The 54,837-nt window shown below is 56.3% G+C and carries 57 protein-coding genes, 1 tRNA gene and 4 pseudogenes (2 of these 62 only partly in view); 26 read left to right on the top strand and 36 right to left on the bottom strand.

What is annotated here, in order from left to right; translation table 11 throughout:
- Together ACMGGW_RS03250 and ACMGGW_RS03245 are read right to left on the bottom strand one after the other, a co-directional pair.
- Positions 1–26 carry the start of a TonB-dependent siderophore receptor gene (locus tag ACMGGW_RS03250; RefSeq protein ID WP_049206223.1) on the bottom strand. It extends 2,098 nt beyond the left edge of the window, so the window shows 26 of its 2,124 coding nt (coding positions 1–26); it begins with the start codon at positions 24–26; the stop codon falls past the left edge of the window.
- On the bottom strand, positions 19–1,134 hold the full coding sequence (locus tag ACMGGW_RS03245; RefSeq protein ID WP_197832327.1) for an ABC transporter substrate-binding protein: 1,116 nt from the start codon (positions 1,132–1,134) through the stop codon (positions 19–21). Before ACMGGW_RS03245 ends, ACMGGW_RS03250 begins: the two co-directional genes overlap by 8 nt.
- Before the next feature lie 217 nt (positions 1,135–1,351).
- Here ACMGGW_RS03245 and ACMGGW_RS03240 point away from each other — a divergent pair, with 217 nt between their 5' ends.
- Positions 1,352–1,813 carry a GNAT family N-acetyltransferase gene (locus ACMGGW_RS03240; protein WP_025301716.1) on the top strand — a complete coding sequence of 154 codons (462 nt, stop codon included), beginning with the start codon at positions 1,352–1,354 and terminating at the stop codon, positions 1,811–1,813.
- Here ACMGGW_RS03240 and ACMGGW_RS03235 read toward each other — a convergent pair whose 3' ends face one another.
- Together ACMGGW_RS03235 and ACMGGW_RS03230 are read right to left on the bottom strand one after the other, a co-directional pair.
- Positions 1,814–2,371 (bottom strand): class I SAM-dependent methyltransferase, encoded by a 558-nt coding sequence (locus tag ACMGGW_RS03235; RefSeq protein ID WP_099817526.1) that lies wholly within the window; start codon positions 2,369–2,371, stop codon positions 1,814–1,816. It abuts the gene before it with no gap.
- Positions 2,372–2,611: 240 nt separating this feature from the next.
- On the bottom strand, positions 2,612–2,896 hold the full coding sequence (locus tag ACMGGW_RS03230) for a YdgH/BhsA/McbA-like domain containing protein (RefSeq protein WP_004940519.1): 285 nt from the start codon (positions 2,894–2,896) through the stop codon (positions 2,612–2,614).
- Between the two features lie 309 nt (positions 2,897–3,205).
- On the opposite strand from ACMGGW_RS03230, the gene ACMGGW_RS03225 reads away from it, so the two are divergent.
- A complete protein-coding gene (locus tag ACMGGW_RS03225) occupies positions 3,206–4,381 on the top strand; it encodes a low temperature requirement protein A (protein WP_043135588.1) in 1,176 nt (391 codons plus the stop codon).
- A gap of 199 nt (positions 4,382–4,580) precedes the next feature.
- On the opposite strand, the gene ACMGGW_RS03220 is transcribed toward ACMGGW_RS03225, so the two are convergent.
- Positions 4,581–5,942, bottom strand: coding sequence for an esterase-like activity of phytase family protein (locus tag ACMGGW_RS03220; RefSeq protein ID WP_089195575.1), 1,362 nt, complete (start codon positions 5,940–5,942; stop codon positions 4,581–4,583).
- A 426-nt stretch (positions 5,943–6,368) separates the two neighbouring features.
- Here ACMGGW_RS03220 and aqpZ point away from each other — a divergent pair, with 426 nt between their 5' ends.
- Positions 6,369–7,064, top strand: coding sequence for an aquaporin Z (gene aqpZ / locus ACMGGW_RS03215; protein ID WP_025301712.1), 696 nt, complete (start codon positions 6,369–6,371; stop codon positions 7,062–7,064).
- Positions 7,065–7,121: 57 nt separating this feature from the next.
- Here aqpZ and ACMGGW_RS03210 read toward each other — a convergent pair whose 3' ends face one another.
- Positions 7,122–7,892: a class I SAM-dependent methyltransferase gene (locus ACMGGW_RS03210; protein ID WP_193402555.1), complete on the bottom strand. Its 771-nt coding sequence runs from the start codon at positions 7,890–7,892 to the stop codon at positions 7,122–7,124.
- Positions 7,893–8,010: 118 nt separating this feature from the next.
- On the opposite strand from ACMGGW_RS03210, the gene ACMGGW_RS03205 reads away from it, so the two are divergent.
- From ACMGGW_RS03205 to ACMGGW_RS03195, 3 genes are all read left to right on the top strand, one after another.
- The gene (locus tag ACMGGW_RS03205; protein WP_197832328.1) at positions 8,011–8,814 is read left to right on the top strand and encodes a helix-turn-helix domain-containing protein; all 804 of its coding nucleotides are present in this window, start codon (positions 8,011–8,013) and stop codon (positions 8,812–8,814) included.
- 107 nt (positions 8,815–8,921) lie between these two features.
- Entirely contained in the window at positions 8,922–9,653 is a 732-nt protein-coding gene (locus ACMGGW_RS03200; RefSeq protein WP_025301709.1) for a DUF2076 domain-containing protein, read from the top strand.
- A gap of 94 nt (positions 9,654–9,747) precedes the next feature.
- Positions 9,748–10,296 (top strand): GNAT family N-acetyltransferase, encoded by a 549-nt coding sequence (locus ACMGGW_RS03195; RefSeq protein WP_060447659.1) that lies wholly within the window; start codon positions 9,748–9,750, stop codon positions 10,294–10,296.
- Here ACMGGW_RS03195 and ACMGGW_RS03190 read toward each other — a convergent pair.
- The 5 genes from ACMGGW_RS03190 to ACMGGW_RS03170 form a co-directional block, all read right to left on the bottom strand.
- Positions 10,287–10,538 (bottom strand): hypothetical protein, encoded by a 252-nt coding sequence (locus tag ACMGGW_RS03190; protein ID WP_025301707.1) that lies wholly within the window; start codon positions 10,536–10,538, stop codon positions 10,287–10,289. The two genes, ACMGGW_RS03195 and ACMGGW_RS03190, sit on opposite strands and share 10 nt — an antisense overlap.
- A gap of 86 nt (positions 10,539–10,624) precedes the next feature.
- Positions 10,625–11,077, bottom strand: a complete 453-nt coding sequence (locus ACMGGW_RS03185) for a thiol-disulfide oxidoreductase DCC family protein (protein WP_025301706.1) — start codon at positions 11,075–11,077, stop codon at positions 10,625–10,627.
- Between the two features lie 75 nt (positions 11,078–11,152).
- Positions 11,153–11,482, bottom strand: a complete 330-nt coding sequence (locus ACMGGW_RS03180; RefSeq protein WP_043135582.1) for a hypothetical protein — start codon at positions 11,480–11,482, stop codon at positions 11,153–11,155.
- Positions 11,483–11,636: 154 nt separating this feature from the next.
- Positions 11,637–12,263 (bottom strand): isochorismate family cysteine hydrolase YcaC, encoded by a 627-nt coding sequence (gene ycaC, locus ACMGGW_RS03175; RefSeq protein WP_025301704.1) that lies wholly within the window; start codon positions 12,261–12,263, stop codon positions 11,637–11,639.
- A gap of 116 nt (positions 12,264–12,379) precedes the next feature.
- Positions 12,380–13,261, bottom strand: a complete 882-nt coding sequence (locus ACMGGW_RS03170; protein WP_016928920.1) for a pirin family protein — start codon at positions 13,259–13,261, stop codon at positions 12,380–12,382.
- Between the two features lie 125 nt (positions 13,262–13,386).
- On the opposite strand from ACMGGW_RS03170, the gene ACMGGW_RS03165 reads away from it, so the two are divergent.
- Entirely contained in the window at positions 13,387–14,295 is a 909-nt protein-coding gene (locus ACMGGW_RS03165) for a LysR family transcriptional regulator (protein WP_025301703.1), read from the top strand.
- Here ACMGGW_RS03165 and ACMGGW_RS03160 read toward each other — a convergent pair whose 3' ends face one another.
- Both ACMGGW_RS03160 and ACMGGW_RS03155 read right to left on the bottom strand, forming a co-directional pair.
- Positions 14,296–14,679, bottom strand: a complete 384-nt coding sequence (locus tag ACMGGW_RS03160; RefSeq protein WP_089180581.1) for a VOC family protein — start codon at positions 14,677–14,679, stop codon at positions 14,296–14,298.
- 2 nt (positions 14,680–14,681) lie between these two features.
- Positions 14,682–15,464 carry a DeoR/GlpR family DNA-binding transcription regulator gene (locus ACMGGW_RS03155; protein ID WP_043135576.1) on the bottom strand — a complete coding sequence of 261 codons (783 nt, stop codon included), beginning with the start codon at positions 15,462–15,464 and terminating at the stop codon, positions 14,682–14,684.
- A gap of 138 nt (positions 15,465–15,602) precedes the next feature.
- Between ACMGGW_RS03155 and ACMGGW_RS03150 the strand changes: the two genes are divergently transcribed.
- Together ACMGGW_RS03150 and ACMGGW_RS03145 are read left to right on the top strand one after the other, a co-directional pair.
- Positions 15,603–16,292: a transporter gene (locus ACMGGW_RS03150; RefSeq protein ID WP_197832329.1), complete on the top strand. Its 690-nt coding sequence runs from the start codon at positions 15,603–15,605 to the stop codon at positions 16,290–16,292.
- Positions 16,293–16,398: 106 nt separating this feature from the next.
- Positions 16,399–17,016 carry a hypothetical protein gene (locus tag ACMGGW_RS03145; RefSeq protein ID WP_099817530.1) on the top strand — a complete coding sequence of 206 codons (618 nt, stop codon included), beginning with the start codon at positions 16,399–16,401 and terminating at the stop codon, positions 17,014–17,016.
- Between the two features lie 37 nt (positions 17,017–17,053).
- On the opposite strand, the gene ACMGGW_RS03140 is transcribed toward ACMGGW_RS03145, so the two are convergent.
- The 4 genes from ACMGGW_RS03140 to ACMGGW_RS03125 form a co-directional block, all read right to left on the bottom strand.
- Positions 17,054–17,317, bottom strand: coding sequence for a DUF333 domain-containing protein (locus tag ACMGGW_RS03140; protein ID WP_043135572.1), 264 nt, complete (start codon positions 17,315–17,317; stop codon positions 17,054–17,056).
- A gap of 50 nt (positions 17,318–17,367) precedes the next feature.
- A complete protein-coding gene (locus ACMGGW_RS03135; protein ID WP_043135570.1) occupies positions 17,368–17,856 on the bottom strand; it encodes a DUF2501 domain-containing protein in 489 nt (162 codons plus the stop codon).
- 126 nt (positions 17,857–17,982) lie between these two features.
- Entirely contained in the window at positions 17,983–18,573 is a 591-nt protein-coding gene (gene pagP, locus ACMGGW_RS03130) for a lipid IV(A) palmitoyltransferase PagP (protein ID WP_025301698.1), read from the bottom strand.
- A gap of 208 nt (positions 18,574–18,781) precedes the next feature.
- Positions 18,782–19,210, bottom strand: coding sequence for a universal stress protein (locus tag ACMGGW_RS03125; RefSeq protein ID WP_025301697.1), 429 nt, complete (start codon positions 19,208–19,210; stop codon positions 18,782–18,784).
- A gap of 674 nt (positions 19,211–19,884) precedes the next feature.
- Between ACMGGW_RS03125 and ACMGGW_RS03120 the strand changes: the two genes are divergently transcribed.
- Positions 19,885–21,564 (top strand): alpha-keto acid decarboxylase family protein, encoded by a 1,680-nt coding sequence (locus ACMGGW_RS03120; protein ID WP_049206230.1) that lies wholly within the window; start codon positions 19,885–19,887, stop codon positions 21,562–21,564.
- 53 nt (positions 21,565–21,617) lie between these two features.
- On the opposite strand, the gene ACMGGW_RS03115 is transcribed toward ACMGGW_RS03120, so the two are convergent.
- The gene (locus ACMGGW_RS03115) at positions 21,618–22,721 is read right to left on the bottom strand and encodes a DUF1615 domain-containing protein (RefSeq protein ID WP_025301695.1); all 1,104 of its coding nucleotides are present in this window, start codon (positions 22,719–22,721) and stop codon (positions 21,618–21,620) included.
- A gap of 129 nt (positions 22,722–22,850) precedes the next feature.
- Between ACMGGW_RS03115 and ACMGGW_RS03110 the strand changes: the two genes are divergently transcribed.
- Together ACMGGW_RS03110 and tehB are read left to right on the top strand one after the other, a co-directional pair.
- Positions 22,851–23,309 (top strand): GNAT family N-acetyltransferase, encoded by a 459-nt coding sequence (locus ACMGGW_RS03110; protein WP_025301694.1) that lies wholly within the window; start codon positions 22,851–22,853, stop codon positions 23,307–23,309.
- A gap of 100 nt (positions 23,310–23,409) precedes the next feature.
- The gene (gene tehB / locus ACMGGW_RS03105; RefSeq protein ID WP_197832330.1) at positions 23,410–24,273 is read left to right on the top strand and encodes an SAM-dependent methyltransferase TehB; all 864 of its coding nucleotides are present in this window, start codon (positions 23,410–23,412) and stop codon (positions 24,271–24,273) included.
- Here the strand turns inward: tehB and ACMGGW_RS03100 are convergent.
- Both ACMGGW_RS03100 and ada read right to left on the bottom strand, forming a co-directional pair.
- Positions 24,268–24,981 carry a 2OG-Fe(II) oxygenase gene (locus tag ACMGGW_RS03100; protein WP_151429032.1) on the bottom strand — a complete coding sequence of 238 codons (714 nt, stop codon included), beginning with the start codon at positions 24,979–24,981 and terminating at the stop codon, positions 24,268–24,270. The genes tehB and ACMGGW_RS03100 overlap by 6 nt on opposite strands.
- Positions 24,978–26,033: a bifunctional DNA-binding transcriptional regulator/O6-methylguanine-DNA methyltransferase Ada gene (gene ada / locus ACMGGW_RS03095; protein ID WP_127146290.1), complete on the bottom strand. Its 1,056-nt coding sequence runs from the start codon at positions 26,031–26,033 to the stop codon at positions 24,978–24,980. The genes ACMGGW_RS03100 and ada overlap by 4 nt, the downstream gene beginning before the upstream one ends.
- A 237-nt stretch (positions 26,034–26,270) precedes the next feature.
- Between ada and leuE the strand changes: the two genes are divergently transcribed.
- Positions 26,271–26,909 (top strand): leucine efflux protein LeuE, encoded by a 639-nt coding sequence (gene leuE / locus ACMGGW_RS03090; protein ID WP_004940625.1) that lies wholly within the window; start codon positions 26,271–26,273, stop codon positions 26,907–26,909.
- 159 nt (positions 26,910–27,068) lie between these two features.
- A complete protein-coding gene (locus ACMGGW_RS03085; RefSeq protein WP_016928934.1) occupies positions 27,069–28,568 on the top strand; it encodes an aldehyde dehydrogenase family protein in 1,500 nt (499 codons plus the stop codon).
- Between the two features lie 33 nt (positions 28,569–28,601).
- On the opposite strand, the gene feaR is transcribed toward ACMGGW_RS03085, so the two are convergent.
- The 3 genes from feaR to ACMGGW_RS03070 all read right to left on the bottom strand — a co-directional run bounded on the left by feaR (position 28,602) and on the right by ACMGGW_RS03070 (position 30,794).
- A complete protein-coding gene (feaR, locus tag ACMGGW_RS03080; RefSeq protein WP_049206237.1) occupies positions 28,602–29,501 on the bottom strand; it encodes a transcriptional regulator FeaR in 900 nt (299 codons plus the stop codon).
- Positions 29,502–29,639: 138 nt separating this feature from the next.
- Positions 29,640–30,281 (bottom strand): DsbA family protein, encoded by a 642-nt coding sequence (locus tag ACMGGW_RS03075; protein WP_147823612.1) that lies wholly within the window; start codon positions 30,279–30,281, stop codon positions 29,640–29,642.
- Between the two features lie 108 nt (positions 30,282–30,389).
- Positions 30,390–30,794, bottom strand: a complete 405-nt coding sequence (locus ACMGGW_RS03070; RefSeq protein WP_043135551.1) for an Exc2 family lipoprotein — start codon at positions 30,792–30,794, stop codon at positions 30,390–30,392.
- Between the two features lie 193 nt (positions 30,795–30,987).
- Here ACMGGW_RS03070 and ACMGGW_RS03065 point away from each other — a divergent pair, with 193 nt between their 5' ends.
- On the top strand, positions 30,988–31,236 hold the full coding sequence (locus ACMGGW_RS03065; protein ID WP_019454278.1) for a hypothetical protein: 249 nt from the start codon (positions 30,988–30,990) through the stop codon (positions 31,234–31,236).
- On the opposite strand, the gene ACMGGW_RS03060 is transcribed toward ACMGGW_RS03065, so the two are convergent.
- Positions 31,233–32,000: an NAD(P)H-dependent oxidoreductase gene (locus tag ACMGGW_RS03060; RefSeq protein ID WP_147823611.1), complete on the bottom strand. Its 768-nt coding sequence runs from the start codon at positions 31,998–32,000 to the stop codon at positions 31,233–31,235. The genes ACMGGW_RS03065 and ACMGGW_RS03060 overlap by 4 nt on opposite strands.
- An 84-nt stretch (positions 32,001–32,084) precedes the next feature.
- Between ACMGGW_RS03060 and ACMGGW_RS03055 the strand changes: the two genes are divergently transcribed.
- Complete coding sequence (locus ACMGGW_RS03055) at positions 32,085–32,465, top strand: winged helix-turn-helix transcriptional regulator (protein WP_025301684.1); 381 nt, start codon at positions 32,085–32,087, stop codon at positions 32,463–32,465.
- Here the strand turns inward: ACMGGW_RS03055 and ACMGGW_RS03050 are convergent.
- Positions 32,462–33,043 carry a flavin reductase family protein gene (locus tag ACMGGW_RS03050; RefSeq protein WP_025301683.1) on the bottom strand — a complete coding sequence of 194 codons (582 nt, stop codon included), beginning with the start codon at positions 33,041–33,043 and terminating at the stop codon, positions 32,462–32,464. The two genes, ACMGGW_RS03055 and ACMGGW_RS03050, sit on opposite strands and share 4 nt — an antisense overlap.
- A gap of 174 nt (positions 33,044–33,217) precedes the next feature.
- Here ACMGGW_RS03050 and ACMGGW_RS03045 point away from each other — a divergent pair, with 174 nt between their 5' ends.
- The 5 genes from ACMGGW_RS03045 (at position 33,218) to ACMGGW_RS03025 (ending at position 38,845) form a co-directional block, all read left to right on the top strand.
- The gene (locus ACMGGW_RS03045) at positions 33,218–34,819 is read left to right on the top strand and encodes an ABC transporter substrate-binding protein (protein WP_060432519.1); all 1,602 of its coding nucleotides are present in this window, start codon (positions 33,218–33,220) and stop codon (positions 34,817–34,819) included.
- 268 nt (positions 34,820–35,087) lie between these two features.
- Complete coding sequence (cybB, locus tag ACMGGW_RS03040) at positions 35,088–35,612, top strand: cytochrome b561 (protein ID WP_080433027.1); 525 nt, start codon at positions 35,088–35,090, stop codon at positions 35,610–35,612.
- 53 nt (positions 35,613–35,665) lie between these two features.
- On the top strand, positions 35,666–36,952 hold the full coding sequence (locus tag ACMGGW_RS03035; protein WP_060432516.1) for a hypothetical protein: 1,287 nt from the start codon (positions 35,666–35,668) through the stop codon (positions 36,950–36,952).
- A complete protein-coding gene (locus ACMGGW_RS03030) occupies positions 36,949–38,124 on the top strand; it encodes a hypothetical protein (RefSeq protein WP_147823610.1) in 1,176 nt (391 codons plus the stop codon). Before ACMGGW_RS03035 ends, ACMGGW_RS03030 begins: the two co-directional genes overlap by 4 nt.
- A 16-nt stretch (positions 38,125–38,140) precedes the next feature.
- Positions 38,141–38,845 (top strand): hypothetical protein, encoded by a 705-nt coding sequence (locus tag ACMGGW_RS03025; RefSeq protein ID WP_060432512.1) that lies wholly within the window; start codon positions 38,141–38,143, stop codon positions 38,843–38,845.
- 3 nt (positions 38,846–38,848) lie between these two features.
- Here ACMGGW_RS03025 and ACMGGW_RS03020 read toward each other — a convergent pair whose 3' ends face one another.
- Positions 38,849–39,964 carry a hypothetical protein gene (locus ACMGGW_RS03020; RefSeq protein ID WP_230201368.1) on the bottom strand — a complete coding sequence of 372 codons (1,116 nt, stop codon included), beginning with the start codon at positions 39,962–39,964 and terminating at the stop codon, positions 38,849–38,851.
- Between the two features lie 486 nt (positions 39,965–40,450).
- Here ACMGGW_RS03020 and ACMGGW_RS03015 point away from each other — a divergent pair, with 486 nt between their 5' ends.
- On the top strand, positions 40,451–40,984 hold the full coding sequence (locus ACMGGW_RS03015) for a hypothetical protein (RefSeq protein WP_060432510.1): 534 nt from the start codon (positions 40,451–40,453) through the stop codon (positions 40,982–40,984).
- 51 nt (positions 40,985–41,035) lie between these two features.
- Here ACMGGW_RS03015 and ACMGGW_RS03010 read toward each other — a convergent pair whose 3' ends face one another.
- Positions 41,036–41,254 (bottom strand): TM2 domain-containing protein, encoded by a 219-nt coding sequence (locus ACMGGW_RS03010; RefSeq protein WP_015376761.1) that lies wholly within the window; start codon positions 41,252–41,254, stop codon positions 41,036–41,038.
- Between the two features lie 352 nt (positions 41,255–41,606).
- Here ACMGGW_RS03010 and ACMGGW_RS03005 point away from each other — a divergent pair.
- Positions 41,607–41,741: pseudogene (locus ACMGGW_RS03005) on the top strand (IS3 family transposase); the annotation flags it as partial.
- Positions 41,742–41,808: 67 nt separating this feature from the next.
- Here the strand turns inward: ACMGGW_RS03005 and ACMGGW_RS03000 are convergent.
- Positions 41,809–42,181 (bottom strand): annotated as a pseudogene (locus tag ACMGGW_RS03000) (transposase); the annotation flags it as partial.
- Between the two features lie 217 nt (positions 42,182–42,398).
- Between ACMGGW_RS03000 and ACMGGW_RS02995 the strand changes: the two are divergent.
- The gene (locus ACMGGW_RS02995; RefSeq protein ID WP_147823609.1) at positions 42,399–46,208 is read left to right on the top strand and encodes an SIR2 family protein; all 3,810 of its coding nucleotides are present in this window, start codon (positions 42,399–42,401) and stop codon (positions 46,206–46,208) included.
- 165 nt (positions 46,209–46,373) lie between these two features.
- Here the strand turns inward: ACMGGW_RS02995 and ACMGGW_RS02990 are convergent, their stop codons facing one another.
- The 4 genes and pseudogenes from ACMGGW_RS02990 to ACMGGW_RS02975 all read right to left on the bottom strand — a co-directional run.
- Positions 46,374–47,096: a hypothetical protein gene (locus ACMGGW_RS02990; protein ID WP_147823608.1), complete on the bottom strand. Its 723-nt coding sequence runs from the start codon at positions 47,094–47,096 to the stop codon at positions 46,374–46,376.
- 88 nt (positions 47,097–47,184) lie between these two features.
- Positions 47,185–48,657 (bottom strand): hypothetical protein, encoded by a 1,473-nt coding sequence (locus ACMGGW_RS02985; protein WP_147823607.1) that lies wholly within the window; start codon positions 48,655–48,657, stop codon positions 47,185–47,187.
- Positions 48,602–51,175: a hypothetical protein gene (locus ACMGGW_RS02980; RefSeq protein ID WP_147823606.1), complete on the bottom strand. Its 2,574-nt coding sequence runs from the start codon at positions 51,173–51,175 to the stop codon at positions 48,602–48,604. Before ACMGGW_RS02980 ends, ACMGGW_RS02985 begins: the two co-directional genes overlap by 56 nt.
- Positions 51,176–51,577: 402 nt before the next feature.
- Positions 51,578–51,798, bottom strand: a pseudogene (locus ACMGGW_RS02975) (tyrosine-type recombinase/integrase); the annotation flags it as partial.
- On the opposite strand from ACMGGW_RS02975, the pseudogene ACMGGW_RS02970 reads away from it, so the two are divergent.
- Positions 51,791–52,293, top strand: a pseudogene (locus ACMGGW_RS02970) (site-specific integrase); the annotation flags it as partial. The pseudogenes ACMGGW_RS02975 and ACMGGW_RS02970 sit on opposite strands and share 8 nt — an antisense overlap.
- Before the next feature lie 17 nt (positions 52,294–52,310).
- Here the strand turns inward: ACMGGW_RS02970 and ACMGGW_RS02965 are convergent.
- Both ACMGGW_RS02965 and ACMGGW_RS02960 read right to left on the bottom strand, forming a co-directional pair.
- Positions 52,311–52,386: transfer RNA gene (locus ACMGGW_RS02965), tRNA-Thr, on the bottom strand.
- A 172-nt stretch (positions 52,387–52,558) separates the two neighbouring features.
- Positions 52,559–52,783 carry a helix-turn-helix domain-containing protein gene (locus ACMGGW_RS02960; RefSeq protein ID WP_060447713.1) on the bottom strand — a complete coding sequence of 75 codons (225 nt, stop codon included), beginning with the start codon at positions 52,781–52,783 and terminating at the stop codon, positions 52,559–52,561.
- 104 nt (positions 52,784–52,887) lie between these two features.
- Between ACMGGW_RS02960 and ACMGGW_RS02955 the strand changes: the two genes are divergently transcribed.
- Complete coding sequence (locus tag ACMGGW_RS02955) at positions 52,888–53,136, top strand: helix-turn-helix domain-containing protein (protein WP_147823605.1); 249 nt, start codon at positions 52,888–52,890, stop codon at positions 53,134–53,136.
- A gap of 109 nt (positions 53,137–53,245) precedes the next feature.
- Here the strand turns inward: ACMGGW_RS02955 and proA are convergent, their stop codons facing one another.
- Together proA and proB are read right to left on the bottom strand one after the other, a co-directional pair.
- Positions 53,246–54,499, bottom strand: a complete 1,254-nt coding sequence (proA, locus tag ACMGGW_RS02950) for a glutamate-5-semialdehyde dehydrogenase (protein ID WP_197832599.1) — start codon at positions 54,497–54,499, stop codon at positions 53,246–53,248.
- A 9-nt stretch (positions 54,500–54,508) separates the two neighbouring features.
- Positions 54,509–54,837: the 3' portion of a glutamate 5-kinase gene (proB, locus tag ACMGGW_RS02945; protein ID WP_015376738.1), read on the bottom strand. Its footprint extends 775 nt past the window's final position; only the last 329 of its 1,104 coding nucleotides appear in the window; the start codon falls outside the window, past its right edge; the stop codon is at positions 54,509–54,511.

Genomic DNA, 54,837 nt, shown 5'->3' with positions numbered 1-54,837 from the left:
CACCAGCCGCGCTTGTTGTTATTCATTATCTAACTGACTCCAATAGGTCCCTGAAAAAGGTAACGGCAAAAACTGCTGATAAAGCTGTTGGAAGGTCTGCTGCGGGTTGATGTCGGCGAACAGATCCGGGTAAAACGCTTTGGCGAATACCTCGACCAGCACGACGTGGTACGGGCTGAGGTAAAAGTTGTGCCAGACGCTCCAGGCACGGTGGTTTTTCACCGCCTGCAGGTTGGTCAGCATCGGCTGTTTGGCGATCAGCCGGCGGAAGCTGTCGGCGGCCTCCTGTGGGCTGACCTGCGGCCCGAGGCGCAGATCGGACAGCCGTTTGCCCTGCGGGCCGGCCATGCCGGTGGCGAGGTACACATCAGGATTGGCGCTCAGAATGGTTTCCGGGTTCAGTTCGCCATACACCCCTTTGACGCTGGCGTTGGCGATGTTGTCGCCGCCGGCGAAGGTCAGCAGATCGCCAAGGTTGCCGTGTGCGGCGGTGGTGCAACAGGTATCGCGCCGCCCCAGATGCAGGTGCAGCATCACTTTGGGCTTCGCCCCCTGATAGCCCCCCAGCCGTTGCTGAACCACCGCCATATGCTGCTGATAAAACGCGATGAACTGCTCGGCGCGCTGCTGGCGATTGAGCACTTCGCCCAGCAGCCGCACACTCGGCACGGTGTTGTTCAGCAGATCGATACGCAGATCGACGTAGATCACCGCCACACCGGCCTTGTTCAGCGCGGAAACCAGCAGATCGTTGTCGCCGTCTTCACGCGCGTAGCGCGCCAGGATCACCAGATCCGGCTTCAGCTGCAGCAGGCTTTCAATATTGACCTGGCGGAAGTTATTGCCGCTGATCACGGGGATCGCGGCGATCTGCGGGAACTTCTGCGTATAGCGTTGCCAGCTTTGCGCATCGAAACGCGCCAGATCCGCCGGCCAGCCGACGATGCGCTGCGCCGGGTTGCCCGGCTCCAGCAGCGCCAGCGTATACAGCATGCGGCTCTCCCCCACCACGATGCGCTGCGGATTGTCCGGCACCACAACCTGACGGCCGGTGATATCGGTCACCGTCTTCGCCTGGGCGGAGAACAGGCCGAACCACAGGGAAAGCAGCAGTAAAATGAGGGAATTGCGCATGATTGAGCCGAAGCGGGGGAAATAATGTGCGCATGATAATCACTCTCATTAACACTTGCAATCCCACGCCGCGATTGCCAAAAGAAATCCGGGAAACGGCGCCGGGCGCGCGGCAAACATGGCGAAACCGCTAAAATAACGGCTTTAAAAAGTTAAAAAAATGGCGGGGAAATCGGTTAAATAGAACGGGGAAACAGCAAAAAACCGGGAGACCTCCATGACTCAACGCATCATTCCGCTGTCGGAGTGCCCGCAGTTTGCCGATGTGTGCGCCGCCTGGGCCTTCGGCCAATGGGGCTCACAGCGCGGCGGTTCGCTGGAGCGCACCCAGTTGCGCTTCGCCCACTGCAGCCGGCCAAGCGACGATCACCTGACGCTGATGATGATCGACGGCGATCGTCCGGTGGGCATGGCCAGCCTGTGGCCCAGCGACGATCATCAGCGCCAGGATCTCACCCCATGGCTGGCCGGCGTCTTCGTGCATCCCGATCACCGCCGCAAGGGCATCGCCCACCGTCTTGAGATGGCCATCGTCGAGGCGGCGCGGCAACGCCATCACTCGGTTTTGCATCTCATCACCGACAAATCGGAAGCGCTGTACGCCGGCTGGGGTTGGCATCCCGTGGAACGCCGGCGGCAGCATGACGAAGAAGTGGTAGTAATGGCGAAAACGCTGTAGCTAACGCGGCGTACAAACATACACCAGCGCCGGCGGGAAGTTGCGCACCACCCGCAGGCGCTTCCAGTGAAAATAGCGGGACAGCAATTTTTCCGACAGGTGGCTGTATTGAAACAACACCAGCGTGCCGTTGCGCGTCAGCAGCCGCTGCCGGGCCTGCTGAAGAATGCGCACGCTGATCCTGACCGGGATCGACAGCAGCGGCAGGCAAGAAAACACCACGTCGTAATCCGTGGCCATTTGGGTCGCCGAATGGGGCATCACCTGCAGCCGCCGATCGTCTATCCCCCGCAGCCGATGCACGAAATGCGGTTGAATTTCGAAAGCCTCCAGCGCCGCATCGGCGCGCATCCGCCCCAGGATGCGTTTGGTCAGTACGCCGTCCGCCGCGCCCAGCTCCGCGATCGACAGCGCACGGGTCCATTCAATCTGGTTCAGCATCGCCTGGCACAGCCACGGGGAAGAAGGCGCCAGCGTACCGACGGTGCGCGGTGAAGCCATAAATTGCTGCAAGTAAGCGAAGTGATTCATCAGTTGCAGCCGGGTCGCATTTAACATTGAGGCCTCCTTGGGTTAAGCCCCCAATGTGAGCCGAATTTCTTAAGTAATCATTAACATGATTCCGAAAGCGGCAGACACAGTTGTAATAAAATGCGACCTCAGCCACGACGGCACAAAGAAAAACGGTCGTAATAATGACCTGAAAATAAGCCGTTTATGCGCCGACTGTTCAGATAATTATTACGACCGTTTATTTTATTGGCCACGTTGCCGTGGCCAGAGAGTAACAATCAACGCTTAGCGATAAATTTCCGCATTGCCGCGCCAGTTACTGGAGTCCCCGGGGGTGTCCAGGCCGATAATGCGGTAATGGCTGGCGCCGTCCGCCGCGGCTTTTTCTTTCAGGGCGGTGATGGCGTCATGCGGTGAGCCGCTAATGCCGGAAACCGACACGACGCCGATGCTTTGCAGATTGGCGGCCTGCTCGCTGTTGACCTGTTTCACCGACGACAGCGGCGCGGCGAAAGTGGAGAAGGAAGCGGCGGCGATCAATACGGCTGCGATGCTTGGGATAAGTTTCATGATTGACTCCAGGTGTTCTTGTTTATTAGCTCGTTGTCAGTGATGTTAATTATCCGCTAGCCAATGAAAACGGACGTCATGCAACGTAAAGAACATCAATCATTGTGAGGAGAATAAGGAGGATATGAGTGCGAGTGTGTATTTTCAGGCAGGAATGACTTTATTGAGTTCACCTTACCCCTATTTGATGAACAATTAAAGACAGGGCGAAAGAAAGAACGCACGCCGCCGCTATTTAAGATTTTTTACCCGCCGAGGCGCGCTGAGCTACGCTGATTTTGTGGCTTACCCTTTTAAGGAAGAACGCTTATGTCGCAAAACCTGCTGCGCGTGCGTGACGGTCAGGGCGCGTCGGTCTCATTCTCCGAACTGCTGTTCGATCTGATCTACGTTTTCGCCGTGACCCAACTTTCCCACTATCTGTTGCATCACCTGACGCTGACCGGCGCACTGGAAACCCTGCTGCTGTGGTTCGCCGTCTGGCTGGCCTGGCAATACACCGCCTGGGTCACCAACTGGTTCAATCCCGATACCCGTCAGATCCGCCTGCTGCTGTTCGCGATCATGCTGCTAGGGCTGTTCGCCGCCGCCGCGCTGCCACAGGCGTTTGGCGAACGCGGTCTGATCTTCGCGCTGTTCTACGTCGCCATTCAGGTTGGCCGCTCCGTCACGGTGCTACGCCTGCTGGCGCCCGATCATCCGTTAAAACAAAACTTTCGCCGCATTCTCGGTTGGCTGTGCATCTCCGCCGTCTTCTGGATCGTCGGTGGGCTGGCAGAAGGCAATGCCCGCCTGGCGCTGTGGGCGATCGCCGTCTTGTGCGAATACGTCTCGCCGATGTTCGGCTTCCGTTTACCGGTCCTGGGGCGCTCGGACAGCAGCAGCGAATGGACCATCGAAGGCCACCATCTGGCAGAACGTTGCCAGCTGTTCGTGATCGTGGCGCTGGGAGAAACTATTCTGATCACCGGCGCCACCCTGAGCGAGATGGAAAGCTGGAGTCTGCCGGTGCTCATCGCCTCGCTGGTGGCCTTTCTCGGCAGCCTGGCGATGTGGTGGGTTTACTTCGACACCAGCAGCAAAGCCGGCAGCCACGCCATCAGCCAGGCGGAAAACCCCGGCCAACTGGGCGCTTATTTCCATTATGTGCACGTCGCGCTGGTGGGGGCGATCATCGTCTGCGCCGTGGCCAACGAGCTGGTGATCGCCCATCCCGACGGCCGTATCCAACACGCCACGGCGGCGGTGCTGCTGCTCGGCCCGGCGATTTACCTGTTCGCCAACGCGCTGTACAAACGGCTGGTGTATCACCGTTTTCCGCTGTCGCACCTGGTTGGGCTGCTGGCGCTGGCGGTATTGGCCCCTATCGCCTATTTAACCGATCTGCTGATGGTCAATGGCCTGACGACGCTGATCATGGTGATGGTGGCGGTGTGGGAGAGCATCTCGCGCGGCAGAGCGCCGCAGCAGCATGCGGAAGCCTGACACAAACGGGGGCGCTATCGCCCCCGCAGTGAGATTGATGACAAACCTCATGCCATTGCCGGGTTTGCAAAGAGCAGCGGATAAAAAACAAGGAAAATCAATTTATTGATTTTCGGCTGATGGCCACAAAGGAGGAAAAACCACGTTTTTTCCTCCTTTGTCAACGGTCTGACGGGGGCGCTATCGCCCCCTATCTCGGTCACTTCAAGGGTTGCGGCAAGGTGAGCACCCAAAGCTCACTCAGCGATTCCGGCTGCTCCAGAGGGCGCAATTCGATGCGGGCGTCGGTTTTGTCGCCGTCGAGGCTCAGCCGCCCTCCTTTCTCCAGCTGATAGTCACCGATTTTCTTGCTCTTTGGCGACGCATCCACCAGCTTGGCCTGCAAGCCGAAATCGTTGTCATTGATCACCGCCAGCGTGCGATCGTCGATCAGCGCCAACCCTTCCGCTTTCTCCTGGCGCCAACCCAACTGACGCAGATCCGCCACTTCCCGTTTCTGCGCCAGCTTCACGCCGCGTTTAGCCAGATCTTTCGCATCATCGAACTCCAGCGCTTTACCCTGGCCGTCAAACGCGCTCAGATCGCTGGCCTGCGCGAGATCCACCAGATAGATCTTGTTGATCATCGTCTTTTCTTTACCGGTTCCCTGTTCAATCAACAGGATGCGCTGGTTGTCCAACGCCACGACATCGCCAATTTTGGCGTCTTTGGCTTTTTTATAGCTGTCGATATCGATGGGATAGCCGTACATCGCGGTTTTGCCACTGCGCGGATCGAAGCTCACCAGCCGGGTAAACTGCGCCTTGTTTTTGCTTTTGCCGTCGACATCCAGCGTGCTCTGCACCGCCGCCAGAATGCGCCCATCCGGCATCCGGGTCAGCCCCTCAAAACCGCGGTTAGGCTGGCGCCACTTCAGGATGTTCGGTAACCCGCTCGCCACCGCCTGCTCGCCGGCCTGCGGCGTTGGGCCATATTTGGCGAGGATTTTACCTTTGCCGTCGACATGGATCAGAAACGGGCCGTACTCATCGCACAGCCAATAACCGCCGTTACCGTCACCGATGATGCCTTCGGTATCCAACCCGCGGCGATCGCCGGACAGCGGTTGCAGCGCGTCGTTCAACGCCACTTCGTTCGTGGAACCAATCAGCTCACTCGGCAGCGGCAGCCCGCTAATCGGCCCTTTTTCGTCATGCAAGGGCCGCGCATTCTCGGCCACGGCCTTGCCGCCGCCGATACGAATGTCCATCAACAGAGGCGTGAATTGCGGATTGGCGAAAATCTTGGCCTCTTGCTTGCCTACCGCCGGGGCATCGGCATTCGGGCCGCGATCGGTCAGCGTCGTCAGCACCAAATCGTCGCCCTGCTTCTTGTTGAACATCAACCCGGAGCCGATCCCCACCGGCAACCCCTGCGGGAAATGCTTGGCGAACGCCCCCTGATAGGCGACGCGTTCCCCACCGGGGAAGCCGACCACATAACGCGCCACCTCAATGTCGGCAGCGTGGGCCAATACAGGAAACAGTGAAGCCAACAGCAGGGAGAGCGATTTTATTTTCATATTTGTTACCCGAGGTTAAATGAAGCGTTGTCAGGCAGAAGACGATATTAATTTAGCATGACACTTAGATGACAATAGGCAATTCGTCAAATGCACATCAGGCAATAAGGCTGGCTGGCAAATAGAAATTAGCAATTAACCTGAGCGTATTGAATGGAGAAAACCGCTGGAAAAAACCGCCCGGAAATAACCCGTCATTTTGCTTAGGGTAAATTCTGATAACAAAGATAAAAAAATCGGCAAACGCGCGTCAACACGGCGAAAAACGGTGTTTTTCTCATAGACAAAATAAAATACCAGGGATTTAATACCGCCGTTATTCAAGGTGCATTAAGAAAATTCTATAGAATATCTGCATGAACTGAAAAAGCTGTTCTATAGTTTTTAGTGCTAACGCCCGTTAGTCAATTCCGCAGGATGGAATCTATGTCAAAGCGACTTTTTGCTGAATTTTTTGGCACATTTTGGTTGGTGTTTGGTGGTTGTGGTAGCGCAGTATTAGCAGCGGCATTCCCACAACTGGGTATTGGTTTCCTCGGCGTCGCGCTCGCTTTCGGTCTGACCGTGGTGACGATGGCCTATGCCGTCGGCCATATTTCCGGCGGGCACTTTAACCCGGCGATCACCGTCGGCTTATTCGCCGGCGGCCGTTTCGCGGCGAAAGACGTGATCCCTTACGTGATCGCACAGGTGATCGGCGGTATCGCCGCAGCGGCGGTGCTGTATCTGATCGCCAGCGGCAAAGCCGGTTTCGACGCCACCGCGGGCGGTTTCGCCTCCAACGGTTACGGCGAACACTCACCGGGCGGTTATTCTCTGCAATCAGCCATCGTGATTGAGCTGGTGCTGACGGCCTTCTTCCTGATCGTTATTCATGGCGTAACCGACAAGCGCGCGCCGGCAGGCTTTGCCCCGCTGGCGATCGGCCTGACGCTGACGCTGATCCACCTGATCAGCATCCCGGTGACCAACACCTCCGTCAACCCGGCGCGCAGCACCGGCGTAGCGATCTTCCAGGGCACCTGGGCGCTGCAGCAGCTGTGGGTGTTCTGGCTGGTGCCGCTGGTCGGCGGCATTATCGGCGGCCTGATCTACCGCTGCCTGCTGGAAGACAAAAAATAAGCGTATCGCAGTCGATCGCGTTTCACGGGGCAGCCTTCATCGGCTGCCCCGTTGCTTTCAGCCCTTCGTCACTTCAAACATCATGATATCGCTGGTAAAGGAGCCATCCAGCTGAATCGCGAAATGCTCCGCCACCTCTTGCGACACGCTTTGCTGCAGCGCGCGGATCGCGGTGACGAAATGCGCCGGGGTGCGCATGCGCGCCACCCAGCTGTCGAACTCCAGCATCAATCGATCCGACGTCACCTCACGCACCACCAGCCCGGCTTCGGTCAATAACGCCAGCCACTCGCCTGGCGCATAGTTGCGCACATGCGAGGTATCACGCAGCACTTCCACGGTTTGCAGGTAGATATCCAGCAGCGGATGCCCCGGCGAGACCACGTCCATAAAGATCGCTCTGCCGCCCGGTTTGAGCACCCGCCTGACCTCACGCAGCGCCTGGCCGACATCGTGCCAGTGGTGCGCCGAATAGCGGCTGATGACCAGATCGAAGCTGGCGTCCTCAAACGGCAAAGACTCCGCCACGCCTTGCTGCAGCTGAATGTTACCCAGGCCTTTTTCCGCCGCCGCCAGCTTCACCACCGCCAGCATTTGCGCCGACAGATCGTAGGCCACCACCTGCGCCACCCTGGCCGCCGCGGTGAAGCTGGCATGCCCGGCGCCGCAGCCCAAATCGAGCAGACGCGCGTCGGCATGCGGCGCCAGTAACTGCGCGAGGCGTTGCAAATCCTTGCCCTGCGCATGTACCGCGCTGGTTAAGTAGGCGTTGGCCTGCTCGCCGAACTGCCGGTCTACCGCGTTTTTGTGGCTGTTGCTGTTGCTCATGTTTGCTCCTGTTATTATCCGGCTTGCGCCTGTGCCTGAAGGCTTTTCGGCTACTATAATCAGGCTACTATACGGGTACAATATGAGCAGTTATCCTGGTATAAATAGGTACCACGCTATGTCATCAGAAGCCTTATCCGGGCCAAAAGCCCTCGGCGCATTTCTGCGCGCGCACCGCGAACGCATCACGCCGGAAATGATCGGCCTGCCTAGCTCTTCGCGCCGCCGCACCAGCGGCCTGCGCCGCGAAGAACTGGCGCAAATCAGCGGCATCAGCGCCACCTGGTATACCTGGATCGAACAGGGCCGCGAGGTGTCTATTTCCCCCTATACGCTGGCACGCATCGCCAAAGCGCTGCGGCTCGGCCCGGCCGAACGCCACTACCTGTTTACCCTGGCGCGCATCGCCGATCCCGAGCAGGAAGCGCACCGCGAAACCGCCAACGACGCGGTGCTGCAAAGCGTGCATCAGATGACGGTGCCCTGCTATCTACTGGACGTGACCTGGAACGTCGTCGCCTGGAACCCGCAGGCGTCGGCGCTGTTCCGCGGCTGGCTGGATGTGGCCAACAGCCCCAACCTGCTGCACTTCATGTTCTTCCACCCGTTGGCGAAAACGCTGGTCAGCGATTGGGAGGAACGCGCTCGCCGCGTGGTGGCCGAGTTTCGCGCCGAGACCAGCCATCATCAAAATACCGAAGAGATGCGCGCCTTCGTGCGCAACATGACGCACAACAGCGCGGACTTTAATCACTGGTGGAAGCAACATGACGTGATGGCGCGCGAAGGCGGCGAAAGAGCGTTCGAACATCCTCAGCAAGGCGCACTGCGCTATCGCCAACTCACCTTCCATCCGGCGGAGCACGCCGGTCTGAAGCTGGTGATGCTGATCCCGCTGCCGCAATTGGTAACAAATTCATAGGCAGGTTTACCCGCCATTTATTTATTGGTTCATGTAAACGCGCTAGGGTGATTGTTACCGATGATAGTCATCATCCAGCAACGTTATTTATCTCCCGAGGTACGCCTATGCAATCCGAAGAACAACGCCTTATCGATGGTCTGTTTGGCCGCCTGAAAGAAGCCGAGACCAAGACGGGCCCACGGGATCTCCAGGCAGAGCAGCAAATCAACCAGCATATTCGCGAGCAGCCTTCCGCCCCTTATTACATGGCGCAGGCGATGATCATTCAGGAAGCAGCGCTCAAGCAGATGGACCAGCGGGTCAAAGATCTGGAAGCCCAGGTCGCGCAGCTGCAGCAAACCGCCCACGGCCAGCAAAGCAGCGGCGGTTTCCTGGCCGGTCTGTTTGGCGGCGGCAGCCGCACGCCAAGCCCGCGCGAACAGTATCAGGCGCAGCAGCAAAATACGGCGGCCTGGAACAACGCGCAGCAACAGCCTCAGCAACCGGCCTATGCCCAACCGCAGCAGGCGGCGCCTTCACGTGCCGGCGGCTTCCTGGGCGGCGCCTTGCAAACGGCGGCGGGCGTCGCCGGCGGCGTGGTATTGGCCGACATGCTGACCGGCATGTTCCGCCATTCGCAGCCGCAGGAAATCGTGAATATTATCGAAGAAACCCCGGCGCCGCTGGACGACAGCGCGATGCGCAATTTCGACGCCTCCAACAACCTTGATACCTTCAACAACGGCGACGGTGGCAGCTTCCTGAACCAGGACAACGGCTTCCAGAACGCCAACTATCAGGACGACACGGACTACGCCGACGACGATTACAGCGACGACGACGACTCCTTCCTGTAATGCCCTCTCCCCCTCTCACCCGCAGAGGGGGATTTCCCGTTTCGCCAATCTGGTCTACAGTGAACACTGTTCATTTATCCAGCGGAGAGAAACGATGACAAGCTTTAATCCTTCCACCCCTTTCTTCAGCGAACGCCTGCAGATGCGCCCACCGGTAATGGCGGACCTCGCACGTTTCTACGCCATCTTTGGCGATCCGCAAACGCAGCGTTTCAATCCCGCCGGCCCACTCACCAGCGAAGCGCAGGCCGCATCGGCGCTGCACGAGAGGATTGCCGGGTGGCAACAACACGGTTACGGTTCCTGGGCGATCGCTCTGCGCGAACGGCCGGATTGGATTATCGGCTTTGGCGGATTGTCCCGGAAAGCGCTCGGGGCGCACCGCACCGTGAACCTCGGCTATCGCTTCGATACTCGCGTCTGGGGCATGGGATTGGCCACCGAGATGGCGCGGGCTTCGCTGCAATACGGTTTTGTCGGATTGGCGCTGGAGGAGATTTCCGCCATTGTACGTGCGGAGAATCAGGCCTCGTGGCGAGTATTGGAAAAGATCGGTTTACGGCGGGTGGATACGCTGGATGACGTGCCCGGCGCAGCGCCGAGCCTGGTGTATACGCTAAAGCGCGGCGACTATCAGGGTTGATCGTCGCTGATTTTGGCCAACGCCATGCGGTAAGATTTGACCTTCTGACGCTTTTTCAACCAGGTGGTGGTAGACACGATGAACACCGCGCCCGACATCGCCAACACGCCGGTCGGGTGGCCGTAAAACACCATCAAGGCAAAGTACACGGCGGAAACGATCGCCACCCATTTCGCCGTATTGCCCATGTCGTTCTTCTCCTGGGTCAAACGGCGGATGTGCTCTTCTTCACTGATTCCCATACGCGCTCCTTGTTGGCTGAACGTTCCATTATATGGAGCTGGAGTGTTGATATTTCAAGCGGTTGGATGGTAAAGAAGCGTAAAGCTCAGGCCGGCGGTTCCTGCCGCCGGGGCAGATAACGCCCGGGCTGATCGGTGCCCGGCAGGCCGGTGCCGTCGTTGCGGCCAAACAGCCGGTAGCGATTACCGGCGACCGCATCATAGACCTTGTCCGCCAGTCGCGGCGGCAGGTAACGCGCCAGCGCCAGTACGCGGTACGGCCATCCCACTTGACGCAGCGCCTGAAACAACGCCGCCGAACGTAGCCAACAGCGCCCCTGCTCAACATAGACCACGGAATCGAAACGATCGGTAGGCAATCCCAGCGCCTGCAGGATCGCCTGCCCTTCGGCGGATTGCACCGTCGCCAACAGAATGCGCCGCTGCCGATCGGCGCGAATAAGATACCTCACCAGCCCGTGACACAGATTACATTCGCCGTCGAACAACAGCGCGCGATCGCCGGGCTGGAGATAAGGCAGATGTGATAAAGGGGTCATCCCGCCTCCCGAAAAACGCTCGCCTTAGCCTAACGCGCCTAGCGCGCCCAGGCCAGAGCGGGATGACAGGGCGTGTTAAGGCGCGGGCGGTGCGTCAGGCACCGCCACTACCGCGACGCGTACCTCGTAATGTTTGGCGCTGCCCGCCGGGATCACCGCCGTCAGTTTGTTGATGGTTTCCACCGGATTGTCGCTGGCCGAGGTGGCGCAGAACAGCTCGCCGCCGTGGCAGAACCCCGGCTTGGGCGGGTGCCCGCCCGGGAAAGGCGGCATGCGCATCGGTTCACCCGCCACAGGCGGCAACGCTTTGGCCGCAGGCGCCTCGGGGGCCGACATCGCGCTCGCGCTGAATAACAGCGCCATGCCCATGCAGGGCAGCGCCAGGATCTTGATTGCTTGTTTCATTGAATTAGCCTCATTTGCCGGGTTCGGGATTACGCTACCCCGCCCCCGGCCCATGAGAAAGCCGCTTTTCGCTACCTTTTCGCCCCGCTACGTTTTGCTTACATCCCGCGTCTAACGTGATGAAAGGCGAAAGGTTGGGTAAAGGGCCGTCGCGTTACTTGCCGTTCGTCAGCGTGTTGTAGCTGGTCATCAGATTGCGGTAGTCCGGGATATGGTTGGAGAACAGCGCGCCCAGCCCTTCGATGTCATTGCGCCAGTCGCGGTGCAGCTCGCAGGCGACGCCGAACCAGGTCATCAACTGCGCGCCGGCGGCCTCCATGCGGCTCCAGGCCGACTGACGCGTCAACTCATTGAAGGTGCCGGAGGCGTCGGTCACCACAAAGACCTCGAAACCTTCATTGAGCGCCGACAGCGCCGGGAATGCCACGCACACTTCGGTTACTACGCCGGCGATGATCAGTTGCTTGCGGCCGGTGGCTTTTACTGCCTTGACGAAGTCGTCGTTGTCCCAGGCGTTGATCTGGCCAGGGCGAGGAATGAAGGGAGCATCGGGGAATTGGGCTTTCAGTTCCGGCACCAGCGGGCCGTTGGGGCCGTTTTCGAAACTGGTGGTAAGAATGGTCGGCAGGTTGAAGTATTTCGCTAAATCACCCAGCGCCAGAACGTTGTTTTTAAACCGATCGGGATCGATATCACGCACCAGCGAAAGCAGCCCTGCCTGATGATCCACCAGCAATACGGCGGCCTGGTCTTTGTCGAGGCGCTTGTAGTTTGCAGTCATGGTTTTACTCCTGTGGGGTTGATGTTGCGGATGAAACGCCCCGCCTGGCGGCGGGGCGTTGAGGTTTAAGTGTAGCGCCTGAGCCGGGGAACACGGCCCGCCCCAGGCGCCAAAGTTCAACCGGCGCTCGCTTCGGCGTTCATGCTGCCGAACTTGCCGCTGTTGAAATCGCGGAACGCCTGCTGGATTTCCGCGTCGCTGTTCATGACGAACGGGCCGTAGCCGACGATAGGCTCATCGATCGGTTCGCCGCTCAGCACCAGCAGTGCGACGTCATTGTTAGCTTCGATGGTGATCGAATCTCCCGCCCGGTCGAAACGCACCATTTGGGTTTCGCGCACCACGTCTTCGCCGTTGACCAGGATCGCACCGTGCAACATCACCAGCGCCAGCGTATGGCCTTCTTTCACCGTCAGCGTGGTGGTATGGCCGGCATTCAGCTTCATGTCCCACACGTTGAGCGGGCTGAAAGTGCGTGCCGGGCCGGCGTGGCCGCCAAAGTCACCGGCAATCACCCGCACCTGCCCGGCGCCGTCCGCCAGCGGAACCACCGGAATATCGGCGTTCAGCAGCGTCTGGTAACCCGGCTCGGCCATTTTGTCCTTGGCCGGCAGGTTAACCCACAGCTGCACCATTTCCATGGTGCCGCCCTTGCGCGAGAAGTCCCGAGAATGGAACTCTTCGTGCAGAATGCCGGAGGCGGCGGTCATCCACTGGACGTCGCCGGGGCCAATCACCCCACCGCTGCCGGTCGAGTCGCGGTGTTCCACTTCGCCCTGATAGACGATGGTCACCGTTTCAAACCCGCGATGCGGGTGCTGACCCACGCCACGAGTGCCGGAGGCGGAGCGGAATTTGGTGGGCGCTGCGTGATCCAGCAGCAGGAACGGGCTCATTTCCGCCCCCAAATCGTTATAAGAGAACAGCGAATTCACCAGGAAACCGTTACCGACCCAATGTGCTTCCGGGCTGTTGTGAATACCGAGGATTTTTTTCATCTTGAACTCCCGTTTCAGACCTCACGGCCTTAAGTTGATGTCAGAAGTTTAATCCGCCGGGGTTTGCTGCAGTAGTAGGCAAGATGTACACTCAGCGTTCTACTGATAGAACGATAAGGGATGCGATGCTGACCGATCTGAACGACCTGTTTTTCTTCGCCAGCGTGGTCGATCACCAGGGATTCGCCCCCGCCGGCCGGGCGCTGGGCATTCCCAAATCCAAGCTCAGCCGCCGCGTGGCGCTGCTGGAAGAGCGGTTGGGCGTGCGCCTGATCCAGCGCTCGACGCGGCGCTTCTCGGTGACCGAGCTCGGCCAAACCTATTACGCGCACTGCAAGGCGATGCTGGTGGAAGCGGAAGCGGCGCAGCAGGCGATCGAGCAGACCCGCGCCGAGCCCTGCGGCACGGTGCGCATGTCCTGCCCGGTGGCGATCCTGCACACTCGCGTCGGCAGCATGGTGGCGACCTTTATGGCCGATTATCCCAAGGTGACGGTGCATCTGGAGGCCACCAACCGCCGGGTGGACGTGGTGGGGGAAGGGTTGGATCTGGCGATCCGCGTGCGGCCGCCGCCGCTGGAAGACAGCGATCTGGTGCTGAAGATCCTGGCGCAGCGCACCTGGTGCGTCGCCGCCAGCCCGGCGCTGGTGCGCACCCTCGGGCCGGCGCAAACGCCGGAAGACCTGCGTAAATACCCGACGCTCGATCTCGGCCCGGCGCGCGCTCAGCACCAATGGCGGCTGACCGGCCCGCAGGGTGAACGGGTGGAGTGGGAACACACGCCGCGGCTGGTCACCGACGACATGCTGATGCTGCGTACCGCCGCCATCGCCGGCGCCGGCATCGTTCAGCTACCGGCGATGATGATGCGCGACGACATGCTGCGCGGCGAGCTGGTGCAACTGTTGCCGGGCTGGCAGCCACAGGGCGGCGTGGTGCACGCAGTCTACCCGTCGCGCCGCGGCCTGCTGCCGGCAGTGCGGCTGCTGCTCGACTATCTGGGGGAGCAGTTCGCCAGCATTGAAGAAGAGTGATCAGGCGGTGATTTCGATCGCGTTGCCATCCGGATCGCGAATGACGGCCTCGTAGAAGCCGTCGCCGGTCCAGCGCGGCGCGGACAGCAAAATGCCCTCCTGCTGTGCGCGCTGCGCCAACCGATCGACCTGCCGCTCATCCCCCAGCGACAGCGCGATGTGCGCCCAACCGACCCGCTCCTCCTGCGCCTGCGCCGGCAGCAACGTCGGCACGCACATGATCTCCAGCGACGGCCCGGCCGCCAGTCTGACGAAGCGGGAAACGAACCCCGGCCGGTTGCGGCTGACATACTCCTCCCCCGCTTCACCGTTGAAATAACGCTGCCAGAACGCCAGCTGCGCGTCGATGTCATGGGTCCACAGGGCAACATGGGCTATTTTCATCATCATTCTCCGATCGATAAATCGCTGTGCCAGATCTGGCCGCCGCCTTGCGCCACCTGCAACTCAAGCTGCGGGTGCGCGCCGCGCGCCGTCACCAGATGATCTACCCGCCCGGCGGGCAGGAAGGGGTAAGGGGCATAGGTATTGAGTTTGTCGCGGGTGCACAGCACCGCCACGCTGCCGGCGCGCGTCAGTAAGCGCTTTTTGAACGTGGCGTCCTGATAGCTCAATGCGGAAAAGCCACCGGCCGGGTCGTATGCGCAGATGCCGGTGAACACCAGATCGAAATGGAACCCGTCTATCTCTTCCGCCGCCTTGGCGTCCACGCAGCCGCCGACCTGCGCATCCAGTTCGCCGCCGATCAGGATGGTGCGGATCCCCGGCCGTTCCAGCATTTTGCCGGCGATGCTCAACGCATTAGTTACCACCGTCAAACGCCGATCGCGTGGCAACAGCTCTGCCAGATACAGGTGGGAGCTGCCGGCATCGAGGAAGATCAGCTGTTCTTCGCCGATCACCCCCAGCGCGGTCTGCGCCAACGCCAGCTTCTCATCGCCGCTGAGGGCAATGCGCGCCGTCATGGGGCCTTCGGCCGGGGTCGGCGCCAGCGCACCGCCATAGATGCGTTTGCACAGGTTCTGCGCCGCCAACTGGCGCAGATCGCGGCGGATGGTCGCTTCGGTGGTATTCAGCCGCTGCGCCATCTCCAGGGCCAGCACCCGCCCCTGTTGGCGAAGCGTGTCGAGAATGGCCTGATGGCGCTCATTGGGTAACAGTTTGGACATCGCGGGGATCCGGTGGCGCTAAAGTGATCATAAATGTACACAAACGTACATAATCGAACAATCACTTTTTTGGTAACACTCGAGCGGCAGTGCTCGTCTAGACTGAAAGTGACATCACCAATAAGGGATTATGACGCGATGACCTCCGCCGTGCTTTATACGCTGTTTCCCGCCGCAGCCACCGTCGTCGGCGCAGCGGTGGCGCTCTATCGCCGCCCCGGTGACGCCGCAATGCGCGTCATCCATCACTTTACCGCCGGCATCGTTTTCGCCGCCGCCGCCACCGAAATCCTGCCCGATCTCAAGCAGCAGTCGCCTGTGGCGGTGTTGCTGGGCGGCGCTGCGGGGGTGCTGTTAATGCTGCTGGTTCGGCGGCTGGGTGAAAAAGCACAGGGGCCGGTCGGTTTTATCGCCGCGGTCGGCGTCGATATCTTTATCGATGGGCTGGTGCTGGGCATTGCCTTCGCGGCCGGCGCCAAAGCCGGCCTGCTGTTGACGCTGGCGTTAACGCTGGAAGTGCTGTTCCTCGGATTATCGATCGTCGGCGATTTGAAAGACTTTCTCGGCAGGCGGCTGCGTGCCATGGCGGCGATAGTCGGCCTGGCGCTGCTGCTGCCCATCGGTGGCCTGCTGGGGGCGCCGGTGGCCATGCTGGGCACATTTTGGCTGACCGCCTTTTTGGCCTTTGGCCTGATCGCCCTGCTCTACCTGGTGACCGAGGAGTTGCTGGTCGAAGCGCATGAGGGCGGGAAAGAGACATCGTTCGCCACCGCGATGTTCTTTGCCGGCTTCCTGCTGCTGTTGTTGCTAGAGGAAGGTTTGGGGTAAAAAAACGGGAATTTCATGGCGTATGCCGCCCGATGGCAACGCTTTGGCTATACTGTGGCAAGCGAAGTTACCGCAGACGTAACGGCTTGGGCGTAAAGGGAAAACGATGTTATTGACGATCGCAAGGTGGCTGTTTCAACTCCCCGGGAAGCTGTTCGGGCTGATTTTTAAAAATCGCCTGAGGATATTTTTGTTCTTCATGCTGGTCGCCATCGCGGTGCTCGGCGCCAAGCGCTATCTGCGCGCCCACCAGTATGACGATGAATTCAGCCTCGCCGCCCCCGCCGATTACAACCGCGCAATAAAGCGCGAAATGCCGCTGCGCGAAGCGCGTGAACAGTGCGGTGGGCCGTTGCACGACAATGCCGGCCAGCCGTGGCCCGCCTCAGCCGGTTATCTGCATCAGCCGACCAGGCTGCCCGCGACCGGTCTGCATCGGCTGACGCTGGATAATCAGGACAACGATTTCGCGGTGCTGGTCAAGCTGGAAACGCCGGCGGCGCCGCAGCAGCTGGCGGAAGTCTTTATTCCGCCCGCTGGCAGCTTCGAGGTAAAAATCAATGCGGACGCGGAACACGTGATGAAAATCAAGAACATCAAGACCGGCTGCATGTTCCGCTCCCGGCCGTTTAACCTGGATAAACAGCGCGATTGGCGCATGCCGCTGACGCTACAGAAGGACGGCAGCCTGCAGCTGCAATCTATAGGCGATCGCCAATTCTGATCGGGCGCCGGGCAGAAAGAGCCGGCGCCGCATAGGGTTACTTTTTCACCGGATGATCGCGGCGGAACAGTTCCCAGCTTTCAATTTCCTGCCCACTCGGCAAGGTACAGGTGGAATACTGGCCTGCCGCATTCTCTTTGGCGTTCAGCTTGCCGCCGATTTTGGTGCAATACACGTCGGCCGGGTTCGCCATGCCGATCGGTTTCACCTGCGGCGGTGGTGGCGCCTCGTTGGATTTCACGGAACACCCCTGCAACATCGTCATCCCTGCCAGCAGGGAAAGCATCAACGTTTTTTTCATTTTTTCAGCTTATGCAAAAACGAACGGCGGAGCGCTCCGCCGTTCGCTCATCATGAAATAAAGGATTTGCCCTGTTTCAGCACCAGATCGCAGGCTTTTTGCTTCACCTTCTCGGTGATCTGCGAGGTGCCCAGGCTGTTCAGATCCAGACTCTTGCCTTCGCCGGTCTGCAGCAAGCCGCCCAGGCCCTGCTGATAATCCTGGCTCTTGGCGTTTTCGGTGCTGGTGATGCCCAGCTTGCTGAGCAGCTGATCTTTCACCCCTTCGGCGCCGTTAGCCGACAGCACGTTGTTTTTCACGCAGTACTGCAGGATACCGGCGGCATTGGTCATGCTGCTGGAGCTCAGCGCCTTGTCGCCGCCGTTCAGCAGACCGGTCAACGAGGAGAGTGACATGCCGCTGCTGCTATCGCCGCCCGACTTGCTCAGTTCACCCGCCGCGCTGCTGAGGGAATCCATCAGCCCGGCGGCCTGGGAGGCACCGCTGGCCAGGGTAGCGGACAGCGCCAAGGCCAGCAGTAAACGATGTTTGGTGATCATAGTGGTGAAACTCCTGTAATAACGGCATGCGATCGGCGCAGCGCGCCGGGATACCCTTCCGACGCCGCCGGCGGCGACAAGTTCCTTTTATCTCGCCACCGCGCCATTTTTCGGAATTCAGGAAATTTAGAACTGCCAGCGCAGCCAGGCGAAGAACACGTTGCCGTTGTTATAGGTACCGGGAATGTAGGTCGCCTGGAACGTCAGCCGCTGATAGCCGATAGAGGCCAGCGGCAGCGGCGCCGGAATAGGGATGTATTTCCAGTTGTCGCGCGCGGTGACGCTGGCGGTGAAGCCCAGCCCCAGGCGGAAATCCTTGTCATCCAGCGGGCGCCAGATCTTCTCGTAGGCGTAACCACCGATCGGCTCCCATTTGTTGAAGGAGTCCTTGAACGCCATGATGTAGATGCCGTGCCAGTCACCGTCGCTGTCGTAGCGGGAGATGCCGTAACCGGCGCCCCACGGGCGCTCGTTGTACTTATCGATATGTTCATCATCGTAAGTCCAACGGTTGTGCCAGGTGATGGCCGGGATATAGAGATCGTGGTTAGGCGAGTTGTTCCAGGTCTCCGCCACGTTATCGGTAAAACGCTGCCATAGACCCGGTTTTTCAGCCTGTGCGGTATTGCCACTTTCTGTACCAACCTCAGCGTAAGAAGGCAGTGCAGGAAATATCAACGCCAGAGAACATGCCAAAAGAGTCCGTTTGAGAAACATCGTAAAGCTCCTGTAAAAATACGGCCGCAGATTCTTACCGATAGCCCAGGCAAGATCAAGCTGTATCTAATTTATCCAACGCCCGTTGTGCTTTGGTTAAGTTTAGCACCGGAATATTCCCAATAATTTTTAACAGGTTGCACCGGTTCCCCCTATGCTATCGCCTTTAGGAGGGCAAAACCGTGGGAAAAGTCCGCTTTGTCGTTCGCTACTCGCGGGCCAGGTGCTTGACCAATACATCGACATCGAGGCGGTTCACAAATTCCAGAGAATATGAGGAATAGAGGCCGAACAGGCGGTTTTGGTGCCCGACCACCACCAGATCGATGCCGGCCTGATGAATGAAATCGCTCACGTCCTTAAAGCGCCGGATGGTGACGATTTCCTTGACCGCAACCGGCGCCTCGACGGCGCTCACCAGCCGGCTCAGCATCGCCTTGGCGGCGATCACCTCCTGCGCCTGGCGATCTTTGACCAGCGCATCGCTGCCGTACTCCAGCTCGGCGTAGTCGGCGTTAAGGTGGCCGACGGTGAGGGCGATCGGCAGCCCGCGCACCATCGCCACCGTTTGACGCAGCAACGGCAGCCCGTCACGCTCATCATGAATCAGTACCAGAATATGTCGATAGCTTTTCATCGCAGTTCCCCCCACAGACCAGTACCGCTGGGACATCATCCCCTCTGATAGGTATACGTCATCTGCGCGCACGTAGAGAAAAGTTTACGTATCACTTCCTACGGAATGTGATGGCCACCACGTTATATTAATGCCCGTGACGGCACATTTTAGCGCCGGCCCGACGTGGCGCGCACTACAGTGCCCGTAAAGTAAAGCTGACGAAAAAAGGCGGACAAAAAACGATCGTTGTTAATTTTTTGTTTTTGATTGGTTACAAGGTGGTTTCATGAAATAAGCGTGCGGCGGATCACCAAAATCCCCCTTTACGCCAGGTTCTGCTTTTCTTTCCCAGGCAAAAAGCGTTACGCCACCCGATGGGATTTAACGCGGCGTCAAAAGTACCGGATGATTCACCCTGCATCACGATAAATGCCAATGCGCCGCCGCTTCTCTAGCGATATACCGACAATGAAAAATACCGTCTCTTTCCAATATCCAATACCCCTACTTTTTATGTATTACTCAATCGCGTAAAGCGCCGAATACAAACCGCCTATTCACCAGCCGCCCCCCTTATCTTGAACAAGCTGAGACTTTAAATAACTGTTAATGCTAACGACACAACATCGCCAGCAATTTATTTTTGCTGATTTTCGCCTGACAAAATAAAGATAAATAATCCGGAGCAATCAATGAAAATAACTATCGGGTCATTCATTCTGCAACAGCTTCACGCCCTGAACGTCGATCGTATTTATGGCGTGCCCGGCGACTATAACCTCAGCCTGCTGGAGCTGCTGGAAAACGACGAGCGGCTGGCGTTTGTCGGCAACTGCAATGAATTGAACGCCTCCTACGCCGCCGACGGTTACGCCCGCATGAAAGGCGCCGGCGCGCTGATCGTCACCTACGGCGTCGGCGATCTGGCCGCGCTGTCCGGCATCGCCGGGGCCTATGCCGAATCTTCGCCGGTTATCTGCATCGCCGGCACGCCGCCGCTGCATGCGATGAAGAATCATCAGCTCTTGCACCATACCCTGGGCGATGGGAATTTCGACAACGTCATGAACTGCTTTAAACAATTCACCGTCGCTCAGGCTCTGATCACGCCGGAAAATGCCGCACAAGAAATACCACGCGTTATTTCCCGCGCCTGGATAGAGAAGAAACCGGTGTATTTACAGCTGCCGTCGGATATTTGCGATGTGGAAATTGAAATCGCCGCGGCGGCGACGGCACCGCAATTGCCGGCCAGCGATAAATACAATGTGCAATTAGCGGCGATGGCGCTGTTAACCAAAATCAAACGCGCACAGCGCCCAATCATGTTGGTCGATCAAATGGTGGATCGCTACCAGTTGCAGCAGTTGGTCATCGCGGTCGCTCACCGCTTCGCCATTCCGCTGACCAATATGCCCACCGCCAAATGCATTATCCCGGAAAACACCGCCGGTTGGATGGGCGGCTACAGCGGCAATCTGTCGCGCCCCGAACTGTATGAACACATGGCCCACTCGGACTGCGTGCTGAGCTTCGGCGTACGTCTGGTAGACTCCACCACCGGCTATTTCTCGCAGCAAATTCCCGCCGCCGCTCAGGTGGATATTCAGCCGTTTTCGATGAAACTGGACAACACCTCCTACCCAGCGGTAGCGACGGCGGATCTGCTGCAGGCACTGCTGGATCTGAGCGAAGACGCGCCGGCGCAGCGTTTATCACCGCTGGCAGATCCCCGTGAGAAGCTGGCGACGCCGAGCGACGCGCCTATCGACCAGGCCTATCTGTGGCGACGCATCCAACGCTTCATCCAGGCGGATGACGTGGTAGTGGTGGAAAACGGCACCTCAGGCGCGGCCATCGGCGGCATGCGCATGCCAGGGGGCGTCAAGGTGGTCAACCAACCGATTTGGGGCTCGATCGGTTATACCCTGCCGGCGCTGCTCGGCACCCTGATGGCGGCGCCGGAGCGCCGCCACCTGCTGTTCATCGGCGACGGCTCCTTCCAGCTCACCGCGCAGGAAGTGTCTACCCTGCTGCGCTGCGAGCAAAAGCCGATCATCTTCCTGATCAACAACGACGGCTACACCATTGAACGCTATATCCTCGGCGAAAACTCGTCTTACAACGACATCAGCCCGTGGGACTACGCCAAACTGCCGGCGGTATTGAATACCCAGGCGCAGCCGTTCAGCGTGGCGGTGGAAACCACGCAACAGCTGGAAATGGCCCTGGAACACGCCTCGCGGCAGGATCGGCTGGCGTTTATCGAGGTGAAAGTGCCGATGATGGACACGCCACCGGTGATGAAAGAGTTCTGTAACCGCTGCAACAGCTTTAACTTTGGCCTGACCAACCCGCGTCGCAGCGCCTGATGCGCGATCGCGCCGCCGGTGGTTCAGGAAACCGGCGGCGTTTTTTTATGCCGTTACCCGCCGGCGCGCGCCATGCAGCGCTGGCGGCGTTCGTCCACCCGCTTGGCGAACCAGGCGGTGGTCAGCTTGCGGGTGATTTTCGGGCTCTCCAACTGGATACCCGGCAGCATCTCACGCGGCAGCTTGCCGCCCGCCAGCGCATAGACCTTCTTATACAGCTCGGTGTCGGCAAAGCCGGCCGTGTCGCCTTTCTCCAGCGCCCGGCGAATGGCGCTGTCGCTCATGTTCAGGCGCTTGCCGAGCGTGCGCACCGCCAGCTCGGTCGAACCGGGCTTGTCGCTGCCGAAATCGATAAGATCGCCGTCCAGCGCCAGCGGAATGGCGCTCGCCCGGCTGACCGCGTTTTGGAACGCCGCGTTGCGGCTGGCGTACCAGCCGGCGTTGAAGTCGGCGAAGCGGTAAATCGGCCGGCTGTAATCGGCCGGGTACCCCAGCAAATGCATAATGCCGAAGTACATACCGCCGCGCCGGCTGAAAACTTCGCGGCGAATCGAGCCGTCGACCGGATAAGGGTACCCTTTGGCGTGCACCTCGGCGAAGGCGATGCTCACCTGCATCGGGCCGCCGGTATGTACCGGATTTAAATGGCCGAACAGCTTCTGCCCCATCGGCACGCGGTCGATCATGTCATCGAAGATATCGCTCAGATCCTTCTCGGTGCGCACCTTATCCAGCCGCTCGCTGTAGCTCTGGCCGTTCGACGACGAAATCTTCAATGCGGTGTGCACCAAAAAGTTCGGGATGTGCATCTGATCGGCGCGGCGGTCGATCTCCTTCCAAGCGATCTTCGGCAGCCCCGGCACCTGCGGGTTAGCCTGGAACGTCGACTCCTGTTCGGTCACCGCCAGCACCGAACACAGGTTCTCATCGCTCGGCTCGATGCCCTGCGCGGCGAAGGCGGCGGTAATATCGGTAGCCCAGCCCTGCCGATCGCCGGCGTTAGCCGGGATCAGCGTCATCAGTCGGGCTTTGACGTCGGCGGGGCGCGCCGCCGGTGCCGTGGTGGTGGTTTTGCTGGTACAGCCCGCCAGCGCCAGCAGCGCGGCCAGGCTTAGCAAACGGAAGGGCATCGGGTGGAATAAACGAAGTATCGGCATCTTTTCCCTGAACGTGATGACATGAACAGCACTGAAATTAGCCCAGCCGCCGCGCACAATCCAGTATAAATATACCCGTTCCGCCGCACAGGTGGGCCGGGAAATACCCAACAACGCAGGGAGAACAAAATGATCGAACTCAAAGAAATGACGGCGCAGGAACTGGATCACTACCGTAAATACGGGGTAAAGGCTTACGCAGACGATTTGGCGCGTTCGTTTCAGCTCAGCCAGGAACACGCGTTGATCGAGGCCGAAGCCAATTTCAAACGAGGGCTGGCGATGCCCGGCCAACGGTTGGTATGCGCGAGGCTGCCGAATGTCGAGGACAGCATCGCCACCGTCTGGTACGCCATTGAGCAACGAACCTTCGGTAAGCAGCTGTTTATCTATGATTTTGAAGTGACGCACGCCTGGCGTGGCAAAGGCTATGGCGAGCGGGTACTAAACGCGGTGCTGGACGCGGCGAGAGCACAGGGGGCGGAATATGCCGAACTGACGGTGTTCAACGATAATCCGACGGCCGCGCGCCTGTATTCCAAGTTAGGTTTCGATGCGGTCACCACCCGTATGCGCCGCCGTTTGTAGCAATAGGTTTGCGAAGCTCGGGATTTTCAAATGACGAATAAAGATGTATTTTATATGCATCATATAAATCACTTTGCTTGCCCAGCCAAAGGAGCCCCCTATGGAGCAGCAGCTGCTTTGCTATAAAACCCTGCCGGAATGGAACAGCGACACGCTGCCGGCGGCCTTCCGCCAGCGCCACAACACCCAGAGCGGCACCTGGGCGAAGCTCACCGTACTGAGCGGCAGCCTGACGTTCGCCATGATGACCGAAGACGGCGCCACCACCGAGACCTGGCAGTTCAGCCCCGAAAGCCAGCCGCCGTTTATCGCACCGCAGCAGTGGCATCGCATCGTTTCCTTTTCGGACGACATGACCTGCCGGCTGGCGTTTTACTGCACGCCGGAAGATTACTACCACAAGAAATACGAACTGACGCGCACCCACTCCGAAGTGATCGAAGCGGCGGCGCGCATCGCGCCGGGCAAGGCGCTGGATCTGGGCTGCGGCGGCGGGCGCAATTCGCTCTATCTCAATCTGAAAGGTTTCGACGTCACCGCCTGGGACAAACACGCGCCGTCGATAGCCCGCCTCAATCAGATCGTCGACGCCGAGCAGCTGACCCGCCTGAGTGCCGGGGTGCAGGATCTCAATACCCATCGCTTCAGCGGCGACTACGACTTCATCCTGTCCACCGTGGTAATGATGTTCCTCGAGCGGCAGCAGATCCCGCCTATCGTGCAAAACATGCAGGACAGCACCTTGCGCGGCGGCCATAACCTGATCGTGGCGGCGATGGATACCGAGGATTATCCCTGCCCGCTGCCGTTCCCGTTCACCTTCAGCCCGGGTGAGCTGAAGCATTATTATCGCGACTGGGAGATCCTCAAATACAACGAGGACGTCGGCCAACTGCACAAGACTGACGCCAACGGCAACCGCATCTCGCTGCGCTTCGCCACCCTGCTAGCGCGCAAGCTATAGCGCGTCGTGAAAGATCACCCCCAGCGTGTGGCGTTGGCCGTCGCGTATCCGGCTGACGCCGTGGCGCAGATTGACCCGATAGTAGCCTTTCACTCCCGCCACCGGCCGATGATGCACGGCGAACACCACGGCGTCGCCCTGCTGCAGCGGCACCACCTCCGGCCGGCTCTGCATCCGCGGCCGCTGTTCGGTCAGTACGAATTCGCCGCCGGTGAAATCCCGCTCGGGGGCGGAGAGCAAAAATGCCACCTGCAGCGGAAACACCCGCTCGCCGTACAGATCCTGATGCAGGCAGTTGTAATCTCCCGCTTCGTAACGCAACAGCAGCGGCGTCGGCCGCCGTTGGCCGGCCCGGTGACATTCGGCCAGGTAAACCTCATGGTCGGCGGGATAACGCGCTGCCAGACCCAATAAGGCGTTCCAACGGTTGGCCACCGGCGCCAGCCGCGCATACATCAGGCTGCGCGCTTCGGCCACCGGCGACGGCAGCGGATAGGTGAAATAGCGGTACTCGCCGCGGCCAAAACCGTGCTTCTCCATCACGACGCGGCTGCGGAAGTGCGCATCCTGCGGGTAGAGCGCCGCCAGCTCGCGGCACAGCTCTTGGCTGAGCACGCTGGGCAACCGCGCGCAACCCTGCGCATCGAGTTCGCGCTCGATGGCCGCCCAGTCCAATTCGGCCAGCCGCGCCGCCAGCGCGCCGCTCATCGCTGCGCCTCTTTTTCCAGCAAGGCTTTCTTGCGCTCGACGCCCCAGCGATAGCCGGACAAGGCGCCGTCGTTGCGCACCACCCGGTGACAGGGGATCGCCACCGCCAGCACGTTGGCGGCGCAGGCACCGGCCACCGCGCGCACCGCTTTGGGCGCCCCGATGCGCCGAGCGATATCGGCATAGCTGACGGTTTCGCCGACCGGTATCGCCTGCAGCGCCTGCCAGACCCGCTGTTGAAACGCGGTGCCGCGAATATCCAGCGGCAGCGCCAAGCCGTTCTCCGGCGCTTCAATCAGGCCCACCACCTGCGCCATCAGCGCTTCATACTGCGCGTCGCCGCCGATCAGCTCGGCATGGGGAAATTTGTCCTGCAAATCCTGCACCAGCTGCTGTGCATCGTCCCCCAGCAGAATGGCGCAGATGCCTACCTCGCTCTGCGCCGCCAGGATCTCGCCCAGCGAACAGTGCCCGACGGCGAAATGAATGCGCATGCCTTTGCCACCCGCTCGGTAGGCCTTCGGCGTCATGCCCAGCGCGGCGTTGGCTTGTTGGTAGAAGCGGCCGTTGGCGCCATAGCCGGCGTCGAAGATCGCGTCGGTCACCGTTTCCTGCTGCGTAAGGCCGGTGCGCAAGCGTTGGCTGCGCTGCGCGTCGGCGTAGCCTTTCGGCGTCAGGCCGGTGATCGCTTTGAACAGCCGGTGGAAATGGTATTGGCTCAACCCGACGTGGCGCGCCAGCGTCTGCAGCGACGGCGCTTTCTCCGCCCGTTCGATATAGCGGCAGGCCTCGGCTATCTGCCGCGCATGCTGTTCCGTCAACGGCGTCAGCCCCTGGCGGCAGCGTTTGCAGGGCCGATAACCCGCCGCTTCCGCCTGTTCGGCATCGTCGAACAGCTCCACGTTTTGCCGATTCGGCTGACGTGACGGGCAAGAAGGCGAGCAATACACGCCGGTGGTTTTCACCGCGTAGATAAAGCGGCCGTCGGCGTGCTTGTCGCGGCTGACGATCGCCAGCCAGCGCGGATCGGCGCTGTCGATTACGTTTTTCATCATCCGTTCCTCACTGCGGTTTCGATGTTAACCAGCATAGTGACGGGCCGTTGGCGAAACACGCCGACTCTTGCTTTTTAATTCGGCGCCGACGTTTTCAACAATGTTTCGACAATTTTTAACCAACAACATGAAGTTTATTACGTTGCCAACCTGGTTGCACGGCGTTAGGATCGCGGCCGGTCACGGTCGTGGCCAGTGTTTTTGCCTGTTAGTTGCGCGCATGGAGAGGTTATTGTGTTAGAGAGTTTTGGCGTCCTGAATTTATGGACCTATTTGGCCGGGGTGGTCTTCATCATCATTCTGCCGGGGCCGAATACGCTGTACGTGCTGAAAACCGGCATATCGCGCGGCGTGCGCGCCGGCTATACCGCCGCGCTGGGCGTGTTTATCGGCGATGCGATCCTGATCTTCTGCGCCTATATCGGCGTGGCGTCGCTGATCCGCACCACGCCGTTCCTGTTTACCCTGGTGCGTTTTCTCGGCGCAATTTACCTGCTGTTCCTCGGCGCAAAAATCCTCTACGCCACCTTCGTGCAGAAGGCGCAGGCGCAACAGCAGCAGATTGAGGGCGGCCACAGCATTCTGCGAAAATCGCTGACGCTGAGCCTGACCAACCCGAAGGCGATCCTGTTTTACGTGTCGTTCTTCGTGCAGTTCATCGATTTCAACTATGCGCACACTGGGCTGTCGTTCACCATTTTGGCGCTGATCCTCGAAGCCGTCAGCTTTATCTACATGAGCACGCTGATCTTCTCCGGCGCGATGCTGGCGCATTTCTTCAATCACAAGAAAGGCCTGGCGAAGCTCGGCAACGGCCTGATCGGCCTGCTGTTCCTTGGTTTCGCCACCCGTCTGGCGACCCTGAGCTCGTGATCCCTCCCGGCCGGCGCCCGCCGGCCGCGGTTTACCCTTCCGTCACGGCAAAATGACACGCAGGACAAACCGAATGTCAGGCAGACCAAAGCCGCCGCTTTCCCGCTGATCTAGACTTGCAGGGTTAACGATAACCTGATGAGCCTGATCGGAGGATGTATGTCTGACAATACCGTAGCCGTGCTGGATAGCGTATCGCGTTTTCTCGATCGTCAGCATGGGCTGTATATCGACGGCCAGTGGCGCGCGTCCGCCGCGGAAGGCCGCCTGGCGGTGTATAACCCCGCCAATGGGCAGCAGATCGCCACCACCGCCGACGCCAATGAACACGACGTCGCACTGGCGGTGCAGTCCGCCCACAAAGCCTTCAGCGAAGGCGTCTGGGCGCAGCGTCTGCCGGTCGAGCGCGAGCGTATCCTGCTGCGCTTCGCCGATCTGGTGGAGCAGCACGCCGAGGAGCTGGCGCAGCTCGAAACCCTGGAGCAGGGCAAATCCATCAACATCGCCCGCGCTTTCGAAGTCGGCAGCACCCTGAACTGGATGCGTTACACCGCCGGGCTGGCGACCAAAATCACCGGTCAAACGCTGGACGTCTCTATTCCGATGCCGCCGGGCGCCAAATATCAGGTTTATACCCGTAAAGAGCCGATCGGCGTGGTCGCCGGCATCGTGCCCTGGAACTTCCCGCTGATGATCGGCATGTGGAAAGTGATGCCGGCGCTGGCCGCGGGCTGCTCCATCGTCATCAAGCCGTCGGAAACCACCCCGCTCACCCTGCTGCGCATCGCCGAGCTGGCGAGCGAAGCCGGCGTGCCGCCGGGCGTGTTCAACGTGGTCACCGGCCGCGGCACCGTGTGCGGCAAAGCGCTGACCGAACATCCACTGATCGCCAAAGTCAGCTTTACCGGCTCCACCCCGGTGGGCAAAAGCATCGCGCGCGCGGCGGCGGATCGCCTGACCCGCGTGACGCTGGAGCTGGGCGGCAAAAACCCGGCCATCGTGCTGAAAGATGCCGATCCGCAGCAGGTGATCGAAGGCCTGATGCTTGGCAGCTTCCTCAATCAGGGGCAGGTATGCGCCGCCAGCTCGCGAATTTATATTGAAGCGCCGATTTATGATCGGTTGGTGGCCGGATTCGAACAGGCGGTGAAATCGCTGTCGGTCGGGCCGGGGATGGATACCGGCGCGCAAATCAACCCGCTGGTGTCGCTCGCGCACCGCAACAAGGTGGCGGCCTACCTGGACGACGCCCGGGCGAAAAACGCTGAGCTTATCGGCGGCGCGGCCGGGCCGGACGCCAACGGCTTCTACATTCCGCCAACGCTGGTGATCAACCCGGACGATCGGCTGAACCTGACGCGCGAGGAAGTGTTCGGCCCGGTGGTCAACCTGATTCGGGTGGCGAGCGCCGAAGAGGCGCTGAGCAAGGCCAACGACACCGACTTCGGGCTGACCGCCAGCCTGTGGACCACCAGCCTGCAGCAGGCGATGGCGCTGACGCCGCGCATTCAGGCCGGCACCGTGTGGGTCAACACCCATACGCTGATCGACCCGAACATGCCGTTCGGCGGGTTCAAACAGTCGGGCAGCGGCCGTGACTTCGGCCCGGATTGGCTGGATGCCTACACCGAATCGAAATCGGTCTGCATCCGCTATTGAGTGAAGCGGCGCGGGCCTGGCCCGCGCCCTGACTTACTGATACTGCCGACGGTATTCGCTCGGCGACATGCCGAAACGCTGCTTGAAAGCGGTCGAGAAATGGCTGTGATCGGTGAAACCCCAGTCGAGGCCGACGCCGGCCAGTTTTTCCTGCCCGGCGGCGCTGCGCAGCGCCTGCGCGCACAGATCCAGCCTGCGGTTCCTGATGTACTGCGCCACCACCAGCCCCTGACGGGCGAACACCCGATACAGACTGCGTAACGACACCCCCAACTCGGCCGCCACCCACTCAGGGCGCAGCTGCGCCGACTGAATATGCCTGTCGATCAATGCCAGCGCCTTGTCAAAGACCGGTTGCTGCCCCTCCGGCCGCGCCTGCTCGAGCGCCAGAGCCGGGCGCAGCAGCGCCGCCAGCGCATTCAGCACCGCCTCGCTTTCCGCCGCGGCAAGCTGAGGATCCTGCATGCTGCTCAGCACCAGCTGGCGGCTGAGGCGCACCGCGCTGAGCTCGGCTCCCAGACGCTGAGCGCAAGGCGGCGGCAGCGGCAAGCAGCCGCGCGGCAATAACAGGGAGATTTGGCGCGAATCGCGCTGGAAAGTGAAACTGCTGGGCTGTGAGGCATCGATCAGCGTCATGTCGCCGGGAGAGAGCACCGTTTGGCGATCGCCCTGCTCCATCAACGCGCTGCCGCGCAGCTGGATGACGGTGAAAAAGTGCGCACCGTCGCTGCGGGCAATTTCACGCGGCGTGCGGTACAGCCGAGCCTGGGACACATCGACCACGCTCAGGCGCAGGGCATGGGCACGAAACTCCTGCATCGCCCCGCTGAAGCCGGGCCCCAACGTTTTCGCGCAGAATCGGCCGCAGGCGGTGTTGATTTTCCCCAGCCACTCTTCGAAGCCGACGTCCCGGAGCGTTGCCAATGCCGTCATGATCTCTCCCTTCAAACAGCAGCGGTGCTGCGCCGTTGAACAGAAAAACACCATAACAATCCGTTAACACACAATCAATGGCGAGCGGGGGATTTGGCGCCGCGATCACAGATCATCGGGCGCCGGAGGGGAATCGCCTTAAGGCTGCGTATCCAACAGATGGCGCACCACCGCCGCGTACTCTTTGGCGTAGCCTTCAACGCTGGTGCTGGCCATGCCGGCATTGTCTATCTTGTATTTACCCGCCACGTAGAACGACGGGGTGCCGCGCACCTCAAACGCTTTCACCGCTTCGTTCTGCTTGGCGATCAATCCTTTGACCAGCAGGCTGTGGCGCGCGTTTTCATAGGTAGCGGCATCGATGCCGGCCGCCGTAAACACCCGCTGAATATCGTCGGCGCCGTTGACGGCGCGCTGTTTCTGCACCGCGTCGAACATCGCCCCTTCAATCTTGTCTTCCACGCCCAGCACCGTCGCCACCGCCCAGGCTTCGGTCAGCTCATTGCCCAGTTTGCCCATCAGGCTGACGTGATATTTGGTGACTTTCTCACCGGCGGGCAGCGCCTGCGCCACGGTACTGCCTACGCGATAGGTATCGGCGAACTGATAGCAAGGGCCGCAGTAGAAGGAGAAGAACTCCACCACCGCCGGCGCGGCGGCCACCGGCTTATCCAGCCGGGTGTATTGCTCGCCCGCACGGTAATCCGCGGCCTGAACCGCAGGCAGCGCCAACATCAATACGACGGCGGCGGCGAACGAACGCTTAACTTTTGCCAACATAAACACTCCTGGTTTCATCTATGAACATCGTCCTTAGCGGCGGTTTTTATAATCAAATAACCGCCAGAAGACCAGTTTTTATTACCTTCTATTTGTGAGGGATTATGTTCAGCGACCTTCGTAACCGTCCCAGTACGCACCTACCGCTTCCTGTGAGAGCACCTGGCGGCGCTTAGGATTGTCGGCGCTGCTGTAGGCGCGATTAATGAAAATGGTTTTGTGTTCCATGTTCTGCTGGAACTCCGTGCTGGCCAGGTAATCGGCCTTTTTCTGCGCCTCGCTGCGCGCCACGCCTGCCGCGCGATCCTTTTTCCCCAGTTGGTAGAACTGTTCGAACATCGGCACGGCGTTCTTAATACTGCCGTTCACATCGGTGCGGAATTGCGGATCAAAATCGTCGCGAGTTTGATAAACGTAGTGTTTGGCATGCTGCTCGGCACTGCTGAGGTGATGGGTGCAGGCGCTGAGCGCCAACAGCGGCAACAACAGCGCCGCGCTTTTCAGTCTTTTCATGTCGTCTGTCCCTGTCAGTGAGGAAGGTTCCTTTAGCGCCACGAGCATAGCGCCGCCACCCGGCAAACGTCAAACGACAAAAAACGCATCACATTGTTTTATATTAATATTATATACACTGATTGGTATTCATTGCCTGAAACACTATGCTTTAACAGAACAGGGTAAACACTCACCGACAGCGAGGCGGCCAATGAAACCGATCGACAAAAACGTGGGGGAGTACGACCTCACGGCGGAAAAAAAAGCGGGCATGATCACCGGCACCATCCGCGGCGAACTGCCGGACAGCGACGCCAATCTGCCGCTGCTGCCCTTCTCCGGCACTTTCGCCGGCCCCAGCGTGGCCGAAGCCATCGCCGATATTCAGCAACAGTTCCCCGACATCGAACCGGCGATTATCGACGATTTGCGCGAGGAACTGCTGAAGGCCGGGTTCTAAACCGGATCGCGGTGCCGCACGAACGGGCTGTAGATCGGCGCACCGGGCTTCAGCGCCAGATCGGCGTCAAAATCTTCATTGCGGTTGAACGGCACCGCCGGCCAGGCGGCAATATCGCTTAAGCCAACCCGATACGCCTGCGTCACCTGCGCCAAAGCGGCGTTCTGCGCCTGCCGTTCCTCGCTCGCCAACCCGCCGCGCACGCCATAGACCAGGAACGGTTCCAGCACGCTAAAGCCGATATAGTGCAGCGCATGCATGATTGGCCACAGCATCAGCCGCATATCGCCGTCGCGCCCGTTCGGCGCGCAGGCCTGTGCGGAAGCGCCGGCGGTCACGGTCAGCAGCGCCCGCTTACCGCGCATCACGCCGTTCTCATGGCGGTGGCGGCTGTCGTAGATCCCGCCGTAAACGAACACCCGATCCATCCAGCCCTTGATGATGGCCGGCGCGCCGAACCACCAGAAAGGGAACTGCAGCACCAGCGTATCCGCCCAGCGCAACAGCTCGATATGCCGCCGGATCTCCGCCGGCAGCGCCTGGATCGTCCAGTGATGGCGCTGCTCCTGCATCGCATCGAACCGGTCCACCTGCTTTCTGCTGGGGTAATGGCCGGCGCCCTCGCGCGGATCAAACCCCTCCTGATACAGATCGACCGTTTTCACCTGATGCCCCTGCGCCAGCCAGGCCTGCCGCGCCTGTTCGGCCAAATGGGCATTGAAAGAATGCGGCTCGGGGTGAGCCAGCACAATCAGCACGTTCATCCTGTGTCTCCCGTTGTAAGGTGGTGCTGTTATGCTGTGGCTTTATCGTCCCCTTGGCAATTACGCACCTGAAGGTAACCCCCAATGGCTTATCCCGGCGACGTCTATTCGAGCAAGTGTTCCGCACGCGATGCGCTGGCGCTGATTTCCGGCAAGTGGGTGATGCTGATCCTGCCTGCGCTGGCGCAGCGCCCGATGCGCAACGGCGAGCTGCTGCGCCGCATCGACGGCATTTCGCAGAAGGTGCTGACGCAAACGCTGCGCCAGCTGGAACGCAACGGGCTGCTCGAACGGCTAGATTTAAGTGAAAAGAATCAGGCGCATGTGGAATACCGGCTCAGCGCCGTCGCCTGCTCGCTGGTCGAGACGCTGGCGGCGCTGGACCGATGGGCGGAATACCATTTCCCCGAGCTGGACGCCGCCCGCGAGCGCTATGATGCCGACCGCGGGCGCGAGGCCGATTAAAGCGGTTTGGCCCGCAGCGTCTCGCCGCTGCGCACGAAGTTGCCGGCCCCCAGATGATGAATGGTGTGCAGATCCGCATTGGCGGCGGTGAAGTTCCAGCGCCCTTGCTGGAACACCCGCTCGTCCGCTGCCGCGCTCAACACCTCGCCGAAGCAGGTGTCGTATTTTTCCTGCGCGCCGCTTTCCGGCAATAAGCGGCACTCCAGCCACGCCACGCACCCCTGTTCGATCAGCGGCACCTGCAGCGTGGCGCTCGGCGCTGCGGCGATGTGAAAGCGGGCAAACTTGTCTTCATCCAGCCCGGACACGCTGCCAACCGCGTAGGTGGCGTCGATGAACATGGCCGCCGGCACGCAAATGCCGAATGCGCCGCTCTCCTCGATCATTTGCCGGCTGTGCGCCCCTTTGTCCACCACAATGGCGATGCGCGGCGGGCTGAACTCCACCGGCATCGACCAGGCGGCGGCCATCACGTTGCGTTTGGCGCCGTCGCGGCTGCGGCTGGTGATCAATACCGTCGGGCCGTGGTTCAGCAGGCGGCTGGCGTGTTCGAGGGCGACAGGACGAAAGTGGCTCATCGGGAAATCCTTGCGAGTGACTGATTGTCCCGCAGTGTAGATCTGCGCTGCGGCGGCAGGCAACGTGGGGCGCACAGAATGCGCAGGTGAGACGCTTGTTCCCCGTCTCGCCATCCGTTATCTATAGTTAGATCAATTCGCCGGTAACGGCCCACTCCACCTGAGGATCTTGCCTTGACGTTTTTAAAACACCCTATCGCCGGATTGGTGCTGGCCGGCTGCGGCCTGCTGTCGGCGGGCGGCGCGCTGGCCGCTTCCGATGCGCTGGTGTACTGCACCGTCGCCTCGCCGGAATCGTTCAACCCGCAGCTCTCCAGCTCCGGGCCGACCTTTATCGCCACCTCGCAGGTGCTGTACAACCGCTTGGTGACGCTGCGTGAAAGCGATAAAACCCCGGCCCCGTCGCTGGCCACCGAGTGGAGCGTCAGCCCGGACGGCAAGACCTATACCTTTACCCTGCGCCAGGGCGTGAAATTCAACAGCAACAAATACTTCACCCCGACACGCGACTTCAACGCCGAAGACGTGGTGTTCACCGTGATGCGGCAGAAGGATCCCGCTAACCCTTATCACAAGGTCTCCGGCGGTAACTATGAATACTTCACCGACATGGGCCTGGATAAGCTGATCACCAAGGTGGAAGCGCTGGACGAGCATCACGTGCGCTTCACGCTGAGCCAGCCCAACGCCGCCTTCGTCGCCGACTGGGCGATGGATTTCGCCTCGATCCTGTCCGCCGAATACGCCGACGCCATGCTGAAAAAGGGCACGCCGGAATACGTCGACAACTGGCCGATCGGCACCGGGCCGTTTGCGCTGCAGCAGTACAAGCAGGATTCGCTGATCCGCTACATCGCCAACCCGCACTACTGGCAGGGCGAAGTGGCCAGCAAGCACCTCATCTTCTCCATCACGCCGGATCCGCAAACCCGGCTGGCCAAGCTGAAAACCAACGAATGCCAGATCATCCCCGCGCCGCTGCCGGAACAGTTCGCCGCCATCAAGGCCGACGGCAACCTGCAGCTGCACGACATTACCGGGCTGAACGTCGGCTATCTGGCGTTCAACACCCAAAAAAAACCGTTCGACAACCTGCTGGTGCGTCAGGCGTTGAGCTACGCGGTGGACAAGAAAGCGATCGTCGCCGCGGTGTTCAAAGACAGCGGCACGCCGGCCAATTCACTGCTGCCGCCGGGCATGCTGGGCTACAACGACAAACTGCCGGAGTACGCCTACGATCCGCAGAAGGCGCGCGCGCTGCTGAAGCAGGCCGGGCTGGAACAGGGCTTTGAAACCGACATCTGGTCGATGCCGGTACAGCGCCCTTACAACCCGAACTCCAAACGCATCGCCGAGATGATCCAGAGCGACTGGGCGAAGGTGGGCGTGAAGGCCAAAATCGTCACCTGGGAGTGGGGGCAGTATCTGGCCGGGCTGCGCAAAGGCGAGCAACAGAGCGCGCTGTACGGCTGGGTGTCGGACAATGGCGATCCGGACAACTTCGCCACCCTGCTCGGCTGCGCCGGCGTGCAGAGCGGCGCCAACGTGGCACGCTGGTGCGATAAGGATTATGACCGGCTGATCCAGCAGGCGATCCAGGAGAACCAGCCGCAGGCGCGCGCCAAGCTGTATCAACAGGCGCAGGTGATCTTCGCCAAACAGGCGCCGTGGCTGCCGCTGGCCACCGGCAAAGTGTTCTACGCCACCCGCAGCAACCTGAGCGGCTATGTGGTGGACGTGAACGGCAGCGATTTCGCCAAGGCCAAATTGAACTGATCTTAGGCGCCGCAGCGAGGGCTGCGGCGTAACCCGCTTCATCGCTTAATAAGCTGCCAGCCTCTGAACCTATCATTATTAGCTTCATAACTTACGGCGCTCACCTATCACCAGACGCATATCCCACTAAACCAATAGCTTAATAAGCGAGCTGAACCTGGCGTTTTGCCTAAATTGCGCGCACGCGCTTTCCTCCGATGTAACATTTCGTTACCATCGACGCACAGACCCTTTAACATCAAAAGGTAACCCGGTGCAGAACACCTACATGCCGTGGCAAATTCGCCTGCACTGGCTGGTGGCGATCCTGCTGGTCATCACCTGTGTCACCATCGAGCTGCGGGGCTTTGCCGAACCGGGCAGCGCCCCTTGGTACGTGCTGGTTGTCACCCACTTCAGCTGCGGCGTAACGGTATTTGCGCTGATGATCGCCCGCCTGTTCCTGCGCTGGCGCCACCCCTCGCCCGCCATCGCGCCCAAACCGCCGAAGTGGCAAACCGGCCTGGCGCACCTGACGCACACCCTGATTTACCTGCTGCTGCTGACGCTGCCGGTGCTGGGGGTCTATTCGCGCTATCTGGGGGGCAAAGAGTGGTATCTATTCGGCCTGCCGATGCCGTTCGCCGACGTGGCCGATCGGCCGCAGGCGCGGGCGATTATCGGCTGGCACAAAACGCTGGCGTCATTCGGCTACTGGCTGATCGGCCTGCATGCCGCCGCCGCGCTGTTCCACCACTATATCGTCAAGGACAATGCGCTGGTGCGCATGCTGCCACTGATGAAAAAGCGCTGACCACCCGGCGCCAGGGATGAATTTTCGGGCCACGCCTGCTGACAGGGAATGATATGCAAACCCAATTTTTTCATGTGACCGTCGAGCAATGCGCTTGCCAACAGACGGCGCCCGACAATCTGGTGAGGATCATCGCCTCCGGCCAGACGTTCTTTTTTTATCGCGATGACTTCAGCGACAGCGAAAATCTGCTGGCCAGGCTCGCCGCCGGCGATCGGGTGAAGATCGGCGCCCACCGCCTGCGGGACGGCAGCTACTGGCTGCACTGGCTGCTGCACGGCACGAAAGGCCGGCTGGAGCCTGACAGAACGCTGAAATATAAGCTGAAATACTTCGCCCTGCTGCTGCTGGGCGCGGCGCTGGCCGGCGGTTTCCCGGCGGCCTTTTTCATCATGGACCGGGAAGATTCCTGGCTGACCATCGTCCTGTTCTTTATCGCCATCATCGCCGGCCTTATCGGCATCGGCATGGTGCTGTTCGTCGGTTCGGAGCTCCTGTTGATTGCGCACCGCGGCCGCAGGCGCCTGCTCAGAGCGCTGGATCGCGTGCTGCAGGGGCAAGACGTCACGCCGCCCAGCTCGCTCAGCCTGAAAATCCCCGGCATCAGATACCGGGCCGTCCGCGCAGACGCCGCGCCAGTGCCCGCAACGCCACAAACCGAGTTCCCCCTCCCCGAGGGCGTCGAGGCCTCCGGCATAGAGACGGTCAACGCCCTGAGCTACGAACTCTGCCACTATGAGATCCCGCGGCAGGTGCAGTATTTGGACACCTATGCGTGGCGCCAGAAGGAGACGCACTTCGCGTTGACGACCCGCGCGCTCAACGTCCCCAATACCAAACTGCACCCGGTATTTCGTCGGCAACATCCGCTTTTCATCGCCAAAGGCGATCCGCTGCAGGTGCTGTATTGCGAAAACGACACCGTCCCCGAGTTGCCGACGGTGCGTGGGATCATCAATCACCGCGACCGCCAGACCTATCTTATCGGCGGCAGCCGCTACTTCACCGAAGCCGGCCTTAACCTGAGCGCGCGCGTCGTCTTCATCCTCGGCGCGATCATGATGTGTTTGATGCTCGGCATGATCGTGTGGGATAACGCCGATACCCCGGCGGGCTTTTACCTGGATGCCTGGACCCTGAAGCGCCTCGGCAGTGAATTGCCGCCGATTATTCTGCTGCTGATGCTGATGGTCAGCGGCCTGGCGCTGCTGATCGAGGGTTTCGCCCAGATCTGTCGCCTGTACTCTTTTGACCAGCACCGCACGTTTAAAACGTTTAAATACCTGCGAAATCTGCGTCGCAGGTTGTGGCGGCAGGCTCAGGTGACGGAGCTGAAATGATGACGTTAGCGCTTTATAAAAGACCCCTTATTATCCTGACGCTGTTTTTAGCCAGCGCGCTGGGCGTCTATTTGCTCGCCCCTGAGCAACGCTATGCGCAGTGGCAATGGACTCGGGGCGACCAGGCGTTGCCGACGATAGCCCGGTACGATCTCATCCACAGCTACCCGGCGCAGGACGGCGCCCTGCTGCTCACCAGCAAAAGAAGTGAAGACCGCGCGTACAACAGCTTTTACGGTTGGGCGGCCAACTACCTCAGCCAGGTGCTGTTTGCCGGCCCAAAAGGGTTACAGATGCTGGGGGAACTCGACGACTTGATCCACGATGCGGTTTGTGGCGAGCAGGAGTGCGTGCTTTTTCTCTCTGAGGGCCGCAGGCTGGTTGATGTGCAACGGGGTACCATCGGGGCGCTGATCCCCTGGCCGGAGGGCGACGACAACCGGCCTTCCTTTGTCGGCGGCAAACTGGTGGCGCAACCGGGAAAACGCGCGCTGTATCTCATCAGCACCGAAGGCGTATTCTACAGCCCGGACTTCGGCGCCCATTGGCGGCAGACGCTGGATCTGCCGGCGCTGCTGGACGCGCGGCAACTGCTGGGCTTTGAGCGCGGCGAGGAGGAGTCACCGACGGCTTACGCCTCCGGTAAGCGCAAATCCGTACCCGAGATATTCACCGCCATTGATGGCGACCGCGTGCATTTCTGGATGAACCCGGTGCTCGGATCTGGCGCGTTACACATCGCCGTTAACGGTAAAACCGGCGAGGTGATTGAAATGCATTGGCTGTTGGTGCGCGTGGAGGAAAGCGCGCAAGCCCCGGACGGCGGCATCTACCTGATCGCACAAACGCTGGACAGAGGGCTGTATCAGCTTCTGCGTTATCAATCCGACGGGCAGTTGAAGGTGCTGCTGGAGACCGGCGATAAATCGCTGTATCAGCTCTGGGCGGGCAACGATAAGCTGGTCGCCCAAACGGATAACGGCGATGCGCGTCTTTCGCTGATTTTCGATCTGCGCTCATCCGACGTGCACTACCGACAGCCGTTGGAGTACCGGTACAACGGGCGCGACGACGCGCGCCAAACCGTGATCGAACCAGAAAGCCACTATGACGATGACAGGGAGACCCCGGCGCTGCCCTACTTCGTTCGCTATCGCTCCACCGCGCCGTGAACATAAGGAACTTGCCATGCTGTTAGGTTATGGCGCCGGCGCCGCCGGCCTGCTGGCGCTGTTATTGGCCCTGCTGCTCGCCGGCATCCTGCTCGCCTGGTGGGGCTGGCGATACGCCGCCGCCCGCTGCGGCCGCCCGCGCCCGCCGCTTTCCTGGGGCGGCTATCTGTTGGCCTCGGCGCTGGCAATCTACCCGGTGGCGTTCGCGCTGATGCTGATCGGCATGGCCATCCAGGACATCAAGAGCCAGCGGGCGGAAGATCGTTGGAATCAACGCAGCTACTTGACGCTCGACGAGGCAAAGCCGTTCGGTGAAACGACGCTGCCGAAAGGCAGTTGGGTAAACCGCCAGGAGCCACGCCTGCCCGGCACCGAAGACAGCCCTATCACGATGAACGGCGTGACCGCCGTGCGTTTTCCTCAGCCGCAGAGCGTGGCCGGCGTGCCGATCATCGCCTTCGAGGTTTTACCGCCGGTGATGGAGCTGGCAGGTGCGCATACCTTCACCCGTCCAAGCGGCCAAAGGGTGCACTGCGAAGCGGGTTGGCTGGTCACCTTCTTGTTGCCGCCGGATCGGCCGGCCCCGCAGTGGGAGGAGTGGCAGGCCGGGCTGCCTGCGGCGGCGTTTCGGCCCAGCGACTGGATCTTTAGGGAGTGCTTCTCCGGCAGCCCGATCGCCGTGCTGACCTTGCACAACGGCGAAGTCAGGGTGCTGCCTTAAGCCTTACGCCGTGGCGTTGGGCAAGCGCACGATCACGCGGTTATTGGCCGTGGGCAACTGCAGCGGCGTTTCCTGCCAGCTCACCGCGATAACCAATACCGGCGGAGCCGGCACGCGCGGCTCACGCCCGTCGGGCCCCACGCCGTAGGCATCCCATTCAATCACAAACACCCCGCCGTCTTGCGGCTCGACCCGCTCGACGAAAAAGGTGGTGTCCGAACCGCGCCCGCTCGCCGGTTTATGCGCGTAAGAAAGCAGGCTGAACCACTCGCCGGCGAAGTACAGATGGTAAAGACCATCGACGATATGCTCGCCGTGGAACTGGCAGCCGCCGACGCTCAAGCCGCAGCCCGCTGGGGATCCCGCCACGCGTTCGAGATCGCGCACGAAGCGATCGGTCGGCCTGTTATCCAGCAACAGCTCATAAGGCGGCGCGTGCAGCAGCGCGGCAGGATCGTCCGCCAGGCGCAGATTCGCCGGCAACATCAAGCGCGCCGCCAGCACCCGGCCGTTGGGCAAGGCGATCTCCAGACGATCGGCCGGATCCTCTGTCCACGGCGGCACCCACAGACCGCGCACAAGGTGCAACGGCGTAGCCTCCGCCTGCCGACACCTCGCCCGCAGCCGCGCCAGCGCCTCGGCGGTACCGACGGCCAGCGCGTCCTGCTCGCGATCGGTCAATGCCGGCAGCGCGTACATCATCCGGGCAGCAGGCTCGTACACCGTCAGCCCCTCACCCTCACGACTGCGGGTCGGGATCAGGCGCAGCTTGCCATCGTCCACGTCCTGCGGCGCCGCACAGGCGCCATGCACAATCGCCCCGTCGCGCAGCAGCAGCGTCCAAAAATTGGGGCCGCCCATGCCCAGTTCCCCCACGCCGCCAATCTGCCGATCGCTGTCGCCGGCGTGCGCCATCTCAATCGGCTGCGAACGCCAGTCGGTCTTGCGCCACTCTGCGGCCTCTTCGGGGTCTTGCACGCCTTTAGCGGCGTGCTTCGCCCATTGCAGCACGGCAAACAGCGCGATGCACAGCACGCCGAAAATCGGGTGATCCTGCCAAATCAACCCCCAACCGACGATCAAAAAGGCCCAGGCGGCCATGGCGATATCCTTTTCCACGAGAAAACCGCCTGATTCTAGCGCAGGAAACGCAAAGGGTTGAAGCCTATGCCATGAATAATTAGCCGTTAAATAGAAAGATAATAATTTCAGCGTTATTTCTGTGACTACAAAGATCACATAAATAACGCTTCAAAGAGTGATTTGAACGTAGAAAAGACAACTCCCTGTATCTCAATGCAATATTCGCAACCCTATTAAAAACCAAAAGATAAAAGGGAAAAAAAACTGCAGTAATTTGTGCATATTCTAAACATTGACTATGTTTATACATACTCTTTATATGCAGGTACACAGACTAAAAAACAAAAGAGAAAGGCTCCCAATATAATTAAACAAACCTCGCATACCGCGTGGGTGAAACGCTATTAATTATAAAAATTCCGAGGGTATTTTATCTCCGCGGAACGGGTCACTTTGCATTTTATCGGGCCAATAGGCTACACACCGCAATTAATACCATTATTAGCATTCCGGAGACCGACAATGAAAATCGTTACGGGCATTATCCTTACCTCTGTGGCCGCCTTCAGCTGCGCGGCTTACGCGGCCGATGCGCAGCCTACCACAGGCAGCGCGGAAGTGACGCTGGAACACGTGCACGCCGTGATGGAAAACGGCAGCCCGGCGCCACAGCACGACGCCGCCTGCCAAAAAGAACTTTCCATGCCGGAATCGAAATATATCGGCATGAAGGTTAAAACCGATTACAGCATCAACAGCAGCACCATGATGATGTCGGCCAAATCGATGTTCCCATCGCCAAATGACAAACAGCCTATGGAACTGACGGTCGATCTCTCCGCGCTGGGCCTGGCGGATGTGTATGCCTTCGGCGCCTTTAAACCGGCCGCGTTGCCGCAGGCCTATATTTATTTCACCATCGACAAAGATTTTAAAAATCCGGTCAGCACCTTTATGATCATCAACCAAGGCAAGCAATATAACTGCGTGATCTCCAGCTCGAATAAAATGATGAGTAAAGAGATGCGCGGCAAGATGATGATGAAGAAACAGTAACGGAATGAAAAACGGCGCTTCCCTTAACAGGAGGCGCCGCCAGAAAACGCGTTAAATCAGACCCGGATTGTATTTCTGGTTGAACTTCTCTTCCGATTGGAACAGATAAATAATGCCTTCGATAAAGCCGACAATCGCCGGGATCCCCGTCCAGCAGAACAGCAGGTAGAACAGCCCCCACCATTTCATCCCTAAGTAAAACTTGTGAATGCCCAGCCCCCCCAGGAAGATGGCCAGCAGGGCCGCCGCGAGCTTGTCTTTTCTGCTCATAGTGCACTTCTCCTTACTTCTCACCGAACCACCGGCATGTCCAAAAAACGGATGCCGCTCCACAGAGCGCCGCATCGTAATGCTTGAGGAGAAAATATTCACCCATCAAGGCTCAACAGGGGTAATTATAACAGCGGATGATTAAACGGTTGTTTAACCGGCGAAGCGGGGGAGCAGTGAGGTCTGAAGAGAAGATGGTGAGGCCCCGATTTATTTCCGGGATTTTTACGATATTCCCGTATATAACGTGAAGACGCTTAATTGCATGTCTATGCCGCATGAGAACAACCGCATAACATAAAGTGTACAGGCGTGGCGGGTACGAGTGATCACGTAGGTTGTGTGCAATGAGGCCCGGCGTCAAGTCGGCGGTTATATCCTGAATTACTACAATAGCGTCAGACCTCATCATTACAATGGGGGACTGACGCCGGAAAAATCAGAGAACAGATACCGTTCTTACTGTAAAAGCGTGGCCAGTATTACTTGGCCACTACAGCTGTATAATACGACCCATCTGGTTTTTACAGCAGGTTTCCCGATTTCGTTCAGGTAGCCATGAACTCGGCCCGGGCGACATTCAGTACCCGACACATCGTCATCACACCCCATACAGTACGGTGTTCATTGATAAAGCGGTACTTCAGTCGGGCTCCCTTGCAAAGCACCGCACGGCCTTTTTCAGGATATCCCGTTCTTCTTCGGTGCGTTTTAGCTGCGCGCGTAGTTTCAGGATTTCGCTTTTGGCTTCCAGTAAATCCCGGGCATGTTGTTCGCTGTTATCAGGCTGACAGCCCGTAGCCACTTGTAGAGGCTGCGTGCAGAAACGCCCAGACGGTCAGATACTTCGGCAACGGAATAACCGCGTTCCGTTATCTGACGGACGGCTTCTTCCTTAAATTCAGGTGTAAATCGTGGTGTGCCCATGCGCTCCTCCTATTCTCAAACTATAGGGCAGGATCGTCTACCGGGGTGGGTCAGTCCAAGCCACCTAAAAGGATGACTACCAAAACAGTGGCAATTCAAATCATTTACTTTTAGATGAATCACTTGAATGACCAAGGTTTTTTCACTGCCAGTTTTCATCACATGGCTATGAATAGTAGAATCCAAGCATAAATTAACGCTTAGAAAAGTTGAGCTCATGAGATTTCACCCTGAAGGGCCTTCCATACCCGATATCCTCTTAGAACGCTGTGATACAGGTCGAGTTGTATTTCTCTGTGGCGCTGGGGTTTCATTACCTTCAGGGATGCCAAGCTTTGTAGAGCTTACCCAGCATGTAATTGAATACTTTGACCCACCACACGATTCAGAAATCATGGCAGCATTTCGCCCATGGCTTCACGACCAATCTTCGGCAAATGTCCCTCTCGACCAAATTTTCAACCTCCTACATCAGGAATATGGCAAGGATGAGGTGAATGCTTTGGTATCAAAGCGTCTGGGGACTGCAAGAACTGATATAGAGGTTGGACGTGAGCATGCCCTGATTAAAAGAATTTCCTCAAATCAGAGTGGAGTTCCACAGATTGTCACAACGAACTTTGACCGACTGTTCGAGGTTAACCAAGCGCAAGATAATTTAACTCGATATGTGCCGCCAGCTTTCCCAAATCTGAATTTCGGTTCGACAATTGAGGGGATTACATATCTTCACGGCCGTCTGGTCGACGAAAATGCTGTAAACCATCCTTATGTGCTGAGCAGTGCAGACTTTGGACGAGCATATCTTTCAGAAGGATGGGCGACCAATTTTATTAAGCTTCTTCTGGAACGATACATCGTTGTTTTAGTCGGTTATCAGGCAGAAGACCCACCAGTTAAATACCTCCTTCAGGGTCTCAATCATGATGGCCAGTATGATCGTTCCAGACTTTATGCATTTGATCGCGGCCTTGCCGAGGATATCGAAGCCAAATGGCGTGACAGAGGAGTTACAGCCATAGCCTATTCCGATCATCCAGCCCTTTGGAAGACTTTGGAAGCATGGGCTGAGCGAGCAGATGATCCACGTCGATGGCGAGCTTCTATTATCGCTAAAAGCCAGCAAGATCCGAAAGTTCTAGCACAGTATGAACGTGGTCAACTTGCCCATATACTTCGCACTACGCAAGGTGCGAAATTGTTCTCTGAAGCTGTTCCTCTTCCCCATCCAGAGTGGCTTTGTGTGATGGATGCAAATATTCGGTCAGCCAAACAGAAGAAAAGATACTACGAACTTGATGACAATGATGCAGAGACCTTCGATCCACAAGAAGCTTATGGGCTTGATGACGATCTGCAAGATATCTCTGACGATGAACGTAAACGTGGAGTGAGTAACGATAATCTCCTTGAATGGCGTGACGAAGATGATAATCCGTCAGATTACCATCACTTGGCTGGATGTTTGGAGACAATGCCGAAACGATTGAGTCATCTCATGGCCTGGTTCTGCAAATCTCTTGATAGCCCCGCGATGGCTTGGTGGGCTATCCGAAAAATCAGCATTCATCCTCTACTACTACAAAATATTGAACGCAACATTGATCATTCAGCATCAATCCACAAACGCTCTCGTCAACTGTGGAGCTTAATTCTCGAACATCATAGAGATCCCTGCAATCGTCGTTATGACGTCGATTGGTACGACTTAAAAGCTCGAATTACAAACCAAGGCTGGACAGCTGGTGTCTTACGAGAATTTCGTAGGGTAATGGCACCCCGATTGGAGATGAAATCGCCATATGGCTTGGGAGAAGTCAGACCACCAAGTGACTCTTGGGAGGAGATCCATTTCAGCAAATTAGGTCAATTTGAAGTTGTGTTCACTAATAGACATGACGACAATTTAGACGTACCTGACAATGTATTGCTACAGGTATTTAGTGCTCTGGAAGAGCAACTAATCATTGCTGCAGGAATGCTGGAGGATATTGATACTTCCTACTTTCCAATCCCAAGCTGTTATCCAGAACGTGATGTAGACGGAGAAGAAAACTTCTCGAAAGGGGCCGATGTATTAATATGGTTTGTCCAACTTTTTGACCGAATAGCTGAAAAGTGGCCAGAATTGGCTAATGCACATGTAACCACCTGGCCAGTAACAGAACCATTTATCTTCCGAAAACTCAGACTTTATGCCTTCAGTAAAACAGCCGTTTTTGGGACTGACCGAATTGCCGAAGAAGTTTTGTCTATAGAGCAAAATAGCTTCTGGGACACAAATATTACCCGAGAACTTCTTTTTTTACTGGTAGACCGATGGGAAGAATTCCCACGAGAGAACCAAAATCGAATCATCGAACGTATTCTGACTGGCCCCTATCAAATACCTTATTTGTCTGAGGAAGAACTTCCGAAAGGAAGAGAAGTGTTGGCTGCTAAATACGCTCGTTATCTCGAACTGCATGGTTGTGAACTGGGCACTATTTATCGTGATCGGCTCACTGCGATGATTAACAGAATTCCTGGCTGGAATGATCGCTGGGCCACATCTGTAGTCATCAGTTGGGGCTCCCGCTCTGGCTGGATTAGTACAGACGAAAAACCAGATGTAATATCAGATCTTCCTGTAAACGAGATAATCCCAAAAGTAAAAGAGGTGCTTAAACGAGATGACGACAGCTTTACTCGTAGGCGGCCCTTTGTTGGTTTGATAAAAGAAAATCCGCGTAAGGCATTGTCTGCGCTTACTATTGCAGGGAAAATCGGTGATTATCCTAAGGAATTATGGTCGTCAATGATAAGTGAACTACCTGCAGATCTTAAACCAAGGTTGAAACGAATATTCCTGAGCCGAATCGCGAGATTACCGGCTACAACTTTAGTCGAACTACGACATACATTAAGTAACTGGCTTGAACAAAATTTAGCTGCGACTCTTGAATTTGATGAGGATCTCGGCTGGGCAGTTTACGATCATGTCATAGAGGGCATACTGAGCGGTGGGGCTGATGCAACACGGAGTGGTTTCGGAGAAGTTATCCGAAATGGTGAGGTTGTAATACAGTCTCGGCGTACATTCAGCCATGCAATCAATGGTCCTGTCGGTAAATGTACTCAAGCGCTTTTTCAAGTAATGCCAAGTGAAGAAAAAAAAGCTGGTTCGCTTATTCCGTATTCTATTAAGTCTCGTATTGAACGTCTTTTTACTGCACCAGGAGAAGGTGCGGACCACGCTATAGCTATAACGACTCGCAATCTAAATTGGCTAATGTTTGTTGATCCTGCATGGGCAAGAGAATGGCTTATACCTATTTTGGACTTAAAACATCCTGCAGCAGAACCAGCATGGAATGGTTATCTTCATTGCAATGATATGCCTTCGACTGCAGTAGCTGAACTTATTAAACCCTGTCTTCTAAACCTTATACCTTGGATCGAATCTCTTTCGTGGGAAAAAGATTATTCAGTTCGAGCTTCGCAATGGCTTGGTTTAATGAGAATATTTCACCCTGATGAGCCCTTCAGTCCTTCCAGGAATGAAATGCGCTCCATATTACGAGCATTATCTGACGAGGCTCGAAATCGTTTTATTTCCTGGTTAGGATTGGTCGGGCAGAAAAACGAGAGTGGCTGGGTTAAGTATGTGATCCCATTAATCAGAGAGGACTGGCCCAAAGAACGCCAATATAGAACCACGAGCTCTGTAAAAGCATGGGTTGGTTTACTTGACGATACTGGCGATAAATTTCCGGAGGTTTACGATTCAGTAAAAACATACTTAGTACCAATCGAGACAATTGATCATTTGTTCTACAGATTCACTCGGGAACTCGGTGGTAAAGGAGCAATTGCAGCTATTTTTCCAGAAACCACACTTGATTTACTGGACAAAATAACACCACAGATGTTCACGCGCACATCAGGAGAGCTGCAGAAGATTCTTGAGCTAATTGAAGATACAGATACAAGTCTGATCAAGGATTCACGGTACTTACGGCTTATTGCACTGGTTGAGAAAAATTAGCCTTTATGGTTTTTTACCGTTATTGATTACTTATCACTCAGCAAAACTTTTCAACATGCCGTAGCGCTTAACGCCTATTCTTGACTAAGATGAGAAGCAGGCGTTAAAGTTTGATTAAAGGAGAACCTCTAACCATTCCTTGTGGAAGAAATAATTTTTGGAGTATTATTGAAATTGCTCAAATATACCATGTAACCCAATAAATTTTATTTTTAGTGCAGGATCATGTCTTAGAACAGTCTCAAGTGAGTTCCTCTCATAAATTATTGATTGTGCTTGTATTGAGCCGTTCCATGATGGCAAAAGCAATAAAGCAGATGTATCCAAATCAATACCCCACCAATCGTTAACGTAGCAATTTAAAAAATCAACAAGAGCCTTAATCGCAATAAAAGCATCTTTTTCAGTATATGTTTCAGGATCAAGGGATATACCTGATATATTACTTTTAGCTTGTTCGGAGTTAATATCAGACTGGTGTTGATAAGCGATTTTGCCTTCACCCGGTCTAGTTTCTATTGTATCAGTGAAAGTTTTAATCTTGGGATGCACCAATGCATTTCGTTGTGTTATTAACTCTTTTATTATTTGTGTTTGAGTGGTTCCACGAGGTAAAGATATGTCTTTATGCCATTGAAGAGTATAGTCAAATTTATCAAGTGAAGAGAACCTGTCAATTTGATCTTTTAACTTTTGCGTTATTTCTATAGAAGATAAAAATGAGTTAGCTGCAGCCTCAATAGCGTAGTTAATTGAAAGCACACTTGATTTTGCAAGTGTTTTTTTGATGTGTGATTTTTTTGTTGCAACTGATAACTCATAAAGGGTTATTGCATCAGAAAAAAGCTCAAAGAAGCTGTTCTTGGTTATTTCAACTTTTCTTTTCACACGCAGCCCTCTGCATAAAAATAAAATCATATAGACAGAATACAATTTCCTATAATCTTTATATCCTACTAGTTGTTGATATAAATGGCTATCGAGAATAAGAACTGGGTTTAGGGAAACCACCTCTGACGACGACAACAACAATTGCAACATGAGATTGACCTGTTGGATGAGTGAATACTTCAATATCATCCTCTATTGCTCCCACCGGCGCTGATTTTGACGTTGATTCCAGAACAGCCAAAATACCGATACGCTTACCTAATCCAATGGCATAAGCTGCTGTTTGATCGAAATATTTTTGAAAATCCTTGGGGAAAAGAACCTTATTATTTTCAACTTTTAGTTCTATCGGAATGTCTTCAAATGTGAGATCCGTTATCCCGCCAGCAGCCTCTGGATGGCCTTGTAAGTTCTCGCCAATCTCATTCCTACTTCTAAGTATTTCGGCTATTTTACGCTGAAATTTTTGCTCTGATGTGCCAGTAATAAATAAACTAGCTTTAAGAGCTTGGGCTGCAACATTTCCTAAGCCGCCAAGTATAACCATTGTATTAGCAATGTCATCTGAGTGTAATCCTGGGAAAGCTCTTAATATGTTACGAATTTTTATAAGATGCCTATCGACATTTGAAAATCCAGTTAATGGAGCTTGAGCGGAATCACTCCCTTCAAGTAGTAAGCGCCTATGTCCTACGATAGCAATATTTTGGCAATTACTTAAATTGTCAAACTCAGCAGCATATAGGAATTCGTAAGGTCTCGAGCCAAATGAATTTGCCACTTCCAAGACGACACGACCAATCCCCTTCAATGTGAAGGGGCCTTCCCCCTCTGGTTTCTCAAATCTAAAATCAGGCAACCAGCCTCGCTCACGTGCATCAATTGTCACTGGCTTTAATGAGAGGAAATTTGCACTCTTTGGCCAATTTGAAACCCTGACCTCTATGTTAAGGTCATAAGCCGTACCCGGCTTAAGATAATTCCATTGCTGAGCTGGTTCCCCATCAATATCAAACTTTAGAAATGCAACTGTTGATTCTTGTGTTTTATTCTCATTTGTCCCTTTACTAGATATTCCTTGCCTAATCCCCTCAATATTTTTATTGCGAAGATTTGCGAATAAGAGTAGAGGCAACGACCAGCTTGTTAACTGGTCTTGTATTTTTTTTAATGAATCTAATTTACTGATTGAACGGACTTGCTCTATAAATTCATTAAATTGTTTGTTCTCCGAGAGACTCGTCGTCATGTCGATCTCTGATGCTTTTAATTGTGCTGAATTTAAAAACCTTTGAGCATCAGTCTCAGCATTACGTATAGCATGTTTCCACTCAGCTAGAGATACAAATATAGTCATTGCTATGTAATATGCACGATATTGATCTTCAACATATCCCTGACCGAGCTCATCGAGCGTTTCATTGAGCTTTTGACACGCGTCTTTAAGTTTCACCAAGTCATTCGGAATGGACTTGAGTGCACCATCCAACGCTGCTGCAATCTCAACTCTCGGAGAAAAAGCTTGGCGGAAAATCTCGAAATTTGGCTCGTTCTTCATATTCTTTCTCCAACTCAGCCGTAAGGCCATTCCATTTTTCAATTAAGTCATTATAGGGTTCGCAAACACTTATGGCATGTTCAATGCAAGCTGCTTCTGTAACTAAAGCAGCCTTAAGTTTCCATTGTGTATTTCTTTCATCATTTGGAATTTCTTCCAGTAGTTCCTTTAAACAAACATTTGCAATTACGTTATCACCACACTTGCTTAACGCAGCCACGTACACTAATGCTTCAATAAATTGTTGAGGTTTGAATGGTTTCAGAGCATTAAATGCTTTTAGAAGATCGTCTTTACAATTTCGAAGCTCATCATGTGGCGCTCTTAATATCACAGTGATGCAGTCATCGATAGAAATACTGCGAGTATACTTATCCTGAATTGCTTTGAGTGCGACTTTGACAAACCCGGGAATATCATCAAAATGAAAACGCAATCGAGTGATAGCATCATAAAGTGCACCTCCTTCTAAAATTAATAATATATTAGAAAGAAACAATCCAATTTTTCCCTTTCTCTCTTCATCTGATAAGCAAAGAGAAGCAAAAACGTCAATGCATTCTACAATGAAATTATCTTTTTTATCTTGTTGAGTATAATAGCAAATTAGATTCCATAGCCGGGATCTCACAAGTTCCCGTTTCTCCTCAGGAAAAGATCTACGGCTCAAAGCGTGAACAGCATACTGATGCACCATAACATATTGATCTAATAGCAAGACTGAATATGCTTCGAAGAATAAATCTGGAAAATTCTTCACTAAATCATAGGGAACATTTTCCCACGCTTGTACGGCACGTGCTCGAATCAATGTACTCTCATCCATAAGAGCACGATACCAATCAGAGAGAACTAGTGTTAGGCTGTCAATACCAGTTAATAACTTAGGAACATGGGCAATCATGTTCCCACGCATTTGAGTTTGTTCTTCTGGTAAGCTTCTATAGAGCTGAAGAAAATCATCGATTCCCTCACGCCCTCTAGATTTAGCTCCAATCGCAGCCCATTCAATCAATGCCCCCTGTAAGCCATCAATAGCATTACGCTTATTACTTTTATCTAAATGATCTAGAAAACTCTCATTTATTTCTATGATTTTTTCTTTATTCAACTCCTCATATTTTTCGCTTAGCGTTGCAGCCGCTCCGATCAAATCGTCAAAATTATCAACTGCAAGCTCAGAAAATTCTTCCCAAGAGTGTCTAAAGAATTGTCCTGCATCATCCATGCTATCCTCTGGATTTTCCACTGCTGCCCAGAGTAAACGCCTAAAAGCTATTTTTTGCGTCTTTCCTATTTTACTTTTTTTTCTATAGTTATTTCGCAGTACAGATCTGTAAGCTCTATTGGCCTCATGTCTCCCAATATCATCTTTGTCAGCAAGATAGGATTGAATAACTTTATCGCTTTCATCGGGAAATCTATCTAAGCATTTCGTAGCGGCCTCTCGAAGAAAGAAAAGAATGCTGCTATCTCTCCGTTCCTCCGGGAGTAGAGTCCGTCGACGCATCAGCTTAGCAAATATACTTCTAATATGTCTTAGAAGCAGCTCATCATCATCCGATGCAATAATTATCTCAATAGCAGATTGAAATTTTCCCAGGTGAGTATCTTTTATGTATTCGTCAACAACATCACAGATATCAGCTTGTCTTTTTTTAAAAAGTGACTGAATGGGGCCTTTATTAAGTACTTTTCGCTCAAATGTACCAATCATCATTCCAGGAGGAGATTCAACAGCCATTCTAACAAAGTGGTAAAGGACTTTTAAGAAATCATCTTCAGATAGATTCTCTGCTTCCAAGAGGATTGCTTCTATAGCAGATGGACAATATTCTAAGTTGTTTATTAAATATACTGAAATTGCCAGTTTTTCCGCTTGTGATAATTCAGTTCTTATTAAAGCTTTTGCCGCTGGCGTTGAATATGGTAATTTCTCATGTAACACTGCAGGTAACAAGTGTTCAATTATTTTACTTGTAAATGTCTCAGGAGCAAGATTAGCAAGTTGTTCCAAACGGGGATCGTTGTTCTCTATATCTTCTTGATCGAGTTCATCAAGCAAATCAAGCACAAACGTTTCTTCTAGAGTAAGTGAAAGACGTAATACTGCTCGTTCTTGTTGTCTATTGAGCTGCTTCTGCTTTCTCTGCCTTTCTTCTTCTTTGCGGGCCAAATTTCGTTCTTCGGCAGATTTTTCTCTTGGTCCTACAAACTCTAAAATATTGGGAAATCCCACCGGAACCCGTTGATTACAATTTTTACAGTTCTGTTTATAGAAGCTGTAAACCGAGTCTTCCAGAAGCCAGCTAAGCATTGAACTTTGCTTAACAAATTTGCATTGAACTCCCATGTGACCAATGGGTAACCCTGTTTCAGCCTCAATCATGCCTCTCCCCTCTGATCGAATGAATTCAGAGTGAGAACACCAGTTACTAAGTAGGTGTACAGCACGGAGATTTCGTTGACCAGCTTCGACTGCCTCTTCAAATCTTTTTTTATCTTCAAAATCATCCATTTAGATAACACCTTTATAAGGAACATGTACTCATCTATAATGCTGTAACCGGTTTATTATACCTAAAACAATGAATGCTGTGTATTATGAAATGTGATACAAGTCAATTAGTTACATATAAAAACCAACTCACATCCAAAGGGATAGTATTTCGAGGTTTGTAGCATCATTAAATGTGAACTTATTTATCGCCCCCTCAAGTTAACTAATAAATAGGTTATAATTTACATATTCTTCTGGAATTTATAAACCTTATATCTAATAGTTGAAGAAGTTAATAATCAACTTTAGTGTGATTTATAAAAAAATAATTATTATCTTCAGCCCCTCCATTATGGAGAGGAAATAATTGTATAGTTTTCTTGTATTCCTAACGATCCAGTTAGGCTTAGAGAAATCTAATTATGAAGCACTCCTGAGAGCAACCCTTCCAACTTTATCAATATAATCCGCATACCACTGCATCATCTCTCTCCTGCCTTCCAGATACAACGCATGATTGTACGTCCCGCGAATCGCATTCTTATCGACATGCGCAAGCTGGGTTTCAATCCATGCGTATTGAACCCTTCCTCATGCAAAATCGTACTCATCGTGTGGCGGAAACCATGCCCCGTTAACCTTGAGTGGTCGCAAATAAACATGGAGCAAAAATAGCCTGGGTTCATCCAGAAGATGCCAAGACAGGGAAGGCGATAGGAATACCGCTAAACGAAACTGCATGTGGAATTTTGCGCGGACAAATTGGGAAGCATGACAGATGGGTATTCGTTCACACCAAGGCAGCATACCGAAATGATGGAACGAAAACAGCAGCGGTAAGGAAGATGCGCGGCGACAGCAACAAAGCCTGGCAGGGCGCTCTGCGCCGCGCTGGTATAAAAAACTTCCGCTTTCATGATCTGCGCCATACCTGGGCGAGCTGGCTTGTTCAATCCGGGGTTTCCCTGCTTGCCCTTAAAGAGATGGGCGGCTGGGAGAGTTTGGAAATGTTACAACGATATGCCCACTTGGCAGCAAGTCAATTAGCGTCCAACGCCAACAAATTGGATGCCATTTTGCAGCTTAATGGCACAAATACGGCACAACCTGACAACGTTGAATACTTAAGGAGGTGATAACTAATTGATTTAACTGGTGCCGATAATAGGAGTCGAACCTACGACCTTCGCATTACGAATGCGCTGCTCTACCAACTGAGCTATATCGGCATCGAACCGGGCCTGCGGGGCAAGCCGGAAGTGCGTTGAACAAGGTAGACCTGTGCACGAAATGAGTCAATAGCCGCCGGGGCGTTTGGTTGTTTTATCATCAGTGGCGATCTGAAGACCGTGCTACACGAGCATAAAATGCAGCTCGTGCAGCTCGTGCAGCTCCTATCATTCACTCACGGCGCATCATACCACCATATCTTGAAGGCCATATTTCCGCTGGCGCTAGCTCCAGTGCTTCAGCGATCAGCCTCTCCCCCTTTGGCCAATGTCTAGCCAAAGCATTACCTAACGTAGAAGATGCCAATCCGGCTTTTCTGGAAACTGCCGCCAAAGTCGTGCCCTTCTTCTTCAAAGCGGCGATGACGTCCGCCGGATGCCAATCTTGTTTATCCATCATGTTTAATCCTCCTGATTACCTTGCACTGTAATTATCCCGTTTTGGGATAATTACAACCATCGCAGATATTCGATTTTGGGATATCACTCGCGGAAAACGTCATGACCTCAGTTTATTCAGCAGAATATCAATTGGTTATAAAAATAATTCGAGACGCTCGTATAGAAAAAGGCATCACTCAGGTCAAGTTGGCCGAAGCACTTGGCCGCCCACAATCCTTTATCGCCAAGGTTGAAAATGGCGAAAGAAAATTGGATGTCGTGGAATTTGCATTAATCGCGCGGTTACTGGATGTAAATACCGGGCCAATTATGGAACGCATTGGGCGTAACGCTAGAAAGCTGAGATGAAGGGGAGCCCGCTTCTCAGGTAAACGGATTCTCAGCTTAAGTTCTTTTCCTCAAAAAAATCAGGGCGCAGCCCGCTGCGCCCTGACGTCTTTACTACCGCAATGCGGCCTTAGCTGCGCACCAGATCGTCGCCGTAGCCAATCCACTTGTAGGTGGTCAGCGCATCCAGGCCCATCGGGCCGCGGGCGTGCAGTTTCTGGGTGCTCACCGCCACTTCCGCGCCCAGGCCGAACTGGCCGCCGTCGGTGAAGCGGGTGCTGGCGTTGACGTACACCGCCGAGGAGTCCACCGCGCGCACGAAATGCTCGGCGCTGCTGAGCGAACGGGTGAGGATCGCGTCGGAGTGGTTGGTGCCGTGAGTGCGGATGTGGTCGATGGCCTGATCGATATCGTCCACCAGCAGCACGTTCAGATCCAGCGACAGCCATTCATCGTCGTAATCTTCCGCGTTCACCGGCACCACCGTCGCCGGGCCGCCCTGCAGCAGCGGCAGCGCGTTTTCCGCCGCGTGCAGCGTCACGCCCGCCGCCGCCATTTTGGCGCTCAGCGCCGGCAGGAGCTCGGCGGCGATGCTGCGGTTCACCAGCAGCGTCTCCAGCGAGTTACAGGCGCTCGGGCGCTGGATCTTGGCGTTTTCAATCACCGTCAGCGCCTTGTCGAAATCGACGTCGGCGTCCACGTAGGTGTGGCACACGCCGATGCCGCCGGTGATCACCGGGATGGTCGATTGCTCGCGGCACAGCTTGTGCAGGCCGGCGCCGCCGCGCGGGATCAGCATGTCGACATAGCGATCCAGGCGCAGCAGTTCGTTCACCAGCGCGCGATCCGGGCTGTCGATCGCCTGCACCGCCGCCGCCGGCAGGCCGCACTGTTCTAACGCCTGCTGGATCACTTTCACCGTCGCCTGGTTGGTGTTGTGCGTCTCTTTCCCGCCGCGCAGGATCACCGCGTTGCCGGTTTTCAGGCACAGGCTGGCGACGTCGATGGTGACGTTCGGCCGCGCCTCGTAAATCACGCCGATCACGCCGAGCGGCACCCGGCGGCGCTCCAGCTTCAGCCCGCTGTCCAGCAGGTTGCCGTCCAGCACATGGCCGACCGGATCGTTCAGGCGGCATACCTGGCGCACGTCGTTGGCGATCGCCGCCAGCCGCGCCGGGGTCAACAGCAGGCGGTCGAGCAGCGCTTCGCTCATGCCGGTGGCGCGCGCCTGCGCCATGTCTTGTTCATTCGCCAGCAGGATCGCTTCACTGTTGGCTTCCAGCCTGTCGGCCATCACCGACAGCACCTGATTTTTCTTCGCCGTGCTCAGCACCGCCAGCTGCCAGGAGGCCTGCTTGGCGGCCTTCCCCATCTGCTCCAGCATGCTCACTCCTTAACTGACAATCATATCGTCGCGGTGCACTGCCACCGGACCGTATTCATAACCGAGGATCTCGCTGATTTCCTGCGAGTGGTGCCCGGCGATCATGCGCATCGCGTCGCTGTTGTAGCGGCTGACGCCGTGCGCCAGATCGCGCCCCGCCAGGTTACGGATGCGGATCACTTCGCCGCGCGAGAAGTCGCCCTTCACTTCGCGGATGCCCTTCGGCAACAGCGAGCTGCCGCGCGCCATCATCGCTTCCACCGCGCCGTCGTCGACGGTGATCTCGCCGGCCGGCGGCGCGCCGAAGATCCAGCGCTTGCGGTTTTCCAGCGGGGTTT

Source organism: Serratia sp. BNK-4 (assembly GCF_048685115.1).
GTDB classification, from domain to species: domain Bacteria; phylum Pseudomonadota; class Gammaproteobacteria; order Enterobacterales; family Enterobacteriaceae; genus Serratia; species Serratia bockelmannii.
This window is presented reverse-complemented; position numbering and strand designations above follow the sequence as displayed.

Bases quoted from the DNA above. Each gene is read 5' to 3' on its own strand.
- ACMGGW_RS03245 (WP_197832327.1), bottom strand. From the start codon at position 1,134: ATGCGCAATTCCCTCATTTTACTGCTGCTTTCCCTGTGGTTCGGCCTG.
- ACMGGW_RS03240 (WP_025301716.1), top strand. From the start codon at position 1,352: ATGACTCAACGCATCATTCCGCTGTCGGAGTGCCCGCAGTTTGCCGAT.
- ACMGGW_RS03235 (WP_099817526.1), bottom strand. From the start codon at position 2,371: ATGTTAAATGCGACCCGGCTGCAACTGATGAATCACTTCGCTTACTTG.
- ACMGGW_RS03230 (WP_004940519.1), bottom strand. From the start codon at position 2,896: ATGAAACTTATCCCAAGCATCGCAGCCGTATTGATCGCCGCCGCTTCC.
- ACMGGW_RS03225 (WP_043135588.1), top strand. From the start codon at position 3,206: ATGTCGCAAAACCTGCTGCGCGTGCGTGACGGTCAGGGCGCGTCGGTC.
- ACMGGW_RS03220 (WP_089195575.1), bottom strand. From the start codon at position 5,942: ATGAAAATAAAATCGCTCTCCCTGCTGTTGGCTTCACTGTTTCCTGTA.
- aqpZ (WP_025301712.1), top strand. From the start codon at position 6,369: ATGTCAAAGCGACTTTTTGCTGAATTTTTTGGCACATTTTGGTTGGTG.
- ACMGGW_RS03210 (WP_193402555.1), bottom strand. From the start codon at position 7,892: ATGAGCAACAGCAACAGCCACAAAAACGCGGTAGACCGGCAGTTCGGC.
- ACMGGW_RS03205 (WP_197832328.1), top strand. From the start codon at position 8,011: ATGTCATCAGAAGCCTTATCCGGGCCAAAAGCCCTCGGCGCATTTCTG.
- ACMGGW_RS03200 (WP_025301709.1), top strand. From the start codon at position 8,922: ATGCAATCCGAAGAACAACGCCTTATCGATGGTCTGTTTGGCCGCCTG.
- ACMGGW_RS03195 (WP_060447659.1), top strand. From the start codon at position 9,748: ATGACAAGCTTTAATCCTTCCACCCCTTTCTTCAGCGAACGCCTGCAG.
- ACMGGW_RS03190 (WP_025301707.1), bottom strand. From the start codon at position 10,538: ATGGGAATCAGTGAAGAAGAGCACATCCGCCGTTTGACCCAGGAGAAG.
- ACMGGW_RS03185 (WP_025301706.1), bottom strand. From the start codon at position 11,077: ATGACCCCTTTATCACATCTGCCTTATCTCCAGCCCGGCGATCGCGCG.
- ACMGGW_RS03180 (WP_043135582.1), bottom strand. From the start codon at position 11,482: ATGAAACAAGCAATCAAGATCCTGGCGCTGCCCTGCATGGGCATGGCG.
- ycaC (WP_025301704.1), bottom strand. From the start codon at position 12,263: ATGACTGCAAACTACAAGCGCCTCGACAAAGACCAGGCCGCCGTATTG.
- ACMGGW_RS03170 (WP_016928920.1), bottom strand. From the start codon at position 13,261: ATGAAAAAAATCCTCGGTATTCACAACAGCCCGGAAGCACATTGGGTC.
- ACMGGW_RS03165 (WP_025301703.1), top strand. From the start codon at position 13,387: ATGCTGACCGATCTGAACGACCTGTTTTTCTTCGCCAGCGTGGTCGAT.
- ACMGGW_RS03160 (WP_089180581.1), bottom strand. From the start codon at position 14,679: ATGAAAATAGCCCATGTTGCCCTGTGGACCCATGACATCGACGCGCAG.
- ACMGGW_RS03155 (WP_043135576.1), bottom strand. From the start codon at position 15,464: ATGTCCAAACTGTTACCCAATGAGCGCCATCAGGCCATTCTCGACACG.
- ACMGGW_RS03150 (WP_197832329.1), top strand. From the start codon at position 15,603: ATGACCTCCGCCGTGCTTTATACGCTGTTTCCCGCCGCAGCCACCGTC.
- ACMGGW_RS03145 (WP_099817530.1), top strand. From the start codon at position 16,399: ATGTTATTGACGATCGCAAGGTGGCTGTTTCAACTCCCCGGGAAGCTG.
- ACMGGW_RS03140 (WP_043135572.1), bottom strand. From the start codon at position 17,317: ATGAAAAAAACGTTGATGCTTTCCCTGCTGGCAGGGATGACGATGTTG.
- ACMGGW_RS03135 (WP_043135570.1), bottom strand. From the start codon at position 17,856: ATGATCACCAAACATCGTTTACTGCTGGCCTTGGCGCTGTCCGCTACC.
- pagP (WP_025301698.1), bottom strand. From the start codon at position 18,573: ATGTTTCTCAAACGGACTCTTTTGGCATGTTCTCTGGCGTTGATATTT.
- ACMGGW_RS03125 (WP_025301697.1), bottom strand. From the start codon at position 19,210: ATGAAAAGCTATCGACATATTCTGGTACTGATTCATGATGAGCGTGAC.
- ACMGGW_RS03120 (WP_049206230.1), top strand. From the start codon at position 19,885: ATGAAAATAACTATCGGGTCATTCATTCTGCAACAGCTTCACGCCCTG.
- ACMGGW_RS03115 (WP_025301695.1), bottom strand. From the start codon at position 22,721: ATGCCGATACTTCGTTTATTCCACCCGATGCCCTTCCGTTTGCTAAGC.
- ACMGGW_RS03110 (WP_025301694.1), top strand. From the start codon at position 22,851: ATGATCGAACTCAAAGAAATGACGGCGCAGGAACTGGATCACTACCGT.
- tehB (WP_197832330.1), top strand. From the start codon at position 23,410: ATGGAGCAGCAGCTGCTTTGCTATAAAACCCTGCCGGAATGGAACAGC.
- ACMGGW_RS03100 (WP_151429032.1), bottom strand. From the start codon at position 24,981: ATGAGCGGCGCGCTGGCGGCGCGGCTGGCCGAATTGGACTGGGCGGCC.
- ada (WP_127146290.1), bottom strand. From the start codon at position 26,033: ATGAAAAACGTAATCGACAGCGCCGATCCGCGCTGGCTGGCGATCGTC.
- ACMGGW_RS03085 (WP_016928934.1), top strand. From the start codon at position 27,069: ATGTCTGACAATACCGTAGCCGTGCTGGATAGCGTATCGCGTTTTCTC.
- feaR (WP_049206237.1), bottom strand. From the start codon at position 29,501: ATGACGGCATTGGCAACGCTCCGGGACGTCGGCTTCGAAGAGTGGCTG.
- ACMGGW_RS03075 (WP_147823612.1), bottom strand. From the start codon at position 30,281: ATGTTGGCAAAAGTTAAGCGTTCGTTCGCCGCCGCCGTCGTATTGATG.
- ACMGGW_RS03070 (WP_043135551.1), bottom strand. From the start codon at position 30,794: ATGAAAAGACTGAAAAGCGCGGCGCTGTTGTTGCCGCTGTTGGCGCTC.
- ACMGGW_RS03065 (WP_019454278.1), top strand. From the start codon at position 30,988: ATGAAACCGATCGACAAAAACGTGGGGGAGTACGACCTCACGGCGGAA.
- ACMGGW_RS03060 (WP_147823611.1), bottom strand. From the start codon at position 32,000: ATGAACGTGCTGATTGTGCTGGCTCACCCCGAGCCGCATTCTTTCAAT.
- ACMGGW_RS03055 (WP_025301684.1), top strand. From the start codon at position 32,085: ATGGCTTATCCCGGCGACGTCTATTCGAGCAAGTGTTCCGCACGCGAT.
- ACMGGW_RS03050 (WP_025301683.1), bottom strand. From the start codon at position 33,043: ATGAGCCACTTTCGTCCTGTCGCCCTCGAACACGCCAGCCGCCTGCTG.
- cybB (WP_080433027.1), top strand. From the start codon at position 35,088: ATGCCGTGGCAAATTCGCCTGCACTGGCTGGTGGCGATCCTGCTGGTC.
- ACMGGW_RS03035 (WP_060432516.1), top strand. From the start codon at position 35,666: ATGCAAACCCAATTTTTTCATGTGACCGTCGAGCAATGCGCTTGCCAA.
- ACMGGW_RS03030 (WP_147823610.1), top strand. From the start codon at position 36,949: ATGATGACGTTAGCGCTTTATAAAAGACCCCTTATTATCCTGACGCTG.
- ACMGGW_RS03025 (WP_060432512.1), top strand. From the start codon at position 38,141: ATGCTGTTAGGTTATGGCGCCGGCGCCGCCGGCCTGCTGGCGCTGTTA.
- ACMGGW_RS03015 (WP_060432510.1), top strand. From the start codon at position 40,451: ATGAAAATCGTTACGGGCATTATCCTTACCTCTGTGGCCGCCTTCAGC.
- ACMGGW_RS03010 (WP_015376761.1), bottom strand. From the start codon at position 41,254: ATGAGCAGAAAAGACAAGCTCGCGGCGGCCCTGCTGGCCATCTTCCTG.
- ACMGGW_RS02995 (WP_147823609.1), top strand. From the start codon at position 42,399: ATGAGATTTCACCCTGAAGGGCCTTCCATACCCGATATCCTCTTAGAA.
- ACMGGW_RS02985 (WP_147823607.1), bottom strand. From the start codon at position 48,657: ATGAAGAACGAGCCAAATTTCGAGATTTTCCGCCAAGCTTTTTCTCCG.
- ACMGGW_RS02980 (WP_147823606.1), bottom strand. From the start codon at position 51,175: ATGGATGATTTTGAAGATAAAAAAAGATTTGAAGAGGCAGTCGAAGCT.
- ACMGGW_RS02960 (WP_060447713.1), bottom strand. From the start codon at position 52,783: ATGGATAAACAAGATTGGCATCCGGCGGACGTCATCGCCGCTTTGAAG.
- ACMGGW_RS02955 (WP_147823605.1), top strand. From the start codon at position 52,888: ATGACCTCAGTTTATTCAGCAGAATATCAATTGGTTATAAAAATAATT.
- proA (WP_197832599.1), bottom strand. From the start codon at position 54,499: ATGCTGGAGCAGATGGGGAAGGCCGCCAAGCAGGCCTCCTGGCAGCTG.